Here is a 56776-nt window from a genome sequence, read left to right as displayed (position 1 = left end):
CGGCCGCGCGGTCGACCCGCGGTTCTTCAACGACGGCAAGACCTACCGCTACCGGATCCGCTGCACGCCGCATCGCGTGCCGACCACCGATCGCGGCGAGTGGCACTTGACCCGCCCGCTCGACGTGGCGGCGATGCAGGCGGCGGCGGCGGCGTTCGTCGGCGAGCACGATTTCGCCGGCTTCCGCGCCAGCATGTGTCAGGCGCCGACGACGGTGCGGAAGATGCTGGCGGTCGAGGTGGCGGCGGCGGCGGCGGAGGAGCCGGCGGCGCTCAGCACGGTGGCCGCGCGCGACGTGCCGGCGGTCGTCACGGTCACGGTCCGCGGCGAGGCGTTCTTGCAGAACATGGTGCGCATCATGGTCGGCACGCTGGTCGAGGTCGGGCTCGGGCGTCGGCCGCCGGCGCAGATCGCCGAGCTGCTGGCGCGGCCCGATCGCAGCCGGTCCGGGCGCACCGCGCCGCCGCAGGGGCTGACGCTGGTCGAGGTCCACTGGCCCGAGCCGTGGCCGCCAGACGACTGGCAGACGCGCGCGCGCCCTCCGGACGACCCGCCGCAGCCGCCCGCCGATCTGGTGTAGCGTGCCGCGCATGACGCTCTCCTTCGACAAGCCGGTGCGCGCGGTGGTCACCGGCGCGGGTGGTGGCCTCGGCCGCGCGCTTTGTCTCGAGCTGGCGCGGCGCAACGCCCGGATCGTGGCCGCCGACATCGACCTCGCGGGCGCGCAGGAGACGGCGTCGATGGTCGAGAAGCTCGGCTCCCGGGTCCACGCGCTGGCGTGCGACGTGGCCCAGCGGTCGGCGGTGGCCGAGCTGGCGTCGTCGGCGGCGTCGCTGCTCGGCGGGGTCGATCTGCTGATCAACAACGCCGGCGTGGCCACCAGCGGACCGGTCGACGCCATCCCGCAGGCCGACTGGGAGTGGATCATGGGCGTCAACCTGTGGGGCGTGATCTACGGCTGCGAGCAGTTCGTGCCGCACATGCGGGCGCAGGGCGGCGGCCACGTGATCAACGTCGCCTCGTCGGCGGGCCTGCTGTGCACGCCGATGATGGCGCCCTACAACGTGACGAAGGCCGGCGTGGTGGCGCTGTCGGAGACGATGGCCGCCGAGCTGGCGCCGGCCAACATCGGCGTGACGGTGCTGTGCCCGACGTTCTTCCGCACCCGCATCATCGACGCCGGCCGCCACCACGGCGAGAACGGGGCCTCGCGGGCGGCGTCGAAGCTGATGGACCGGGCCAAGATGCAGGCGCCCGAGGTGGCCCGCTTCGCCCTCGACGCCGCCGCCGCCGGGACCCTCTACGCGCTGCCCCACGCCGACGGGTCGTGGCTGTGGCGGCTCAAGCGGCTGGCGCCGGAGCGGTTCTACCAGAAGCTGGTGCCGCGCTACTTCAGCCGGTTCGCCCGCCGCTAGGGTGTCCCGGAGGACATGCCCCGGCGGGCATGTCCCCGGGGGCATGTCCCCGGGGGCATGTCCGAACGCTCAGCCGAGCGAGAGCACGCCGTGGATACCGATCGCCATGACGATGACGATCGCGGCCAGGACCAGGACGGTGCGCTGCAGCGAGAACACGCGGGTCAGCTCGCGCAGGGCGTCGAGCAGGTGGGTGATGTCGTCGCCGCTGGTGTCGATGACGCGGCTGAAGGCGTCGACGGCCCGCTGCAGCCACAGGCCGATCAGCACGAACACGACGGCCTCGGCGAAGTCGCCGAGCGCGGGGCCGATGGCGGCGCGGCCCTGGGTGACGAGGCCGGCGATCCCGAGGATCAGGACAAAGGCGCCCACCGCCAGCGAGGCCGCGGCGACGAACCGCATGGCGTCGACCAACTGGCGGATGATGATGTTCTCCGGGCCCGAGAACTCGTAGTTGCGGGGGGTGCTGGTGGGGGGCATGGCGCCGCGAAGGGTATCAGCGGCGCACCGAGGGGCGAAATTAGCGGGCGGCCGGCGAGCGAGCCCAGGCGGTGCAGCGAGCCGATCCGGCGCGGGAGAGGCAGGGTCGCGGCGACGGAGGCGGGAGGGCCGGGCGCGGCGCGCCGGACGGGCGCGGCGAGCGGAGCGGTCGAACGGAACGCGTGGGCTCCGGGCACCGAGGCGTGCGGGGCGGCGACCACGAACGCCTGGAACGCTGCTCGCGGGGCGCTGCAGTGCAGGCGGTCGTCCGGCGGGCTGGTGGGTCAGGGGCCGCTGAGGCGGATGGCGAGGCCGCCGTCGGGGAACAGGCCGGCGACGATGTCGGCCCGGCCATCGGCGTTGAGATCGGGCAGCACGACCTCGACGACGTCGGTCGAGAACTCGAGCTGGATCGCGGCGGTGAAGCGACCGTCGCCGACGCCGCGCCACAGGCCGAGGCGGTCGCCGTGGAACAGCACGGCGTCGAGGCTGCCGTCGCCGTCGAGGTGGGCGAGGGCGATCGGGCCGGGGCGCGAGCCGAGGGCGGTACGTGGCCCTTCGGACAGGTCGGGCCCGAGCAGCGGGGCGAGGGCGACCGGGGCGGTGTCGAGGACGAGGACGTCGAGGATGTCGTCGTCGTCGAGGTCGCGCAGGTGGAGGGCGCCGGGGCGCAGGCCGGTGGTCATGGCGACGAACGGCCCGATGGCGCCGGCGGTGATGGTGGCGCGCGCGAGGCCGTCGCTGCGGTCCCACTCGGCGAGGACAAGCTCGACCGGGCCGTCGCGGCGCAGGCGACCGGCGACGAAGCCGCCAGGATCGAGGTCTTCGAGGCCGGGCACGAACAGGGGCTGGACCTCCGGCGGGGCGAAGCCGCCAGCGGCGTCGGCCCGGACGAGGCTGATGGCTGGCTTTTCGGACATGTCCCCGAGGACAAGCAGGTCGCGGCGGCCGTCGCCGTCGACGTCGGTGACGGCGGTGGTGCGGATCTTGAGGCCGACAGGGACCTCGACGGGCGCCGCGAAGCCGCCGGCGCCGTCGGCCCGGTAGACGAACACGCCGCCGTCGCAGCTGGGGAACAGGAGGTCGGCGGCGCCGTCGAGGTCGAGGTCGCCGACCACTGGATAGGCGCTGCAGCCGGCGACGCCGACGTCGCGCGGCTCGCCGAGGCCGCCGTCGCCGTCGCCGCGCCGCAAGTCGGTGGTGATGGTGCCGGCAGCGGCGCCGACGATAAGGAGGTCGTCGAGGCCGTCGCCGTCGAAGTCGGCCGCGCGCAAGGCGAGGGGACTGGCGGCCTCGGACTGGACCTCGAGGACATGTTCCTTAAAACAGATCTCGGCGTCGTGGTACTCGCTGTCGCCGCAGTCGTCGCTGCAGCCGGTCGTTGCGAACGCGGCGCCGAGGGCGAGGACGACGAGCCGTTGTGCCACCCCTGCAGGCTATCAGGCGCGCGCGGGCGGGCAAGCGCGCGGGTCCTGGAGGATGGTGTATGCTGGCGAACATGACCGCCGCGCCGAAGCTCGCCACCTACGCGGAGCTGCTCGCCACGCCCGAGGACGTGAAGGCGGAGATCCTCGGCGGCGAGCTGGTGACCCAGCCGAGCGGGCTGTTCGAGCACAGCTACGCGCAGAGCGGGATCGTGGACGGGCTGCGCGGGCCGTTCGACCGCGGGCGCGGGGGGCCGGGCGGGTGGTGGATCGTGGTCGAGATCGATGTCAGGTTCACGGACCATGACGTGGTCCGCCCCGATGTGGTCGGATGGCGGCGCGAAAGGTTGCCGTCGCCCTGGGGCCAGCGGCCCATCGACGTGGTGCCCGACTGGATCTGCGAGGTGCTGTCGCCCCACGGCGTGCGACGCGACCGCGTGGTCAAGCGAGAGCTGTATGCCAGGCATGGCGTGCCGTTCTACTGGCTGATCGATCCGGTCGCCGGCGTGCTCGAGGCGTTCGCGCTCGAGCGTGGGCGCTGGGTGCTGACGGGGACATACGACCGCAGCGCTGTCGCTCGCGTGCCACCGTTCGAGGCGATCGAGCTGGTGCTCGCCGACCTGTTCATGCCCGAGCCGCCCGAGGCATCCGAGGACTGACGCGCATCCTCATGGCGAGGCGGGTGATGGGAACCGCCAGGCGTGGCCAGACGGTGCGCCGCGAACGTGGTAACGAGAGACGGTGGCGATGACGGGCACCGCGGATCGTGGCGAGGCGGACATCGAGGCGACCTACGACGCGGTCGCGCAGCAATACGCCGCCGAGTTCGCCGACGACCTGGCGGAGAAGATCGTCGACCGGGCGTTGATCACGGCGTTCGCGGAGACGGTCGGGCGCGCGGCGAAGGTCGCGGACCTCGGCTGCGGGCCCGGGTTCGAGGCGCGCTTGCTGACGGAGCTCGGGCTGTCGGTGGTCGGCGTCGATCTTTCGGCGCAGATGATCGCCGAGGCCCAGCGCCGTCACGCAGGCGTGCCCGGCCTCGAGTTCGTGCGCGCGTCGCTGCTGGCGCTGCCGTTCGGCGATGCGTCGCTCGCAGGAGCAGTGGCGATCTATTCGGTGATCCACCTCGAGGCGGCGGCGCGGGCGAAGGCGTACGCGGAGATGGCCCGGGTGGTGCGGCCGGGCGGGGCGCTGCTGCTGTCGGTGCACACGTCGGCCGCGGGATTCCCCGCCGGGTCGATGCGCCGCCTTGAAGAGTGGTGGGGCAAGCGCGTCGGCGTCGACGGGCACTTCATCGCCGCGGACGAGGTGAGCGCCGGGCTCGAGGCGGTGGGCTTCACGATCGCGGCGAAGCTCGAGCGCGGGCCGAGCTCGCCGCGCGAGTTCGCGAGCCAGCGGGCCTACTTCCTGGCGCGGCGAGGCTGATGCGCGACGGGACGATCGGATTCGCAGAAGGAGCGATCGACGCCCGCACGACGCGGGCGCGGTTCCTCGAAATGCACCCGTCGGCGCGCCTGGTGACGGGCAACCCGCCGCATCGGACCTACCAGCTCGGGCCGAGCGCGGTGCAGGGCCGAGTGTTCTACGCGCACGTGGGTTTCGTCGAGGAGGCGCTACGCGTGGTCCGGCTGGCACCGGCAGGCGGGGCGGCGTCGTGGGACGAGGTGACGGACGCGACGCTGACGGCCGACAAGCGCGGCAACGATCTCTGGCTGCACGAGGCGTTCGGGCTGGGTCCGGTGACGAAGCTGGACTGGGGGACGATCGCGTCGCAGATCGATCGCCGCACCGGCGGAGCGTTCATCACGATCGAGTTCGCCTGCGAGTCGCACCCCTGACAGGGGGCTCGCACAGAGTCTCGAGCGATGGGCGAATGTTCTTGAGTACATGTCCGATAGGACAGGCTTTGGGGCGCTCTCCCGCCTGCGGAACTCGTTCGCCAGTGGGATGAAGCGAGCCCGCGGTGCCGGCGGGCGGACGCAGAAAGGGCCCCGGCGCGGTGCGGCGGGGCCCTTCGGCGATACTCAGCGGCTGGCGATCAGGTCGCCGGCTTGGTGGCGCGATTGCTCATCGGCACGTAGGGGCGGAGGTCGGCGCCGGTGTAGATCTGGCGCGGCCGGGCGATCTTCTGCTCGGGGTCCTGCAGCATCTCTTGCCACTGGGCCAGCCAGCCGGAGGCGCGCGGGATGGCGAACAGGACCGGGAACATCTCGACCGGGAAGCCCATGGCCTGGTAGATCATGCCCGAGTAGAAGTCGACGTTCGGGTAGAGCTTGCGCTTGACGAAGTAGTCGTCGCTGAGCGCGATCTTCTCGAGCTCGAGGGCGATCTCGAGGAGCGGGTTCTTGCCCGTGACCTCGAAGACCTCGTGCGCGAGCTTCTTGATGACCTTGGCCCGCGGGTCGTAGTTCTTGTAGACGCGGTGGCCGAAGCCCATCAGGCGGCCGCTGCCGTTCTTCACGCCGGCGATGAACTCCGGCACGGCGCTGACGCTGCCGATCTGCTTGAGCATGTGCAGCACGGCCTCGTTGGCGCCGCCGTGGAGCGGGCCGTAGAGGGCCGCCGAGGCGGCGGCGAGGCTGCAGTACGGGTCGGTCTCGGCCGAACCGACGGCGCGGGCGGCGTTGGCCGAGCAGTTCTGCTCGTGATCGGCGTGGAGGATGAACAGGATGTCGAGCGCCCGCTCGAGCACCGGGTGCGGCTCGAACCGCGGCTCGGCCATCCGGAAGATCATGTTGAGGAAGTTGCCGCAGTACGACAGCTCGTTGTCCGGGTAGACGTACGGCCGGCCGACGCTGTGGCGGAACGCCCAGGCCGACAGCGTCGGCATCTTGGCGATGATGCGGACGATCTGCTCGCGCCGGGTCTTGTCGTCGCGGACCTTCTTCGCCTCGGGGTAGAAGGTGGACAGCGCGCCCAGCATGCTGACCAGCTTGCCCATCGGGTGGGCGTCGAAGCGGAAGCCCTCCATCGACTTGCGCAGGAACTCGTGGACGAAGGTGTGGTGCGTGACCTCGTGGGACCACTTGCGCAGCTGAGCCTCGTTGGGCAGCTCGCCGTGGAGCAGGAGGAACGCGACTTCGAGGTAGGACGACTGCTCGGCCAGGTCCTCGATGGCGTAGCCGCGGTAGCGCAGGATGCCCTTGTCGCCGTCGATCAAGGTGATCGCGGACCGGCACGACGCGGTGTTCATGAAGGCCGGGTCGTAGGTCATCAGGCCGAAGTCGTCGTCGGACGTCTTGATCTTGCGCAGCGCGTCGGCGCGGATCGTTCCGTCCTTGATGTCGACTTCGTAGGTCTTGCCGGTTCGGTTGTCGGTGATCGTCAGAGTGTCGGCCATGGAGAGCCTCCGGGAGACGCCGCCTGCAGGGACGGCTACATGGGAGCCAAGCTGGGAGCGAAGATCCACCAGCGATCGACAGCGCGATCGTCCAGGTCTCGGCCGCCAACCAGGAAGGTAACACCGGTCGCCAGGGTGATGGAATGGCCGCCGTTCACGCGGGTCGCCGTGGTGTCGGTGAGCTCGACGGCGAAGTCCTTGCGATCGACCCGCCACCACTGGGCGGCGCCCTGAGCGTACACGGCCAGATCATCCGCGAAGAGCCGGGGATCTGCGAGCGGGGCGCTGAGGAAGGCCGGCCGCTCCTCGACTTCGGTGGCCTCGATCGCCGGCGGCACGTGCAGCAGGAGCGCGTCGCCGGTGGGCTGTCCGCCGCGCAGACCGCCGAGGCAGAGCAGGCGAACGGTTGCTTTTTCGTCATCTTCGTCGGCGTCGAGGCGGATGCACTGGATGTTCGTCCAGTCGCCGACAGGCCCGAATGCGTGGCCACCCTCGGGGAAATAGACGACCGATGCGTCGGCCCCGGCGCCGCCGACCAGCAGCACGATCTCGTCGTCGCCGCGCCGCATGCCGAGGAGACGGGCCCCGCTGCGCGGGCCGTCGAGCGCGGCCACCGGCGCGAGGGTGATGACGCCTTTGTCATCAGGCTCGAGCGAGAGCGCGACGAGGTCGGTGTGATCGCCGCCGCCGGCGAGGTAGAGACGATCGCGGGCGGCGCCGACGACGGTGGCGGCGCCAGGCCGGGGGCCGATGTCGTCGCCGGTGACGGTGGCGACCGCCCACACGTCGTCGCCGGGATCGTACATGGCAGCGCCGACCTCGTCGGCGACGCCGACCCGCCACAAGCGACCGCGCGCGTCGGCGACGAAGGCGCCGTCACCAGGCTCGGGCGGGTTCGAGAGGCGAGCGCCGAGCTCGATGTCGTAGCTGGTCTCGTTGAGCAGGGCGAGGTCGCCGGAGCCGCTCATCAGGACGAGGCCGCGGCCAGGCGCGTGGACGGCCAGGAGGTCAGGGTCGGGCTCGGCGACCTCGCCGGGATAGACGGAGAGGACGCCGGGCCGGGCCATCAGCACGGCCAGGTCGCCGGGCGGCGCGAGGGTCACGAACGGGACGCTGCGGCCCCAGGCGAGCAATTCTGTCCCATCGGCCAGGTAGAGGGCGAGGGTGCGCTCGACGGCGTCGGGCTCGAACTCGAGCTCGACCTCGAAGTCGGTGCCGCGGACCGGGTAGCTGGCGAAGTAGGCGTCAGGCCCGAGCTCGAGCGCGAGGTTGTCGGCGCGGTTGAGGTCGGTCGAGTCGTCGGGCAGGACGACGCGGACCGCGAACGGGACCTCGACGGTGCAGGCGACGAGGCCAAGAGAGAGGGCGACGAGGCCGAGAGCGAGGGCGGCGAGGCCGAGGCGGCCGCGCGCAACGGCTGCGCTCAGGCCGGCGACGCGCACGGTCTTGCGCCGGCCGGTGGCGCCGCGGGCAATTTCGAGCGCGCTGGCGGGGAGGTCGAGGCGATCCGCCAGCAGGGCGCGCAGGGCCTCGTTGGCGGCGCCGTCGACCGGCGGGGCCGCGAGCTGGACCTTGAGGCGACCGTCGTGGAGGCCGACGAGCTGGCTGCGAGCGGCCCGCGGGGCGACCAGGACTTCGAGCTCGCAGCCGCGGGCGTGATCGCGGACGGGGCCGGGCGAGGGAGGCGAAACGCTCATGCGAGGAGGTCCTGGGCGGAGAAGAGGCGGTGGCCGGAGGCGCCGACGGGCGCGCGGGCGGGGCTGTGACCTGACCGAAAGAGCAGGCACTCGCGGTAGAGGTTGACGGTGGTGCAGACGTGGTCGGGGACGAGGAGGACCGCCGCGCCGGGCTCAGGGAGCGCGCCGTGCTCGCGCCGCAGCGGCAGGTGCTCCTCGGACGGCGACAGGGCGACGAGGCCCGGCCAGGCGGGCAGGCGACAATTCGGGGCCGGCCGGTCGGGGGCGATCGCCTTGCTGCCGGCGTCGAGGGTGACGCGGTCGCTGCCGCGGCTGATGACGCGGGCGAGCACGTAGGCGGCCTGCTGCAGCCCGAGGAGCGCGGCGGCGGGCTGCGAGCGCAGGTCGCTGAGGACGACGGTGCCGGGGGAGATCCGGTGGCGCCAGGAGCCGCCGTTCAAGCGCGGATGATCGAGGGCGGCCGAGAAGCTGTGGGTGCCCGAGGTGACGAGCTCGAGTGGTTCGGTGCCGATGCAAGCAAACGCGGCGGCCAGATCGCACAGGCGATCGTAGGCGGCCGCGGCTTCGTCTGTCTGGCTCCAGGCGAGGTGACCCTCGTAACCATGAAGGCCGACGATCCGCAGATGTGACAGCGACGAAAGCCGGGCGACGGCGTCGCTCCAGATCGCGGGCGGGCTGCCGGTGCGGGCCATGCCGAGATCGACGTCGAGGTGGAGGTCGAGCGGGCGGCCCGGGCCGGCCCAGCGATCGAGGGCGAGGGCGTGGTCGGGGCTGTCGGCGAGCAGATGCACGCGGGCGGCCGGGTGGGCGGCGGCGAGGCGCTGCGCGGCGTGAAAGGCGGCCTCGTGCAGCGGGTAGGCGAGGAGGACGTCGAGGCTGTCTTCGCGGCCATCTTCGGCGGCGGCCTCCAGGAGCAGCTGCAGCTCGTCGAGGGTCGCACACTTGCAACGGAAGACCCCCGCGGCCCACAGGCGGCGGACCAGCGCGGCGGCCTTGAGGGTCTTGACGTGCGGGCGCCAGCGATCGGCCGCGCGGCCGCCGAGGTCGTCGCCGCAGCGGCGCAGCACGGCGGCGATGTTGTGGTCGACGGCGTCGAGGTCGACGACCAGCGCCGGCGAGGCGAGGCCCGGCAGCAGCGGGCCGAGGTCCGCCAGGAGGGCGGCTGCGCGGGCGGCGTCGAGACCGGGCACGGCGGCAGTGTGCAGCACGGGTCTGGCCGAGACAAGGGAGAGGCCGCGCGGCGCGTTGTACTGCGAGCCGAGGTGGGTTTACCCTGCGGCCATGCGCATGACGCCTCGCTTGCTCCCGGCCACGCTCCTGCTCCTCGTCGCTTGCGGCGACGACGGCAACATCACTTCGACTTCGGCGACCGACACCAACACCTCGACGGCGACCGAGGGGGCGACGCTGAACCCGACCGAGACGACGACCGAGAGCGTGCCGACGACGACGGCGCCGACCGAGGGCAGCGGCACGCTGGACGAGTCGACGACGCAGGTGGGGACGACCGAGCCGGCGACGACCACCGAGACGACCGACGCGACGACGACGACCACGACCGACGCGACGACGACGACCACGAGCGAGAGCGACAGCGAGACCTCGACGACGACCACGACCGGCGATGCGTGCCTCGAGGAGGTGCCGGACCCGAACTGTACCGGCGTCGACGAGGGCCTGATCTTCGTCTCGACCCCGCCCGACGGCGGCAGCGACCTCAACGACGGCGTTACCCACGAGACGCCGGTGGCGACCCTCGCCAAGGCGATCGAGCTGGCGCTGGCGTGCCCGGACAAGTGCGACATCGTCGTCAGCAAGGGGACCTATCCGAAGTCGGTGACGCTCGCGTCGGGGGTCAGCATCTTCGGCGGCTACACGCCCAAGTCGTTCATCTACGACCTGCAGGCCAACACGACGACGATCGTCGGCAGCGAGGCGCGCGCGGTCCAGGCGACCGGGCTGACCGAGTCGGTGCGGCTGCACGGGTTCACGGTCCGGGGCAAGGACTTCGGCGATCTGGGCCAGACGAGCTACGCGCTGTGGGTCAAGGACTCGGCGGACGACCTGCTGCAGGTCGAGCGCTGCACGCTGAACGGCGGCAACGGCGGGGCCGGCACGAGCGGCCAGGCCGGCACCAAGGGCGACGACGGCGGGCTCGGCAGCAACGCGAGCGACGCGAGCGGCGGCGGCGGCGGCACTTCGACGTGCGGGGCCAACGGCGGCGGCGGCGGGTCGGCGACGGACTGTTCGAGCGCCAAGGGCGGCGACGGGCTGGCCGGCGGCGATCCGACTCCGGGCGGCGCGGGCGGGATGAACGGCGCCAGCCAGTGCAGCCTCAACGTCATCAACGGCTGCAACGACAAGGGCGGCACGGGCGTGCAGGGCAGCGTCGGCGACAACGGCTCGGCGGGCAACGCCGGCTCGGCCGGGGTGGCGCCGACCGGGGCGTTCGACGCCAACGGCAACTGGTCGGGCACCAGCGGCGGTAGCGGCACGCGCGGCGCTCACGGGCGCGGCGGCGGCGGCGGCGGGGCCGGCGGGACCGACAAGGAGCCGTTCACGTGCGGCGACACGACCCACCTCGGCGGCGGCGGCGGCGGCGGCGGCGGTGCGGGCTGCGGCGGCGCGTCGGGCGGGCCGGGCGGCGCGGGCGGCGGGTCGTTCGGCATCGTCGTGATCAACTCGTCGATCCAGGTCTCGAACTCGCTGGTCAACGCCGGCAAGGGCGGCAAGGGCGGCACCGGCGGCAAGGGCGGCAACGGCGGCGTGGGCAAGGGCGGCGGTAACGGCGGCCTCGGCAAGAACAGCGGCGACCCGAGCGACGGCGGCGGCAACGGAGCGCTCGGCGCCAAGGGCGGCGACGGCGGCGGCAGCGGCGGTTCGGCCGGCGGCTGCGGCGGGGCGTCGGTGGCGGTGGCCCGCGTCGGCGGCGGCTTCGTCGGCCTGGCCAACACGCAGCTGCAGGCCGGGACGGCCGGCGAGGGCGGCCTCGGCGGCGAGGGCGGCTTCGAGGGCAACGCCGGCGGCAAGCCGAAGGCGCCGGACGGCGGCGACGGCTGCCAGGGCGCGACGGCCGAGGAGCAGGTGTACTAGCGCGTTCGGGCAGGTCCCAGGGGACAGGTCCGAAAGGGCAGGTCTCCGGGGGCAGGTCTGAAGGGACAGGCCCGAAGGGGCAGGTCCGAAAGGTCGGGCGGCCGGCGCGAGCGCGGGCCGCCTGTTCGCGTGCCGCGGGCGCGCGGGCGGAGGGCTCGATAGGGGCGTCGGCGCGGCGCCGAATTCGCGTCGGCTGGCGGATGGGACAGGTCGTTCAGGACAGGTGGAGAGGCGGGCCCGAGATCTCGGCGCTCGCGGGCGCGCGGGCGGCCGGGGACCTGGAGGGTGGGCCGCGGGGAGCGTGACGGCGACGGGTTGCACGGGTGCCCCGGGTCGGGCATCGCAAGGCGAGTGGAGCGGTCGGACCGGGGCGCGCTGCTGGCAGAGGTCGCCGCGCTGGCGCTGGCGCGCGGCCGCTGGCGCGCGGGGCGGGCCCTGGCGCTGGCTCTGGGGGCGCTCGCCGGCGGCTGCGAGGGCGCGGCGCTGGTGGCCGACGACGGGGTCTGCGGCGGCGAGGCGCCCGAGGTGCTGGTCGGCGGCGGGCTGCGGATCGAGGGCGACATCCTGCTGCCGTCGGGACATGGTTTTTCGGACATGTCGGAAGAGACAGCGTACCGCAGCGCGGTCAAGTGCCGCGGGACGCTCGACCGCGCGTGGGACGTGGGGCGCAAGCTCGACCTGGCGTACTGCCTGGGCGAGTTCGCCGACCGGGCGCTGCTGGCCCGCACGCGCGCGGCGCTGACGCTGGCGACGGCGCAGTGGGAGCGGGCGTCAGGGGTGAACTTCATCCACCGCGCCGAGCTCGACGGGACTCCGGCCTGCGCAGCGCCGGAGCAGGTGGCGTTCACGGTGCGCCAGGGGGCGGCGGCGGAGTGCGGGGCGAGCGGGTGCCCGCTGGCGTCGGCGTCGTTCCCGGCGACGGCGCCGGAGGACGAGGGGGCGCGGCTGCTGGTGTGGCCGGAGGCGCTGGTGAGCGAGATGTACTCGCCCGAGATGGTGGTGCTGCACGAGCTCGGGCACCTGCTGGGGTTCGTGCACGAGCACTCGCGGTTCGAGCAGTCGCGGGAGATCTGCGTCGACGCGGCCTCGACCGAGTTCCGCGGGCTGACGTACCCCGATCCGGCGTCGGTGATGGGCGACGCGCGCTGCCCGGGCATCTCGGCGGCCAGCAAGCAGGGCCGGCTGTCGCGCGGCGATCGCCTGGGCGCGGCGATCCTCTACGCGCTGCCGCGCTCGCGCGTGGATGTCGACGGCGACGGGCGCGAGGACGTGGTGTGGTTTCAGCCGGGGGGCGAGACGTACGAGGTGTGGTACGGCGGGCCGGCGGGGCGGTTCGCGCGGCGCACGTTCAGCCTTTGCATGCGCGACGGGCCGTGCCCGAGCCGGGCGCCGCGCTCGTGGCGGCCGGTGGCGCTGGCAGGCGCGGACGGGCGGACCGAGGTGCTGATGTTCGGGCCGGAGGAGATCACGGACGAGCTGTGGCAGCCGCCGGCGCAGGGTCGCGGGGGCTTCGTGCGCACGCGGGTGGCGGCGCCGGGCAGCGCGGCGCCGATCGTGGGGGCGTTCGCGGGCGACGGCGGCGACGCGGTGTGGTGGTGGCGGCCAGGCGCGGAGGTCGACGCGCGGTGGGTCTGGCGCGCGGGCGGGGTGGAGGACGAGCCGCTCGACGACCGCTTCGCGGCCGGCTACGGCTGGCCGCTGGTGGGGCTGTGGACGCCGGGTCGCGGATCGGGGGCGCGCCGCAGCCAGGTGCTGTGGCTCGACGCGCAGCGGTTCGCGGTCGATCTGTGGGCGTTCGGAGATGACTCGAGGGACATGTTGCAACGGTCAGGTCTGCCGGCGTGCGGGCTGCGCCCGGGCGAAGAGCAGGTCGGTCGCGTCGGCGATTTCGACGGCGACGGGGTGGACGAGGCGCTGTGGTGGGACCCGCGGGCGCAGGCGACGGTGCGCTGGCATCCGGACCGGCTGTGGGGCGAGGACGGCAATTGCGTGGCGTCCGGGTGGTCGCGCAGCGAGGGCGCGGGCGACCTGCTGGCGCGGATGGAGGTCGGCGATTTCGACGGCGACGGGGCAGACGAGGCGCTGTGGTGGTCGGCAGAGCCGGAGCGCGCATGGCTGTGGCGGATGCGAGGGCCAGCGATCGAGCGCGTGCCGGTGCCGACGCCGCCGGGCGAGGCGACGACGTGCGTGGGCGACTTCGACGGCGACGGCTGCGACGATGTGCTGTGGCACGCGCCCGCGACGAGGCCGCAGCTGTGGCGGGCGCGCTGCGACGGGACCTCGGGGTTCACGGCGACGGAGGTCGCAGCGGGGCCGCGCGGGGGCTATCCGATCGGCTGCGGGGGGTGAGCCGGCGCGATGCTTGAGATGTCCTCGAGGACAGGTCGAGGGCCGGGCGGCAGGGGTCGCACGAGCTCGCATGGCCGCAGTTTCTGGAAACTTTCTGGAAACAGCGCTGCTCGAACCCTGGACGAGCTCATGCGCGGGCTCCGGCCGCGGCAGGACGGAGATGTCCTTTGGGACAGTTTATTTTGACGGCGAGGACGGCCTGCGCGAGCTGACCTGATCGGGACAGCACGAAGGTCCGCGATGCGTGCGTACGGGCGGATTAACGGGGTCTTAATCGGGTGGTCGCAGCCCGCGCCAGATCCGGCGGTACACTGCGGGAGCACATGCGGATCTTGCTCATCGAAGACAACGAGCGGCTTGTGCGCGCGCTCGCGCAGGGCTTCTCGGAGGAGGGGATCGCGGCGGTCGCTGCGGGCACGGCGGCGCGGGCCCTCGAGCTGTCGCGCGCGACCAGCATCGACGCGATCGTGCTCGACCTCGGTCTGCCCGACATGGACGGGATGGAGCTGCTGGGGCTGCTCCGCGGCGAGCGGACGCATATCCCGCTGCTGGTGCTGACGGCCCGCGACGCGGTCGAGTCGCGAGTGGCGGCCCTCGACGCCGGTGCCGATGATTATTTAATTAAACCGTTCGAGTTCGCGGAGCTGCTGGCGCGCTTGCGGGCGCTGACCCGCCGCGCCGGGGGGCCGCGCTGGGCGGCGGTGGAGGAGGGCGAGGTGGCGCTCGACGACGAGTTCGGGGTCCGTCACGGCGAGGTGCGCGTGGTGCTGACGCCGCGGGAGCACGCGCTGCTGGCGTACCTGCTGCGTCGCCGCTCCGAGGTGGTGCCGCGCATCGATATCCTCCGCGAGGTGTTCGGCTACATGCACGACCCCGGGACCAATGCGATCGATGTCCACCTGGCGCACCTGCGGCGCAAGCTGGCCGACCTGCCGATCACGCTCGAGACGGTGCGCGGGGCCGGGTTCCGCGCGCGGGTGACGGAGGCATGACGGCGCCGCGCCGGCGCTCGCTCGGCCGCTGGCTGGGCTTCTGGATCGGCGCCTCCACGGGGCTCAGCCTGCTGGTGTTCACGGCCACGGCGGCGCTGGTGCTGTACCTCGACGAGCTGCGCGACGCGGCGGAGATCGACGACGACGACGGCGAGCCGGGCGAGGAAGACGACGACGGCATCGAGGCCGTCGAGTTCCCGACCGAGACGCTGCTGACCCAGGTGATGGTGGCGTTCGCGATCGCGGCGCCGATCGGGCTGGTGCTGGCGATCGCGGGGGCGCGGTGGCTGACGCACCGGGCGACGTCGCGGATCGACGCGGTGATCGCCGCGGCGTCGCGCATGAGCGCGGAGGACCTGCGCGAGCGGCTGCCGGTGACGGGCGCCGGCGACGAGCTGGACGCGCTGGCGTCGGCGCTCAACGCCCTGTTCGCGCGCATCGACGGCGGGATCGCGGCCCAGCGGCAATTCGCGGCCGACGCCTCGCACGAGCTGCGCTCGCCGCTGACGGTGCTCTCGAGCACGCTCGAGGTGGCCCGCCGACGACCGCGTTCGCCGGGCGAGTGGGAGGGCCTGGCCGACCAGACGCTCGACGAGGTGCGGCGCATGTCGGGGCTGGTCGAGGCGCTGCTGCAGCTGGCGCGCGCGAGCGGAGCGGTGAAGCGCGCGCGCGTCGAGCTGATGGCGCGGCTCGACGGGCCGGTGCAGCGCTGGACCGAGGCGGCGGGGCGGGCCGAGGTGAAGCTGGTGTTCGCGGGGCCGGAGGAGCTGGTGGCGCAGGTCGACGCCGACGCGCTCGAGATCGCCATCGGCAACCTGGTGAGCAACGCGATCGCGTACTCGCCGCCCGGCGGGACGGTGACGCTGCGGATGCAGGCGGAGGCCGAGGCGCTGGTGGTCACCGTCGACGATCAGGGACCGGGGATCCCCGCGGCCGAGCGTGAGCGGATCTTCGCCCCGTTCGTGCGCGCGACGGCCCCCACGGCCGACCGTACGCCGGGGCGCGCGGGCCTCGGGCTCGGTCTGGCGATCACCCGCCGGATCGTCGAGGGGCACGCCGGTACGCTGGCCGTGGGCGAGGCGCCGGGCGGCGGGGCCAGGTTCACGATCCGGTTGACGACCTCGCGCGATCCGGGCTTTACCGTTTCTTAAACGGCGGAACAGGCGGCCGGCGATCCACAGTAGCTGCGAGCACCGTATGCCAGCGATCTGCGCCCGAACTGCACGATGGACCGCCGGCTTGCTGCTCGGGCTGTCGGCGGTGATGGGCTGCGGCGGCGGCGAGGCCGCTGGGCGCGTCCGGATGGCGCCGCCGGAGCTGCCGCTGATCCGCGAGGGCGTGGTGGAGCTGCCGGACGGGTACGCGGAGCGGGTGGGGATCTCGGTGGTGTCGGCGCATTACGAGGACGTAACCCCCGTGGTCCACGTGACGGGCGTGCTCGAGTTCGACGCCCAGCGGCTGGCCGCGGTGGGCTCGCGGATCGCCGGGCGGGTGGCCGACGTCGCGGTCATCGAGGGCAGCAAGGTCGAGGTGGGGCAGGTGCTGGGCACGCTGGTCAGCGCGGAGCTCGGCACGGCCCAGGCGGACATCGCGGCGATGGAGGCGCGGCTGATCGCGGCCAGACGCGACGTCGAGCGCAAGCAGAGCCTGTTGGCCGAGGGCATCACGTCGCAGCGCGAGCTCGACATGGCGGTCTCGGCGGCCGCGATCGCCGAGGCGCAGCTGCGGGCGGCCAGGCAGCGGGTCGCGGCCCTGGCGGGCGCGCCGGGCAAGCACAAGCTCGGGACCAATGCGCTGACGAGCCCGATCGCGGGCGACGTGGTCGAGGTGCAGGTGTCGCGCGGGCAGGCGGTGGTGCCGAGCCACACGGCCTTCATGATCGCGGACCGCAGCAGCCTGTGGGTCCGACTGGCGGTGTTCGAGGGCGAGCTGCTGCACGTGCAGCCCGGCGACCCGGTCGAGCTGACGCCGACGCTCCGCCCCGACCAGGCGTTCGCCGGGGTGGTCGAGTTCGTGGCCGTGGCGCTCGACCCGATGACGCGCAGCGCCGAGGTCCGGGTGGTCGTCGACAACTCGTCGGGCATGCTGCGCGCGGGCCAGGCGGTCCACGCCAACATCCGCCCGGCGTCGGCCCAGCGCCGCGCGGTGGTGGTGCCGCGGCAGGCGGTGATCCAGATCGAGGGGGCGCCGATCGTGTTCGTGGCGAGCGGCGAGCGCACGTTCGAGATGCGCAAGGTGACGCTCGGGGTCGGCGACTTCGAGCGCGTCGAGGTCAAGGCCGGGCTCCAGCTCGACGAGCGGGTGGCGGTGTCCGGGGTGTTCGCGCTCAAGGGCGAGCTGTACCGCTGAGGCGGCGGCCGCCCGGGCCTTTGTGGGTCAAGGCGGCGGCGAGGTCGAGGAGCGGGAGGACCTCGAGGACATGTTCTCAGGGACATGCTCGCGGGGGCATGTCTGCCGGAGCATGTCCTCGCGGACAGGCATCAGCCGATGGGGATGTGGATGCAGGCGTCGCCGAGGGTGGCGGCGAGGGCCTCGCCGACCACCTCGACGTAGCCGGCCTTGTCCTCGATGTCGCCCCAGATCGGCTCCTCGCCGAAGGCCTTCATGAACTGCCACAGCTTCTGGTTCTCGGCCGGGACGCATTTCTTGAGCAGGCCGGCGGTGAGGATGCAGGCGTCGCCGCCGCAGTCGGCCTTGGCCTCGCGGACCATGGCGGTGTAGGTCGAGAGCACCTCGACCGAGGCGTCAGGATCATTGGTGAGGAAGAAGACCAGGAGGACGGCGTCCTTGTCGCGCAAGAAGCCCTCGTTGGCGCCGGCGTTGGTGGTGCTGGTGGCGTAGGCGGCGGCGGCGACCGGCATCTCGAGCGAGGAGCCCTGCTCGCCGGCGGCCGTGGCGGCGCCGGTGAACCACGCCTTGAGCGGGGCCGGGTCGGCGTTGGTGTTGATGCCGAAGTAGGCCATGCCGTCGTGGACGAACAGGCGGCCCTGCGCGCCGTTGGCCCCGTTGTCCCCGCTGGTCGGCGGGACGTAGTACTCGTCGATGGTCTCGACCTCTTCGGGGGTGGTGCCGATCTGGCACTGGGTGTTGCCGACCGGGCAGTTGTCGGGGCAACAGGCCTGGCCGGGGCCGGTGCAGTAGAAGTCGGTGGTGGTGATGCCGACGTGGAGGTCGACGCCCTTCGGCAGGTTGTCGATCATGGCGTCGACGAACTGCGGGAAGGCGTCGGCGAGGGCGGCCTGGTACTGCGCCATGGACTTCGAGTTGTCGACGACGAACAGGACGTCGACGGCGCCGCAGCCGACCGGATCTTCCTCGGTGTCGCTGGGCGGGAGGTCGTACTTCTCGGGGCCCTCGCTGGTGACGGCGGCGCTGGTGCTGCCAGTGGTGCTGCTGGTCGGCGGGATGACGATGCCGGTGGTCATGCCGCCGGTGCTCGCCGGACCGCTCGGATCGCCGGCCTCGCTGGTGGTCTGGGTGGCGTCGCCGCAGGCGAGGAACAGGCCGAGAACGCTGGCAGAAGCGAGAGGGCGGACGTGCACGTCGCGAGTATGGCGCGAAGGTGCGCGGGCGTCGACGGGCGCGGCGCAGCGAGGGCGAAGGCTTGCGCGCGCGACAGGCGAGCCCTGGAGCCGCGGTAAGCGAGACGGACGCTTCAGGGCGCGGGCGCCGGGGCGGGCGTGACTGGAGGCTCGCGCGTGAGAGCCGGGGCGGACGAGGGCGCGGGCGAGGGCGATGCGGCGGGCGCGGGCGGCATGGCGGGCGCGGGCGTTGGCGCGGGCGAGGGCGTGGGTGCGGACGAGGGCGATGCGGCGGGCGCGGGCGTTGGCGCGGGCGAGGGCGACGAAGCGGACGAGGGCGTGGGCGCCGGCGAGGTCGACGAGGCGGGCGTCGGCGAGGGCGCGGGCGCGGGGCGCAGGGCCTCGGCGAGGGTGTGCAGGGCGGCGATCTCGGCCATGCCCAGGCGGACCTCGACCGTGACCTCGCGGCCCGTCTGGCCGAGGCCGACGCGGTCCAGGATCGCGGGCGGGAGGCCGGCGCCGCGCAGGGCCTCGAATTGCTTCTTGAGCCCGGCCAGCGTGGCGCCGGCGACATCCTCGCTGTGCATGCCGAGGGCGAGCTCGACGCCGAGGCCATCGCGCAGGTCGAGGGCGCCGCGGACCTGCTCGAGGCCGGACAGGGCCGGCGCGAGCGAGACGGCGGCGCGGGTGGGGACCTGGCCGGCGAACCAGATCGGGCGGTCGGCGGCGACGCGGGCGAGCAGCGGCTGCAGCGGGCCGGCGGCCGCGCTGGTGCCGGTGCCGGCGCGCAGGGCGTCGAGCTGCTGCGCCCAGCCGGCCGTGCCGAGCACGAGGACGTCGGGGCCGACGATCCGTCCGCGCGCGCTGCCGAGGACGACGACCGGCTCGGGGCCGCTGACGTCGAGCCGCAGGCCGCGATCGGGGAGCTGCCCTTCGAGACAGGTGATGCGCTCGCGGTCGCCGACGCCGTCGCCGATGACGACGGCGGCGACGTCGACCCCGTTGGCGGCGACGGCCAGGTCGAGGCTGCGCAGGCCGTCGAACGGGACGCGGCAGGCGGCGAGGGCGTCGAGGGTCTTGCGGGCGTCGGGGTCGGCGTCGAGGAGGGCGCGGTTCTGCTGCCACAGCGGGGCGGCGCGCAGGGCCGCGAGGTCGACGTGGGCGACCAGGCTGGCGTCGCCGGGCAGCAAGGTCAGCGGGTCGGGCCGGGCCGGCGCGGCCGGGCGCGAGCAGGCCGACGCGAGCGCGACCAGGACCGGCAGGCAGAGCGGGCGCAGGACGCGGGGCATGTGCCGGTGATACTTCGCGCGGGTGAGCGGGTCAACCGCGGGCCGGTAGGCCGGCTGCCGGCGCGATTCGAAGTGGAGGAGCGCTCGGCGCGACCAACCTGTCTCGAAGAGCATCTCGACGCGATCGGGTGTCTGGCGAGGTTACGAATGAAGTAACTGCGCGGTGCGAGGATGAATCTGTCCTCCGGGACATGTCAGCGGCGAGGGGAGTGAGGCTGGTGAAGCCGAGGCGGAGCACGACGGCGCGGCCAGCGATCCGAGTGTCCCTCGGGACAGGTCGGCGGAACCCCCGTGCATCGGGGCGCGGCCGGCTCAGCGCAGCCAGGAGCGGGTCGACTGCACGTGCGGGTGCTCGGAGCCGAGGAGGCGCTCGAGGGCCTCGGCGGCGCGGCCCATCTCGACGGCGCCGACGGGGTCGCCGAGCTCGCGCAGGGCGGTGCCGCAGTTGAAGCGCGAGCTGACGGTCAGCCAGTGCTCGGAGCCGAGGACGCGGTGGCGGATCTCGAGGGCCTGGCGGTAATGGTCGAGGGCGGCCCGGTGCTCGCCGCGGCCGTAGTGGATCTGGCCGATGGCGTTGAGGGTGGCGGCGACGCGGGCGTGGTTCTCGCCGTAGAGCGCGCGCAGGCCGGCGAGGTTGCGCTGGAAGGCATCGAGGGCGCCTTCGACGTCGCCGGCGCGACCGCGGGCGCGGCCGAGGTCGTGGAGAACGCCGAGAGTGTCCTCGTGGTTGGGCCCGCGATGGGTCTCGGCGAGGCCGAGCGCGCGCTGGTAGTGGACCAGCGACTCGGCGTACTGGTTCTGCTGGAACAGCACCTGACCGACGCCGACGATCACGGGGATCAGCCGGCGATCGATGTCGGCAGGATCGGCGGCGGCGCGCATCTGCTCGAGGCCGGTGAGCGCGGCGTGGAGGTGGCTGAGCGCGTCGGCGAAGTGACCCTCGGCGAGCAGGAGCTCGCCGATCGCCTGCTGGGTGCTGATCGTGCGCGCGTGGCCGGGCCCGAGGGCGCGCAGCTGGACGGCGAGGGCCCGGGTGTAGGCGGCCAGCGCCTCTTCACGCTGGCCGGCGGCGAACAGCGCGAGGCCGAGGTCGAACAGGGAGTTGGCGGTGAAGATGTGGCCCGCGCCGAGCAGCTCGCGCTTGATCGAGAAGGCCTGGCGGTGGTGATCGAGGGCGGCGACGTGCTGACCCTGGGTGAACAGGATCTGGCCGATCGCCGACAGGGTGCTGGCGGTGTACGGGTGCTTGGTCCCGAGGACGGTCCGCTGCAGCGCGAGCGCCCGATGGTAGTGATCGAGGGCCTCTTCGAACTTGCCCTGACGCCGCAGCTCCTGGCCGACAGCGTGAAGGGCGATGGCAGTGTGCGGGTGTTCCTGGGACACGGGCCTCGCCGAGACAGCGCCGGTCAGTATAGAGGCGGGCCGCTGCGCGGCTCAACGCGCAAGCCTGCGCCGATTTCCGGCGCGTGATCGCGCGAGCGTGCGCGCGGGCGCGCGGAGATGTGTCCGAGACGGACGGCCGTCCGCGCGGCGCGCGGCGCGGACGGAATGAGATGGCCCTTGGGGCATGTCGTGAAGGGCATGTCGAAATGAACATTATCTTTTGGACATGTCCTTTAGAGCATTTCCAAAGGCTCAGTGTCGAGCCGCGGCAGCTCGTGAGAGGGCGTGCGGGCGAGTGCCCGGCTGCGGCAGGCAGTCGGTGACGCGAACGGGCCCTCGGAGAGCACCGTCGTGCTCGCGGTGGGCTCCGACGTGCCCGCGGTGGGCTCCGCCGGGCCGGTGCACTCCGTCGCGGGCGTGGGGACCGTTCTCTTCGCCGCGGTGGGCTCCGCCGTGCAGCGGAGACCGTTGCGCGCGCTGGGACATGTCACTGCGGCGGGGCGGTGCTGTCGGCGGCTGGCTGGGCGCGCTCGATCAGCGGCACGCGGCTGCGGGCCTCGGCGGCGGGCAGGTGGATCTTGAACACCATGGCCTGACCGACCTCGCGGACGTCGAGGCGGCAGCCCTCGATCTTGAGCAGGGCGTCGGCGATCGGCAGCTCGAGGCCGAGGCCGCGGTGGCCGGGGAGGCGGTGGAAGCCCTTGCGCGCGAGTCCCATCTGCTGCTCGCTGGCGGGCTTGAGCGGGGTGGTGACGTGGAGCTGGAGGCCGAGCGGGGCGTCGGGGTCGCCGCGGCGCAGCTTGATGTTGAGCGAGCCGCCGGTGAGGCGCTTGCCGGCGAACAGCAGCAGGTTCTCGAGCGCCTGCACGAGGTGGCGCGGGTCGATGTACGCGGTCGGCAGGCCGGGCACGGCCTCGACGGTGTAGTTGACGTGGTCGCCGCCGCGGTTGCGGGCCCGCTGCACGGCCTTGGAGATCAGCGGGGCCAGCGGCACGGGCTCGGCCTGCTTCTCGATCCGCCGCGCCTCGATGCGGGCCATGTCGAGGATGGCGTCGATCTGCTGCAGGAGGTCGCGGCCGGCGGCGGCGATGGTCTCGACCATCTCGCGGGTCTCGCCGTCGAGGGTGCCGTCGACGCCGCGCAGGAGCAGCGAGGAGAAGCCGAGGATCGAGTTGAGCGGCGAGCGCAGGTCGTGGCTCATGTTGGCGAGGAACTGGCTGCGCAGGCGGTCGGTCTCCTCGGCCTTTTCGAGCGCGACGAAGCGGGCGATGGTGGCCTCGTTCATGCGCGCGACCAGGGCCTCGATCGCCTGCGCGAGCGCCTGCCACTCGGGGCCCTGAGGTGCGGGGGCCGGCTCCTCGGCGACCTGGGCGCGCACGCGGGCGAGGTCGCGTTCGCTGCGGCGCGCGTGCAGGCCGATGGCGACCAGGCCGGCGAGCAGGGCGAGGCCGCCGGCGAGGGCGAACGGGACGACGTCGGTGACGTTGGCGCTGCGCATCCGCACGATCGCCCGGGCGCCGCCGCGCTGCACGGCGTAGCGGTCGAACTCGCCGTCGCCGTCGGCGTCGAAGAGGCCGTCGTCACCTGGCTTGATGGACAGGTCGGGGCCGTAGGCGGCGCCGCGCGCGGTGAAGACGGTGGCGCCGGGGGCCTGGGCGAGGCGGCGGCCGAGGTCCTCCTCGTCGGCCGGCCCGGCGACCTCGATCAGGGCCTCGGCGGTGCGCTGGGCGGCGGTGATGGCGTCGGCGCGGGCGTGGGCGTGCAGCCACAGGTGAGCGCCGAGCAGCGGGGCGGTGACGCCGGCGAGCAGCAACAGGCCGGCCCAGCCGATCAGGCGCCGGGTCATGGCGGGCGGGCGATCGGCGATCGGCAGCTGGGCCAGCGGGCAGGCGAGGATGTCGCCGCGGACCGAGCGGCGGGCCCAATTGGCGGCGAGGGCGGCCAGCGGAGCGGCGATCGCGGCCCACAGGCAGGCGTGCGCGAGCGTGGTCGACCAGGTCCACTGCAGCGGGTTGCGGGCGATCAGCGCGTCGCTGAGGGCGATGACGAGGAGGCCGCTGAAGACCGCGCGCGCGACGATCCGCGGGACTCGCTGCAGCGCGAGCGCGGCCTGTTCGACCTCGGCGCGCGGGGCGACGCGCAGCAGCTCGTTGCGCTCGCGGGCGTCGAGCAAGGGGTAGAGCGGGACGGCGAGGAAGCCGAAGCCGCGCACCAGCCAGGCGCCGCTGATCGCGACCGGGCGCCCGAGCTCCTCGGGCCGCAGCCAGCGGGCGGCCGGCAGGGCGCCGTAGACGGTGAGGAGGGCGGCGGTGAGGATGAAGAGGTGGGGGACGAGCAGGGCGAACAGCGGCCACGGAGCGGCGGCGCCGCGGCTGTCCCAGACGATCAGCGACCAGGCGAGGTCGAGGCCGACGGCGATGGTGTAGGCCGCGGCGACGCCGGCGAGCACGTCGCGCTCGGCTCGCAGCCGCGTCGGCTGGCCGGCCCGCGGGTAGCCGGGCGCGAGGCTGTCGAGCTCGCGGGCGAACCCGACGAGGTCCTCGGTGCTGCCCTCCCACTGCGAGCCGGAGCCGCTGCGGTCGGTCACGGGCGGGCCTCCGCGGCTGTCTTTGCGGACATGTCGAGGTGCGAGAAGGGACATGTCTCGGAGGACATGTGATTCGCCGCGGGCGACGTGGTGGATGTCTCTTCGGACAGGTGGAACATCGAGCGAGCGAGGTCCGCGCGACGCGCCGGGCCGGTTGCGGCTCGCCGGGCCCCACGGGGCAGGGGCGCCGTCCTCGCGGCCGGACTCACGCGTCGGCCTCCCCGTTCTGCGACGAGCTGCGCGGGTTCCAGAACCGCTGGCTGGCGCGCACGGCCTCCTCGGTCATGTCGATCGAGGTCGGCTTGCGCGGGGGGGTCAGCGGCAGCGAGAGGGTGAAGGTCGAGCCGCGGCCGGGGCTGGAGCTGACCTCGAGCGAGCCGGAGTGGTGGTTGGCGATGCTGCGGGCGATCGCCAGGCCGAGGCCGGTGCCCTTCTTGCGCTGGGCGAGGTTGCCGACCTGGCGGTACTCCTGGAAGATCTTCTCCATGTCCTCGGGGGCGATGCCGATGCCGGTGTCGGTGACGCGGATCAGCACGCGCCCGTGCAGCGGCTCGAACGCGGCGGCGATGATGATCGAGCCCTTCTCGGTGAACTTGGTGGCGTTCGACAGCAGGTTGTTCAAGATCTGGCAGATCCGCCGGCGGTCGCACACGACCCGCGGGAGGTCGCCGGGGACCTCGGTGCGCAGCTCCAGGCCGGTCTCCTGCACGAGCGGCCGGTGCTGGCGCCAGACCTCGTCGATCATGTCGGCGGGATCTTCGGAGGCGAAGTAGAGGCGCAGCTCGCCGGACTCGATCATCGAGATGTCGAGGATGTCGTTGATGAGGCCGAGCAGCTGCATGCCGCTGGTGCGGATCAGGCGGATGTCCTCGCGCTGCTCGTCGGACAGCGGGGTCGAGAGGCCCTCGAGCAGCAGCTGCGAGAAGCCGCAGATCGAGTTGAGCGGGGTCCGCAGCTCGTGGCTGACGGCGGCCAAAAATTCGGCCTTGGCCTCGGCGGCCTCGCGCGTCTGCAGCAGGGTCTCCTTGTAGAGGCGGTGCTCGCCGACGAGGTCGCGGCGCAGGCGCTCGAGCTCGGCCTGGAGGGCGCCGAGGCGATCGACGCGGGTGATGACCAGCGGGCGGCTGCCGGCGGCGGTGTCGATGTTGACGCGGTCGAGCCGGCGCGCGAGCGCGAGGACCTCGCCGCCGGTGTCGCGGGCGAACAGACCGCCGGCGCGGGCGAACAGACCGGTGAGGACGGCGAGGCCGAGCGCGGGCCACAGCTCGCGCGAGGTGGCCTCGGGGGCGGCGGCGGCGAGGATCCGCCCGGTCGCCAGGACGCCCGCGGAGCTGACTGCGCTGGCGAACAGCGAGCACCAGGCGGCGAGGGCAGTCTGGTACTCGTCGCGCGAGGCGGGCCGCGGGTCGCCGCCGAGGTGCTGGTAGGCGGCCATGCAGGCGGGCGCGAGCGCGAGCGCGACGCCCCACACGGCGGCGAGCACCGGGCCGAGCGAGGGCAGCAGCGCCGGCACGCTGGTGGTCTGCAAGACGCTGCCCCACAGCAGCGGGACGGCGACCACGAGGGCGGCCGGCGGGGCGATGACGAACACCCGCACGGCGTCGCGCCCGGCGGTCTCGACCAGGCCTGTCCTCGCGGACATGTAGACCGCGAGCACCTGGACCAGCGCGACCAGGCCGGCGACCACGGCGGCGGTCCGCTGCAGCGGCTCACCGGTCATCCACGCCAGCGCGACCTGCGAGACGACGAGCAGGACGATGCCGGCGACCAGGGCGATCGCGAGGGCGTACACGGTCTGCCGCCGCGATGCGGTCTGGCTGCCCATTGCGGGCCGGGAGCGTAACACCCTTCGCGTCCTGGCCGGACGCAGGCCGCCCGGGGGCGCCGCGAGCCGCCGAAACGCCGGCGGCCTCGGCCCTCACCCGCAGGGGTGAGGAGCGAGGCCGCGCCGGTCGAAGCGAGGCTGCGAGCTCAGGCCGCGCCCTTGCGGGCCTTGATCAGCTCGATGAGCCGCGGGACCGCCTCTTCCCACTTGCCGACCAGGCCGTAGTCGGCGACCTGGAAGATCGGGGCCTCGGCGTCCTTGTTGATGGCGACGATCGTCTTCGAGCCCTTCATGCCGGCGAGGTGCTGGATCGCGCCGGAGATCGCCACTGCGAAGTAGAGGTCCGGGGCGACGATCTTGCCGGTCTGACCGACCTGCAGGTCGGCGGGGACCATGCCGGCGTCGGTCGCGGCGCGGCTGGCACCGAGAGCGCCGCCGAGCAGGTCGGTGAGCTGCTCGAGGGACTTGAAGTTGGCGCCCTCGCGCATGCCGCGGCCGCCGGACACGATGACCTTGGCCTCGGTCAACTGCGGGCGCGACGACTCGGTCTTCTGCACGCCCTGGACGACGGCGCCGCGGGCGTTGACCGCGGCGGGGGCGACGGCCTGGACGGGCACGGCGCCGCTCGGCTGAGCGTGCTCGAACTCGGTGCCGCGGGCGGTGAAGAAGAACGTGCCGGCGTTGACCTTCTGGTCCTGGAGGGCGCGGCCGGCCGAGATCGGGCGGACGAAGGTGTCACCCGACTTGACCTTGACGACCTCGGAGACGAGCGGCGCGTCGAGGATCGCGGCGGCGCGGGGCAGGGCGTCGCGCAGCGTCGAGGAGGCGGTGCCGCCGATGATGCTGGCGCCGAGCGTGCGCGCGGCGTGGACGATGGCGTCGGCCCACGCCTCGGCCGTGAACGGCTCGAGCGCCGGCGCGGCGAGGGTGTGGACGGCGGCCGCGCCGTAGCCGGCGGCGGCGATCGCCTGGGCGGCGGCGTCGGGCTGGGCGCCGAGCACCAGCAGGTGCAGCGGCTTGCCCGTGGCGCGGGCGATCTCGGCCGCGCAGGTGATGCCGGGCAGGCTGTGCGGGCGGATCTGTCCGCCGGCGGTTTCGAGGATGACGAGGACGTTGCTCATGTTAGATGACCTTCGCTTCCTTCGTGAGCTTCTCGAACAGCTCCTCGACCGTCTTGACCTTCTGACCGGCCTTGCGCGCCGGCGGGGCGGCGATGCCGACGACCTGCTCGTTGCCGCCGACGGCGACGCCGAGGTCGGCCGGCTTCAGCACGGCGACCGGCTTGCGCTTGGCCATGGTGATGCCCTTGAGCGAGGCGAGCCGCGGGCCCTCCTGGTAGGCGTGGGTCGCCGGGGTCGAGCCGTTCTTGACGCTCTTCGGCAGGACGATGCGGAGGTCGACCGAGACGACCGCCGGCAGCGGCACGCGCTTGACCTCGACGCCGTCGTCGACCTCGCGGCCGACCGTCAGCACCTTGGCGCCCTGGTCCCACTCGATGGTCGCGGCGAAGCTGGCCTGCGGGACATCGAGCAGCCCGGCGACGCGCTGCGGGACCTGGCCGCCCTCGTTGTCCTGCGACAGCTTGCCGGCGACGAGGAGGTCACAGGCCTCCTTCTTGAACACCGCGGCGATCAGCTTGGACACGGTGGCGGTGTCGAGCTTGTCCGGGTCGGCGTCGACGATGATGCCGCGGTCGGCGCCCATGGCGAGGAACTGCGTGAGCTGCTGCCGCTGGCTCTCGGGGCCGATCCCCAGGACGATCACCTCGGCCAGCCGCTGCGTGCCGCCGACGACTTCGGCGAGACGGAGGGCGGTCTCGATGGCGTACTCGTCGAAGGCGTTCGGGACCCACTTCGAGGCAGAGTAGTCGAGCCCGCCGCCGGCGAATTTCAGGCTCTCGTCGGGATCCGGGATCCGCTTGACACAGACCAAAATTTTCAAAAGGGACTCCTCCTGCGCGAGGCTGTATCGCCCGGGCCGAGAACCGTGTCAATGCGTCCGTACGAGTGAGTTTTTCCCCGAACGTGGAGCTTTCTCCGCGGTCATCCGCCGCCGTCCGAAATGTCCGGACAAAAGGCCGCGGCGCTCGGGGACGCTTGCAGGCCCGCGATGCGTGCGTTAGCGTTGCGCGATCAATTCTGCCGGACGCTGCGACCTTGCGGCGAACTCGCCGGCTGCGCCCGCCAGGATCGTCCGCGATGACCCGCTCCAAGTGCTCGCTCGCACCCCTGCTCTTCATCCTCTCGGCCTGTAGCCCGGCCTGCACCTCGGTGCCCGAGGCGGGCACCCCCGAGAACAAGGGCGGGCCGGTCGCCGCGACCACCAAGGCCGACGCGCCGCCCAGCGACGCCGCGCCGCCGCCCGTCAGCGAGATCACCGAGGCCAAGGGCGTCGACCTGTCGCGCCTGTCCGAGCCGCAGAAGACCAGCTTCTTCCAGCTGCTGAACAGCGAGCCGTCGGCCTGCGGCAAGCCGCACAGCCTGGCCGTGTCGCTGCGCGACGACGCCGCCTGCCGCGACTCGCTCAGCGTGTCGCAGTTCATCGCCGACGCGCTGGCCTCGGGCGCCTCGCCGAGCGACATCAAGGCCAACATGGAGTACGTCGTCGGCGCGCTCCAGCCGCGCAAGATCGACATCGAGGGCCGGCCGGTCTACGGCAACGAGCGGGCGCCGGTGACGGTGGTGGTGTTCGCCGACTTCGAGTGCCCGCACTGCCGCGCCGAGGCGCCGATGCTGCGCCAGGCGGTCGACCAGTTCCGCGGCCGCGCCAAGCTGGTGTTCAAGCACTTCCCGCTGTCGGCCCACCCGCGGGCCAAGGTCGCCGCGATCGCCACGGTCGCGGCCCAGTCGCAGGGCAAGTTCTGGGAGATGCACGACATCGTGTTCGAGAACCAGACGGCCCTGTCCGACGCCGACATCCGCAAGTACGCGCAGAAGATCGGCCTCGACATGAAGCAGTTCGACACCGAGTTCGCCGCCCTCAAAGGCAAGGACCTGGTCGAGGCCGACCGCCTCGACGGCGAGAAGCTCGAGATCACCGGCACCCCGGCGGTGTTCGTCAACGGCCGCTACTTCAACGAGTACATGTTCGGCGGCACCGTGGTCGGCTGGATCGACGACGCGCTGCGCCGCTGAGCCAGCGCGGCGCGCGGCTCGAACCACCTCGCTTGCACCCCTCGGCTTGAACCACCTCGCTTGACTGGGCGCCGATCCTGAGCCTGACTCTTTGGCCATGTCACGACCGCGACCATGGATCGAGGCGTTCGCGCCCGCGACGGTGTCGAACCTCGGACCCGGCTTCGACTGCCTCGGCCTGGCCCTGCGCGGCCCCGGCGACCGCGTGCGCGCGCGCCGGGCCGAGGGGCCGGGCGTGACGATCGTCAAGGTCGAGGGCGACGGCGGCAAGCTGCCGCGCACCGCCGACAAGAACACCGCGGGCGTGGCCGTGGCCGAGCTGCTGCGCCGCTACGCGCCGGACGCCGGGGTCGAGCTCGAGGTCCACAAGGGCCTGCCGCTCGGCAGCGGGCTCGGATCGTCGGGCGCGAGCGCCTGCGCGGCGCTGGTGGCGGCCGACGCGGCCCTCGGGCTCGGGCTGCAGCCGACGCAGCTGGTCGACCTGGCCCGCGAGGGCGAGCGCGTCGCCTGCGGCGCGGCCCACCCCGACAACGTGGCGCCGGCGATCCTCGGCGGCGTGGTGCTCATCCCGCAGCTCGACCCGCTGCGCCTGATTGCGCTGCCGAGCCCCGCGGACCTGTGGCTGGCGGTGTACACCCCGGGCTGCTCGGTCAGCACGGCCGAGGCCCGCGCGGTGCTGCCGGCCCAGGTGCCGCTGCAGGCGACGGTGCAGCAGGCGAGCCGCCTCGGGCTGCTGGTCCACGCGCTGCACGTCGGCGACCTGGCGCTGCTCGGCGAGGCGATCGTCGACGAGTTGGTCGAGCCGTGCCGCGCCGGCCTCATCCCCGGCTACCTCGAAGCCAAGGCCGCCTGCTGCGAGGCCGGCGCGCTGGCCTGCAGCATCAGCGGCTCGGGCCCGACGACGTTCGCGCTGGCCGGCTCGCGCGGCCGCGCAGAGGCGCTGCTCGGCATCCTCGAGGAGAGCTTCACGCACGCCGGGGTGCCCGGGAGCGGGCTGGTCGACCAGGTCGGGCCAGGGGCGCGCGTGGTGTCGACGCTGCTGCACTGAGCATGTTCGATGGGGCATGTCCGATCGGGCATGCTCTCAAGGGCATGTCCGTGGGGGCAGGTGCGCTGGGACATGTCCCGATGGGCAGGCGCGAGCGGAGCGGCACGGACGCGAAAGGGCATGTGCGTGCGGCAGGTTCGTCGGGACATGTCCCGAGGGGCAGGCGCCAGCGAGCTGGTGCGGCACGGACGTGAAAGGGCAGGTTCGTGGCGACATGTCCCGAGGGGCATGCGTGAGCGGGGGCCGACGCGCGGCACGGACGCGACCGGCGGGCGCGGCGCGGGCGGCGACCGCTGCGAAACGATAGGGCGCCGGCCGCGAACGCTCGGGGGCGATCCAGGCGCGGCTCGCCGGGACCCCGCGAGGCGCTCGCGGGATGGCGGTGTGGCGCGGGGCGGCCCCCGACGCGCACGCTGTGGCGAGGTGAGGGAAGCGCGGCAGGTCCCCGGCGAGGTCTCGGCGCTGTTCTGGGTCGACGGCGGGCCCGGCCACAGGGTGCTGCGCCGGCTCGGGCTCGCGCCGCTGGACGACCACGCGTTCGCCGTGGCCGCGGGCGCGGCCGCGATTGCGTGGCTGCCGCTGCTCGTGCTCGCCAGCACGGAGGGCGTCCTGACGGGTGGTGTCCGCTTGCCGTTCCTCCACGATCTCGGCGCCCACGTGCGCTGCCTGTTCGCGGTGCCGGTGCTGCTCCTCGCCGAGCTGCCGATCGGCGCCTGGCTCGACCGCTGCACCGCGCAGTTCCTCGCCGCCGACCTCGTGCGCAGCGAGGATCGCCCCGTGTTCGCCGGTCTGCTCGTCGCGGCGCAGCGCTCCCGGGACTCGCGGGCCGCGGCCACCGTCGTGCTCGCGGCCGCGTACCTCACCACCGTCGCCGTCGTGTTCCTCGGCGTCGGCCCGGAAGGGACGTGGAAGGCCCCGTCACCGGGGCACGCGCTCGGGCGGGCGGGGCAGTGGTACGCGCTGGTCTCGTTGCCGCTGTTTCACTTCCTGCTGTACCGCTGGATCCACCGGCTGTTCGTCTGGGGCGGCTTCTTGCGCCGGGTCGCGCGGCTCGATCTGCGGCTCACCGCCACGCACCCCGATCGCGCCGGCGGGCTCGGGTTCCTCGGCGATGGTCTGCTGCCGCTCGGGTTCCTCGTGTTCGCCGCGAGCGCGGCGGTGTCCGGCACGATCGCCACGCGGATCCTGTTCGAGGGCGCCACGCTCGAGCTTTACCACTCGAGCTACCTGGCGCTGCTGGTGCTCACGCTGCTGATCGTGATCGGGCCGCTGTTCGCGGTCGCGCCCGCGCTCGTGCGCCTCAAGTCGCGCAGCCTGTTCGAGCACGGCGCGCTGGGCTGCCGCTACACGCAGCGCTTCGAGGAAAAGTGGGTCGCGGGGGAGCGGCCGAGCGACGAATCGTTGCTCGGCACCGCCGACGTGCAGTCGCTGGCCGACCTGGCCGCCAGCCACCAGGTCGTGGGCGCCCTCCGGCTGGTCCCGCTCGGCCGCCGCGGCGCGCTCGGGCTGGTGATCCTCGGCGTGCTCCCGGCCTTGCCGCTGGTGGCGACCACCAAGGCGGTCCGCGGGTTCCTGCAACAGGCGCTGATGGTGTTCCTTTGACGCTGGCGCGTTGGCGTCCGCTCGCGGTCGGCGGCCGCGCGAGGCGCCGCAAAGGGCATGGATGAACGGTCAGGACGCGGAGGCGAGGCCTCGGCCAGTGCCGCGGTCAGTCTCCATCTCAGGACATGTCGTAGAGAGCATGTCCCCGGGAGCATGTCCCCGGGCACATGTCCTCGGGGCTAGGGCGCGGACAGCAGGGCGCTCTGCTCGAGCAGGCCCTGCTCGAGCATCAGGCGGACGTTGCCCATGCGCTCGACGCGGGCGCCGAGGCGCTGCAGGGCGGTGATGGCGGCCACCAGGGTGCCGGGCGCGACGTTCGGCGGCGGGGGCAGGCCCGGCAGGCCGGCGCGGCCGCGCAGCTGCTCGCGGACGTGGAGGATCCACAGCTCGACCAGGCGGCGCACCGCGGCCCGCTGCAGGGCCGGCGCGTCCTTCTTGCTGGCGGCCTTCTCGCCGTCCTCGCCGGACTTGGCGGCCTTTTTGCTGGCCTTCTTCTTCTTGGCGCCGGGGACCTCGGGCTCGGGCTCGGCGGGGCTGTCCTCGGGGACAGCTTCGCTCGGGGCGGTGGCTGCGGCCCACGCCTGCCACAGCGGGTGGACGTCGCCGCCGAAGATCGCCGAGGGCCCGGCGCGCACGGCCAGGATGGCCTGCTTGACCAGCTCGAGGCTGCGCGCGAGCGACGGGTCGGACGCCAGCTCGAGGGCCACGCCGGCGCTGCCCTCGGCCAGCAGCACGGCCATGTCGTGGCGCTCGCGCGGCGCGTCGGCGGCGCGGCGGTCGACGATGCTGCGGACGATGTCGTCGTCGAGGCGGCCGAGGCGGACCGGCAGCGAGCGGCTGAGGATCGTCGGCAGCATGCCCTGCAGGTTGGTGGTGAGCAGGGCGAAGTGGACCCCGGGGCGCGGCTCCTCGATGGTCTTGAGCAGGGCGTTGCCGGCGGCCTCGCCGAGCGCGTCGGCCGGATCGACGACGACCAGATACGCGCGGCCCTCGTAGGGGGCGTGGGTCTGGCGCACGTGGCAGGCGCGGGCGGCGTCGACGGAGATCAGGCCGGCCTTGCTGTCGGGCACCAGCCAGTCGACGTCGGGGTGGTTGCCGGCGAGCACGCGCTGACAGGTGGGGCAGGCGCCGCAGCCGAGGCCGGGGCGCTGCGGGCACAGGAGGGCGCAGCCGAGGCCGCGGGCGAAGGTCGCCTTGCCGACCCCGCGCGGGCCGACGAGCACGAGCGCATGGTGCAGCTGACCGCGCCCGAGCGCGCGCACCACGGCGCCCTGGGCCTGCGCGTGGCCGAGGACTCCGACGAGGCCGGGCCCGGGCTCGGCCCCCGGCGTGGGTGGAGGGTCGCCTGCCATCCGCGCGCCTTGATAGGCCGTTACGCGCGCGCTTGCAAGGTCGGACGCGACAGGCGACGGGCCGCGCGCTAGACTCGGACGATCGAAGGCGGGCGAGGCGCCCGCGAGGACGCGCATGTCGGAGAAACCGGGGCTGTTCCGCCGCCTGAAGAAGGCCATCCAGAGCACGCTGAACGACGCGGTCGAGGCCGTGTCGGACCCTGGCCAGGAAGTGGCCCTGATGCTCGACGACCTGGCCGAGAACATCCGCAAGTCGGAGCTCGACCTCAAGCAGTCGATCGTCGACCAAAAGATGATGGAGAAGAAGCTCGAGCAGCTGACGCGCGACGAGGCGGCGTGGCAGCGGCGGGCCGAGCAGGCGATCACGATCGGCGACGAGACGCTGGCCCGCGCGGCGCTGCAGCGCAAGGGCGAGCTGTCGCAGGAGAAGACGGCCACCGACGAGGCGCTGGTGCAGCAGCGCAAGCTGGTCGAGGACCTGCGCCAGGGCATCGGCGAGGCCAAGACGAAGCTCAAGGCGCTGAACCTCCGCCGCGGCACGCTGATGTCGCAGGCCCGCGCGAGCAAGCAGAGCGGCGGCACCAGCACGATCCCCGGCGACGCCGGCGCGGGCGCCCGCATGGACGCGATCGAGACCAAGATCGCCCGCCTCGAGGCCCTCAACGAGGTCAGCGCCGAGGACATGGACGGCCGGATCCAGGAGGCCCAGATCGACGCCCAGCTGAACGGCCTCGGCGCCAAGAACGAGCTCGACGACGCGCTCGCGGCCCTCAAGGCCAAGATGCAGGCCAAGCAGCTCGAAGAGGGCAAGAAGTAGGCGGGCGCTTCGGGCATGCCCGATCGGCCAGGTCTGAAGGGGCAGGTCCCGGGGGACATGTCCCCGAAAACATGTCCTGAAGGCGGGGCGGCGCTGCTGGCCGGGCTGGCGCTGCTGCTGCTGGCCGCGTTCCCCTACGCCCAGGCGACCCGCAACGCCAACGAGCGCCCGCGCCTGCTGCAGGCGGCGTCGCTGGTCGAGCGCGGGTCGTGGCGGATCGACGGCCTCGGCCTCGACCCGGGGCCCGACGCCGCGCGCGCGCCGGACGGGGCGCTGTACCCCAACAAGCCGCCCGGGACCAGCGTGGTCGCGGCGCTCGGGTATGCGCTCGCGCGGGCGACGGCAGGGGCAGGCGAGGACGTGGCCGAAGGGACAGGCTCGCGGGCGGAGGATGTGGCCGAAGGGACAGGCTCGCGCGGTCGGTCGAGCATGTCCGAAGAGACAGGTGCGCGCGGGCCGACGCTGCGGGCGGTGACCTGGTGGGCGCGGCTGCTGGGCGGGGTGGCGCCGACGCTGGTGCTGTGCGGGCTGCTGTGGCGCTCGCTGGCGCCGGCCTACGGGGCGCGAGCCGCCGCCCTGGCGATCGGGCTGTACGCGCTGGCGACCCCGGCGGCCGCGTACGCGCACCTGCTGTACGGGCATCAGCTGGCGGCGTGCCTGCTGTGGGCGGGGCTGCTGCTGCTGGTGCGGGCGCGCGAGCAGACGCGCCCGGGGCTGGCGGCGCTCGGCGGCGCGCTGGCGGGCGCGGCGGTGCTGGTCGAGTACACGGCGGCGTTCGCCGGGCTGGCGGCGGCTGGGCTGGTGTTCGGGCTGGTGCGGGCGCGCGCGTGGGCGACGGCGGCCGGGGCGGCGGCCGGGGCGGCGGTGCCGGCGGGGCTGCTGATGGCCTATCACGCGGCGGTGTTCGGCGGGCCGCTCAAGACCGGCTACCACCACAGCGCGACGGCGGAGTTCGCCGCGAAGCACGGCGAGGGCCTGCTCGGGCTGGTCGGGCCGAGCTGGCGGGCGATCGAGACGCATGTGCTGTCGCTGTCGGCGGGGCTGTGCGGCTGGGCGCCGCTGTGGCCGCTGGCGGCGTGGGGGCTGTGGCAGCTGGCCCGCGGGACATGGGACAAGGAGCATGTCCTGAAGGCCAGGGTCGAAGGAGGGGCGCTCGCGGCGGTGCTGCTGGCGTGCGTGAGCCTCAACTTCGAGGGCGGCTGGCGGGTCGGGCCGCGGTATATGGTGGTGGTGCTGCCGGCGCTGGCGCTCGGCTGGGCCGCCGTGGCCGCGCGCACGCTGGCCGGTCCGCCGCGCGGCTGGGCAGGCACGCTGGGCCTCGGGGTGGCGGCGGCGCTGGCGAGCTGGTCGCTGGTGGTCAACGGGCTGGCGGCCAACCTGTGGCCGCATTTCGACCTGACGAACGTGAATCAGCCTGTGCCCGAGGTGCTGCTGCCGCTGTGGCGGGCCGGCGCGGCGCCGTACACCGCGACCGGGTGGCTCGGGCTGCCGGGGCTCGGGATCGGCTGGGTGGTGGGCGCCGGGCTGGTCGGGCTGCTGGTGCTGGCGACGCCGCGCGCGCTCGGTCGGCGCGGCCGAATCGCGGCGCTGGTCGGGACGATCGCGGGGCTCGGGCTGGTGGCCGCGACGCAGGCGCTGCCGCGACACCCGCGCTCGGCCGCCAACCTGCGCTACGTGCAGAAGGTGTGGGAGCCGCCGCGCGCGGGCGGGGCGGCGCCGAGCCAGCGAATTCGTCTGCCTTGAAGGACATGTCGAAAGCGACATGGCGAAGGAGGCAGGTGGTGAGGCTGCAGATCTCGCAGCGAAGCTCGGCCGAGGGTGGCGCCGGCTGGGGCGCTCTCGTGGCGCCGGGTGGTCGAAGCGGATGAAAAAATCTGGGCAGGTAGCGATCCGTATGCGAGGAGCATGAACGCTTCGTCGACCGGCGTCGGACTGTGCGCGCGGGCTCGTATGGTGGCGTTCGCTCGTGGCGATGGATGAATGATTTTTGGCCTGGCGAGGACACGAGACCGATGATTCGCGGGTCCCGGCGCAATCGCTCGAGCGAGGGGTTCGACTCTGCACAATCTGCGGCCCTCGCCGCGGGCGCTTCGCTGGCGTCGCGCTGCCGCGGAAGGGACTCGTGTTCGACCGAATCGGCCGTAGCGCGCAGTTTGACGCGTTTCTCCGGGGTTGCCGGGCGCGCACGTCGGGCGGTCGGCGCGCGAACTCCTCCGCGGCAGGCCGGTCCGCAGCGGGGCGCTGCGATGGCGGCATTCACAGGACCACGTGTCGCACGCCGGGCTCGGAGACTTACATTGCGGCGCGCCGGCAGGCCTCGATAGTCTCGGCGCCGATGACAAGACGCGGCGCGAGGTTGTGGGTGGCGATGGTGCTGGCGGCGTGCGGAGGCTCCGACGGGGACAGCGGCGGGACCGGGACGGGGCTCAGCGTGGGGACGACGATGATGGGCGCGACCGTCACGGCGACCGGCAGCACCGGCAGCACGAGTACGGACGTGCCGACCACGGGGTCGACGGTGAGCGGCGTCAGCGAGTCGACCGGGACCTCGGTGACCGGGCCGACCACGGGCGAGCCGATGACTTCGACGGATCCAGGCACGAGCACGAGCACGACGGGCACGACGAGCGCGACGACGGGCGAGACGACGGGCGAGTCGACGAGCACGAGCGGGACGACCGGGCCGGTCGACTTCTGCGCGGGCGAGGGCGGGATCTTGCTGCCGGGCGACGAGGTGACGTGCACGGGCGACCTCGGCAAGAAGACGTTCCTGTTCGCAATCTGCTCGTGCAGCGGCCTGACCGCGAACAACAGCCTGAAGACCGACTCGTTCGACAGCAACGATCCGAACATGGTGCCGATGGACGGCGGCTCGGTCGGCGTCAACGGGCCGTACAGCGCGGCGTCGATGGTCGACATCGGCGGGTCGCTGTGGGTCGATGGCAAGATCCAGACCTTCAACGCCCACGAGGTCGCGCAGCAGCTGAAGTGTAGCGACGACCTCACGGCCGGCTCGCCGTCGCACGTGGCCGCCGACCTGTTCACCGAGGGCAACCTGTTCGCGCAGAACATGACGCTGACGATCGACGGCGACCTGCACATCCGCCCCAACAAGGCCAACAACGGGGCCAAGGTGCTGGGGGCGACGATCAAGGAGCAGGTCGAGGTCAAGACGCCGTGCGACTGCGAGGACCTGATCGACGTGCCGGCGATCGTGGGCGGCTACATGCAGGCCAACGACAACGACGCGCTGCCGATCGCGCCCGACGAGCTGGTCGGGCTGCCGCAGCCGAAATCGGTCGAGCTGCCGTGCGGCCGCTACTTCTTCACGGGGATCGACAGCAACAGCACGCTCGACATCACGCTGACCGGGCGCACGGTGATCGCGATCGCGGGCGACGTGCAGAACGCGGGGGCGTTCCACATCACGCTCGGGCCCGAGGCGGAGCTCGACCTGTTCATCGCCGGCAACGCCAATTTTAATAATGTGGCGACGATCGGCGATCCGAAGCGGCCGGCGGCGACGCGGATCTACGTCGGCGGGGCATTCAAGTTCGCCAGCAACTTCACGCTCGGGGCCAACCTCTACCAGCCGAACGCGGTGTTCACGGCCAACAACATGTCGGAGATCTGGGGCTCGCTGTTCGTCGGCGGGCTGCAGCTGGCGAGCCCGCTGGTGGTCCACTACGACCAGGCGATCCTCGACCTCGAGGGCTGCGATCCGCCCGGCGAGGGCTGCGGCGACTGCCACGACTGCGCCAACCCGACGCCCGCGTGCACGGGCGACGGGACCTGCGGGCCGTGCATGGTCGACGACGACTGCTGCCCGCCGCTCGTGTGCGACGCGGGGGTGTGCAAGGCGATCATCCCGCAGTAGGGGGCGCTGCACGTCCTCGGGGGACAGGCAGAAGCCGAGCGCTCGTGCTGCCTGTCCTTGCGGACAGGCAGACTGAGCGTCGGCATAGCCTGTGCTTTTCGGACAGGAAGAATTGGAGCGCCCCGGCCCATCGGGTAGCTGTAGCGATTCCGGTGTGACTTCCACGAAGCGACTGGTCACCTGATCTCGGGGACGGGCGGCATCGTGCTCGTGCTGCCTGTCCTGACGGATAGGCGGCACGAGCGCCAGGGAAGCCCGTCCTTTCAGACAGGAATAACTGGAGTGGTCGTGTCACCTGATCTTGGGGACCGTCAGAACTCGAGCGCCCGTGCCGCCTGTCCTTGCGGACAGGAATCACTGGAGCGTCCGTGTCACCTGATCTCGGGGACCGTCAGAGCTCGATCGCTCGTGCCGCCTGTCCTTGCGGACAGGAATAACTGGAGCGCCCGTGCCATCCGTCTCGAGGACGGGCAGGACTCGAACGTTCACGCCATCTGTCCTTGTGGACAGGCGGGATGTCCTTCAGGTCAGGCGGGTTGCGGGCCGGTCGCGCGGTGCAGGCCGGACCAGGCGAGCAGGCCGAGGCCGAGGAAGCCGATCGCGTTGACGAGGCCGTGGGCGCGCAGCATCGTGAGGATCGGGACGGCGGCGCCGTAGAAGCCCTGGGCGGCGAACATGCCGGCGAGGGTGGTGCTCAGCAGGAGCGCCCCGGAGGACACGCACAGGAGAACGCGTGCCCAGGCCGGCCGGTCGCGCAGGCGCACGGCGGCGATGAGCTGCAGGCCGGCGAGCAGCGGGAGGCCGAGGACGTAGAGGCCGGAGCCGGCCAGCTCGATCGGCCGGGCGCCGGCGCCGATGCCGACCGCGAGCAGGGGGAAGGCGAAAATAAGGAGGGCGGCGGCGAGGCGGTAGACGGGGCGGGTCCAGTCGCGCAGGTCGCCGAGGCCGCGGCCGAGCAGGCCGACCATGACGAGCGCGCCGAAGCCGGCGGCGTGAAAGTGGCCGGCCGTGAGCACGGCGGCGAGGCCCCCGAAGCCGCCGAGGACGAGGTCGCCGCGGTAGACGAGCAACCACACCGCGGCGACGGGCAGCAGCAAGAGGGCGAGGTCGAGGGCGAGCTCGGCGGGGGCGAGGCTGCGGCGGACGTGGAGGCGCAGGAGGCCGTGAAGAGCCGCGAAGCCGCACACGAGCAGCCAGGGCGCGGTGAGCCCGGCGGCGGCGCGAGGTCCGAGGTCAGGGGCGAGGGCCGGGACGGCGGCGACGAGGCCGGCGAGGCCGGCGATGCGAGCGAGGCGGGTCGGATTGGCGTATGTCCTCGGGGACATGTCCTCCGAGGCAGTAAAAAGCAGGGCCCGCGGGACGGCGACGAGGACGACGAACAGGACGATGACCTCGGCGAGGGTGGCCTCGTCGCCGAGATCGCCGAGGCGCACGCAGACCACGAGCGACCAGACGAGCAGGCCGATCGCCGAAGGACGCGCGCGCAGCGAGGCGAGGGACAATTGGAGGGAGTGTAGCGCCAGGCCGCGCGGCCTACACCCGCATCGGTCGTGGAGCGCCGGGGCGCGCGGCCGATAACCACTGATCGTCAACGGCCCGCGAGGCCGACACCAGCCGGTCGTCGCGCGTTCAGGATCGCGTGGGCCTGACGTCGCGGGCGTTCGTGGGGCGCTCCACACGAGCCGCGGAGCCGAGGGCGAGGGTCGCGGCGGCCCGTGGAGGTCGGCCGGGGCAGCGCGCGTAGCGTGAGGCCGCGGCGCTCGGATTCCGCGATCGCCACAGACTGTCGGCGTGAGCAGTGTTCTGCGAGGCGTCGGACGGGGCGCGTCGTGAACGGCGGGTCGGGTCCGGGGCACGAGCGAGGGCCGTGTTGCTCGACCTGTGATGCTGCAAACAAGCGCGGCAGTTGAGTTTTTCTCGCGCGCAAAGCTAGGTCCAAGGCGCGGCCGGCGGGCTTGCGCGGCGGCCGAATTTTGCCAAAGATCCGCGGCGATGACGAAGGCGGACATCATCGAGCGCGTATGCGAAGAGGTCGGCGGCTTCTCCAAGAAGGAGGCCGCCGACGTGGTCGAGGTGGTGTTCGAGCTGATGAAGAACACGCTCGCGGAGGGCGAGAAGATCAAGATCTCGGGGTTCGGCAACTTCGTCGTCCGCGCCAAGAACCCCCGCCCGGGCCGCAACCCGCAGACCGGCGTGCAGATCACGATCGATGCCCGCAGGGTGCTGACGTTCAAGCCGAGCAACGTGCTGAAGGCCGCGCTCAACGCGTAGCGAGGCGGCGATGAGCGAGGCAGACGAGGACGCGGGGCAGACGGGCCGGCGCAAGGCGGGCGAGGGCGGCGGCGCGAGCGAGGCCCCGGCGAAGCCGACGCGCCCGCGCGCGCGGGCCAAGAAGGCCGGCGCGGCGACGGGGCCCGATCTGGGCTCGGACAAGCTCTACTTCAAGATCGGCGAGGTGGCGCAGATCGTCGGCGTGCCGGCCTACGTGCTCCGCTACTGGGAGACGGAGTTCAAGGTCATCCGCCCGCAGAAGTCGCGCACGCAGCAGCGGGTGTACCGGCGCCGCGACGTCGAGACGCTGCTGAAGATCAAGCACCTGCTGTACGCGAAGAAGTTCACGATCGCGGGTGCGCGCCAGCAGCTGCGCCTCGGCGGCGACGCGGTCGAGATGGCGCCGCCGTCGAGCCGCTACCTGGCGTCGCAGTCGCTGGCGGTGCTGCGGGAGTCGCTCGACGAGATGATCGCGTGGGTCGAGAACACGGAGTCGGTCAGCTCGGCGGCCGACCCGGTCGAGTTCATCCGCACCCGCGGGGGCGCCCGGGCCCTCATCGACGAGGCGGCGGCGGCCGGCGAGGCCCAGCCGTTGCTGCAGCGCACCGGCCGCGAGCCGCTATGATTGCGAGATCCGCCGCGAAAAAGGCGGCGGTCGGGCCCGCGTGAGTTTGCCGGGCGCGGCGGCGTCACAGAAGGCTTGCCCGGGCGGTCCAAAGCGCGTATACCGGCGCTCCGTTTCGGGGCGTAGCGCAGCCTGGTAGCGCACTAGACTGGGGGTCTAGGGGTCGGAGGTTCGAATCCTCTCGCCCCGACAAACGAGAAGAGCCGACAGGGTTTCCCTGCCGGCTCTTTATTTTTTCCGCGCGGGCTCGCGGCCGGGGCGCGGCGGTTTCGCGTCCGGGCGAGCGGCCCGTCTGTGCTACAAGGCGCGGCGTGTCGGAACGGCCGCTGATCCTGGTCACCAACGACGACGGCATCCTCGCGCCGGGGATCTTGGCCCTGGCCGAGGCGGTCGCGCCGCTCGGCGACGTCGTGGTGTGCGCGCCGGAGACCGAGCGCAGCGGCTCGTCGCACGCGATCACGCTGCACTCGCACCTGCGCGTCGACGAGGTCCGGCCGGGCTGGCACCGCGTCAACGGCACGCCGGTCGACTGCGTGTACCTGGCGTCGCTGCACCTGTGCGAGCGCCGGCCGGCGCTGGTGGTGTCGGGGGTGAACCCGGGCTTCAACCTCGGCTCCGACGTGTTTTATTCGGGCACGGTCGGGGGCGCCGCCGAGGGGTTCATCCGCGGGGCGTCGGCGATGGCGGTGTCGGTCCACGCGCGCGAGTCGCCGCGGGTGGCGATCCCGGTGGTGCGCACGCTGGCCCGCAAGCTGCTGGCGCAGCCGTCGATGAGCCTGCTGAACGTCAACATCCCGTGGATCTCCCACAGCGCGCCGCCGCCGGAGGGGCCGCCGGAGACGCTCGCCGAGGGCCTGCCGATCGTCGTCACGCGGCTCGGCGCGCGGCCCTACGTCGAGCAGGTCGAGCGCCGCCAGGACCCGCGCGGGATGGCCTACTTCTGGATCGGCGGACCGCCGCGCGACGCCGGCGAGCACGAGGGCGAGGACACGTGGGCGGTCAAGCGCGGGTTCGTGTCGGTGACCCCGCTGGTCCTCGACATCACGGCGCCCGACCTTTCACCGTGGCAAGCGATGCTGTCCGGCGCGACCGTGAAGGTCGATCCGCGGGGCGAGCCGTAGAGCGAGCGAGCAGGGAGAGCGAGACGATGCGCGAGAGCCCCGATTTTCGCATGTCCGAGGCCGAGCGCGCGGCGGCGCTGCGCGACGTCGGCAGCCTGATCCGCGCGGTGCCGGACTTCCCGTCGCCGGGGATCCTGTTCCGCGACATCACCCCGGTGCTGCGCGAGCCGGCGGCGATGGCCGCGGCGCTGCGCCTCCATCTGGACGCGGTGGCCGACCTGGCCGGCTCGATCGATCGAATCGTCGGCGTCGAGTCGCGCGGGTTCCTGTTCGGCATGCCGATCGCGCACGCGCTCGGGGTCGGCTTCGTGCCGGCGCGCAAGCCGGGCAAGCTGCCGGCCGCCACGGTGACGCAGGCGTACGCGCTCGAGTACGGCGAAGGCACGCTGCACATGCACGCCGACGCGATCGAGCCCGGCGACCGGGTGCTGCTGATCGATGACCTGCTGGCCACGGGCGGCACGGCGGGCGCGGCGGCGAGGCTGGTCACGGGGCTCGGCGGCGAGGTGGTGGCGAGCCTGTTCCTGATCGAGCTGCCCTTCTTGAAGGGCCGCGAGCGGCTGGCGCCGCTGCGGGTCGAGGCGCTGCTGGCGTTCTGAGCCGGGGCGGGGGGACATGTCCGCGGGGGCATGTTCGCCGGGGGATGTTCGAACGAGCATGTCCGAAGGGTCATGTTCGAACGAGCATGTGACGCGACTGCCCGAGCGAGGTCCACTCGCTTGAACCGGCGCTGCGGTGCGAGCCCCATGCCGTCGAACGCGCAGCAGTTGTCGCCTGATCGCTCGCTTTCTCGAGGCAGACCGCCGCGGCTTCGTCAGCGGGAGCGACGAGATGCAGGCGGTCCTCAGGGACATGTCGAAACGAGCATGTCCTGATGGACATGCTCGTCGGCGCGGTCTCACTCGGCCGCGCGGCCGAGGCGGCGGGCCAGGGCCCAGGCGGGGAAGATCTGGCGGTAGAGGTCGTAGTCGAGCACGGCCGTATTAAAGAAGACCCCGCTGGCGCGCTCGTGCGGCCAGCTGCCGTCGGGCTGCTGGCGGGCGTGCAGGTAAACGATCGCGCGCTCGATCGCCGGGGCCTCGTCGGGGGTCTCGGCGGCCATGAGCGTGAGGGCGGCCCAGGCGGTCTGGGCGGCCAGGCTCGGCTCGTGCGGCGGGAGCTGGACGTCGCGGCCGTCGAGCAGGCCCTCGAAGCTCTCGCCCCAGCCGCCGTCGGGCCGCTGGCGGCGCACCAGCCAGGCGACGGCGCGGCGGATCGCAGGGTGGTGGCGCGGCAGCCCGGCGGCGAGCAGGGCGTGCACCGCGAAGAAGGTGCCGTAGGTGAAGTTGATGCCCCAGAAGCCGAGCCAGCCGCCGTCGGGGTGCTGGGCGCCGAGCAGGAACGAGACGCCGCGCTCGATCGCGGTCTCGACGTCGGCGAGCAGGCCGGGCGGGATGGCGTCGCCGAGGCGCGCGCGGGCGAGGGCGAGGCCGCGGACGCAGCTGGCGGTGCACTCGGAGTACGAGTACTCGAGCATGCAGTTGCCGTAGATCTCGGCGGGGTTGAAGTGCTTGAGCACGAGGCTGCCGCGGCGCGGCTCGTACGAGCCGAACCCGCCGTCCTCGTTCTGGCGGCGGAGGACGAACCGCAGGGCGGCCAGCTGGCGCTCGCGCGGGAGCGGCTCGGCGAGGCGGTGGTCGGCGCAGTGGATCAGGGCCTCGAGCGCCTCGGCGGTGCAGTCGCTGACGGGCCACGGGTGACGCTCGTCGGCGAAGCCCCAGCCGCCGTCGGCGGGCTCGCGGAAGTGCTCGGCGCCGCCGGGGATGTCGCCGCGGATCTGCGCGGTCGCCAGCCAGGCGGCGGCGTCGCGGCCGAGCGCCTCGCCGGTGGCGCTCTGCGGGCCCTCGCACAGCGCCTGCAGCAGGAAGGAGGTGTCCCAGATGTCGCTGCGGGCGCCGCAGATCCGCGCGCCCTCGACGTCGTCCTCCCAGAACCAGTACTCGAGGCCGCGGAAGGCCTGGTCGGCGTCGGGGTGGCGCGGGTCATGGTGGTGCAGGGCGAGGTTGAACAGCAGGCCGTTGACGGGGCTGAGGCATACGTGGCCGGTGCTGCGCAGCTCGAACAGGACGTGCTCGATGGCGCGGGCGAGGGCCTTCTTGCGGACGACGCCGGGCGCGACGCGGTCGAGCGCCCGCATGGCGGCGAAGGCGACGCGCAGGCCGGCGCCCGGCGCTTCGTAGAGGTCGGTGCTGGCGATGTCGTCGCGGTGGGCGCGGAACGGGGCGCGCTCGTAGGCGCCGTCGTAGAGCTCGTCGCGGATGTCCCGAAGGACAGGTGACATCGGGGCCTGGACGCGGGCGCCGTAGAGGTAGCTGAGCCCGAGGTAGATCAGGCGCATGTGGCAGTAGAGGCGGCGCGGGTGGACCGGCGTGGCCTCGGGCAGGAGCCACATCTCGGGCAGGATCGGCTGCACGCTCTGCCACGGGTAGAGGCCGAGCAGGGCCAGCCAGATCCGGCCCCAGGTCGGGTTCTTCGTCACGCCGCCGTGGGCCCGGATCCACCGCAGCGCGCCGGCGGCCAGCGGGTCTTCGGGCGGGTGGCCGAGCAGGCGCAGGGTGACGTAGCCGAGAGTGGTGTGGAACAGCCAGCTGTCGCTGTCGGGGTGCATGCCCCAGCCGCCGTCGGCCCGCACCTGGCGCTCGAGGGCGAGGCGGATCCGCCGCTGCCGCTCGGGGGCGATCGGGCGCCCGAGGACGTGACACGCCATCACGTACTGGCACACGAGCATCGGGTTCCAGATGACTTCGCCGCCGACGGCGCCCTTCTTGGCCTGGACGCCGCGGAGGTGCTGCACGGCGAGCTCGTAGGCGTGGGCGAGGTCGCTGCGGGGATCGGGTGCCGTGGCCAGGGTCACGGGCCGAGGGTCGCAAAGCGGGCGGCCGGGCGGTGTGCGCTGGATCGCAGGGTCGAACGCAGCAGGGACGCGCCGAACCCGCGGCGGGCGGTGGGCGGTGGGCCTCGTCGCGGATCTGCGTCATCAAGTACAGCTCGGAGCTGCCGGGGCGCAGGCGGATCGGGATGGGGCGTCGCCGGGCGAGAGAGGGCGTTTCAGTCGCAGCGGGGGAGCGCGCCACGTGCGGTCGATGGCCTCGGCGAGGGCGCTGTGAGGGGACCGAGCGAGCGTGACCCGGGGTCGCTCCGTCGCTTCATGGTGAGAACTTCGAGAGGGAGCGTCGGAGCCCCGCGTGTCGTCCGCTCGTGCATGTCCTTCGAGGCATGCCCGTTTGGACATGTATTAAAGACTATGTCCGCTTGGACATGTCCTGAAGAGTCAGCTGCGCGAGGGCGGCGCGGGCGTCGGCGACGGCCTCCTGGACGGCGGGGCGGCGGCTGCGGGCGAACTCGTCCAACAGCGGCTGGCCGGTCTCGGGGGCCATGCGGACCAGGGCGTAGGCGGCGCGCACGCGCATGACGGACGGGGTGAGCCAGGCGCGGGCGAGCTTGAGGGCCAGCGGGACGGCGGCCGGCGGGGCGGCGAGCCCGAGCGCGGCGAGGCCCTCGAGCGCGCGGGCGCGGTCGCCGGAGCGCTGGAGACCGAGCACGAGGGGCGGGCCGCCGCTCGGGTCGCGGGCGGCGGCGAGGCCGAGCGCGGCGGCGAAGGCGAGCTCGACGGCGGCGCCGGGATCGGCGACCACGGCGGCGAGGCGGGCGCAGGCCTCGGACCCCGGCGGGTCGAGCTCGGCGAGGGCGCTGACGAGGGCGAGGCGGACGTGCGGGTGGCTCTCGCCGTCGAGGGCGGCGCACAGGGCCGGCTCGGCGGCGCGACCGGCGAGCTCGACGAGGCCACCGGCGGCCTGGAACCGCAGGTCGGGCGCGGGGGCGCGGAGGGCCGCGGTGATGCGCGCGAGCGCGGCCTCGTAGGTGACTCGGGACAGGTCGCTCGGGACATGTCCCGGAGGACGCAAGGGATGCGGCGCGGCCGGCGGGGCCTCGGTGGGGCGGGTGCCCTCGCCGTCGTCGGCCCTGACGAGGTGCTCGGGGGCCGAGGCGAGGCCGAGGAGCACGCAGGTGATGGCGGCGCACTCGCGCAGGTAACCAGCGTCGGGCCCGGGGTCGGGGTCCTGCAGCCAGGGGTCGATGCGGGCGATGACGGCAGGCTCGCCGAGCTGACCGAGGCCGGTCGCGGCCATGGCCCGGACGGGCACCTGCGGATCGTCGAGCGCGGCGGTCAGGGCGGCGACGACGGCCTCGCCGAGCGCGTGGCCACGCGCCAGGTCGAGGGCGGGCGAGGGGTCGCCGAGCTCGGCCAGGAGGGCGGCGGCGAGGTGACGCACGGCGACGCTGCGAGACGTCGGATCGGGCGACCGCGCGTCGCGCAGGGCGGCCTCGAGGGTGATCGGGAGCGAAGGCATCAGGACGGGGGGCGAGCGGGCGCGGGGATCAGGTGTCGCAAAGGACAGAGGCGCGGGAGATGAGCGAGGGCCAGCGGCGAGCGAGCCGCGGTCCCCGGAGCGGGGCGTGATACCCGGGCTGTCCTTCGGGACAGGTGCCTGACGGCGCGGATCGCCTGTCCTTCGGGACAGGGACGCAGGGGCTCAGGTGCGGGCGCGCTGGGGGGCGTCGGGGGCCGGGGCGGTGCTGCCGAACAGGCGGATCATCTCGCCGCGCATGCGGCCGGTGAGGCGGAGGCGCAGCATCTTCATGTCGCCGAACAGGGACCACAGCGGATACTTGAAGCTGGCCGGCTTGTTGTGCTCGATGAAGAAGTGACCGATCCACGCCGGGCCGTAGCCGATCACCAGAGCCAGCGGGAACAGGCTCCAGCGGCCCGTCCAGGCCATCCAGGCCACGAAGAGCCAGGCGCTGCTGGTGCCGACGTAGTGCAGCGCGCGGTTGACGGGGTGGCGGTGCTCGCCGAGGTAGAACGGCCAAAACTCGGAGAAATCGCGGGGCGCGGGCATCGCCTTCGACCATACGCCGCGGCCGGGCGGCCGTCACCCGCCGCGGCGGCGACGGGGCGAAAAGGCGGCGAGCGGGCGCCGTCACGCGCCGAGGCGGGGCTGGCCGAAGAGACAGGTTGTGAGCGAGATCGCCGGAGGCCTCGCGCGGGCGGCGGGCGGCGAACCGTGGTTCGGGGCGGGCCTCGCGCGGGCTCGTGGGGGCGCGCGCCGGCGGGCGAGGGATCGCCAGCCGGCCGACGCACGGTGATCCTGTGAGCCTTCCGCCGCTCGCCCGCGGCCGGCCCGGCGAGGATGGCCGCAAGGACAGGTGATGAGCGGGCTTCGCGCGATGAAGCTGTCTCTCCGGACAGGTCGCTCGGGCCCGTGGGATCGCGTCGGAACGCTTCGGGGAGCGACCGAGCGAAGCTCCTGCGGCGGGGGTACGGGCGGAATTCGCCGGGCGCCCGGCTCGGGGACGCCGGGGGAAGCGAGAGGTCGCTCAGGGATGGATGGGGAGGGTCGGGGGCTCGACCCGGCCGTCGCGCACGTCGGTGACGAATTCGCGGTCGGCGGCCAGGAATTCGTGCACGGGCAGGGCTGCGAGCTCGTGGGCGACGACGGCGGCGTCGGCCTCGAGGCGGAGCGCTGCGTGCCAGTCGGTGCCCAGCCAGGGGCTGGCGTCGACGTGGTAGACGATCAGCAGGACCTCCGGGCCAGGGCCGGGGTAGACGTGGTGCAGGACCTCGGCGACGGGGCCGATCGCCAGCGCGGCGGCGGCAGGGCCCCATTCCTCGACGAGCTCACGCCGCAGCGCGGCGCGCGGGGGCTCACCGGGCTCGACTTTCCCGCCCGGGAGCTCGAGGGCGCCGGCGCCGTGGCGGGCGCCGGCCGGTCGGCGCTGGACGAGGAGGCGGTGGGGGCCGAGCCAGACCAGGCCGGCGGCGACGATGAGGCGGGGCTGCACGCCCGTGGTTGGTACCGCACCCTGGACGCTCGGAAAAGCTGCGCCTATCCTCGCCTCACCCCATGCGTCTTTATGCAAGTAAGATCTCGACCATCGTCGAAGCCGTGAACAAGACCCTGGTCGACGCGGGCGACCTCGAGGTCAGCGACCGCGATGAGTTCAAACGCGATGTCGAGTCGATCCTCAAGGAGTACCTACGCAAGGACCGCGAGCTCACCGACCGCGCCAAGGACGAGCTCGAGCGGAAGAAGCTGGCGTACTCCGACCTGTTCAAGCTCAAGCGCTCGATGGCGGAGGAGCAGGACTTCGGGATCGGGGAAGAGGCGTTGAACTGGATCGCGAACCAGCTGCTCGAGCTGTTCATGCAGAGCAAGTTCGTGTCCGAGATCTACGCCGACGATGCGGTGATCCGGAAGAAGCTCAAAGAGATCCTCCGCCGCCACATGCAGGCCGACGATGACCTCGACCGCGAGGTGCGGCGCCACCTCAAGCACCTCACCGAGAACACCTCGACGTTCGAGATCGAGTACCAAAAGCAGCTCGAGCTCATCAAACGGAAGCACGGTCTCGACTAATGGCTCATATCCTGGTCTACGCCCAGCGCACCCCGCAGGGGATCCATCCGGCCAGCGCCGCGGCCCTGTGCCTCGCCCGTGACATCGGCAGCGAGCGCGGCGCCACCGTCAGCGCGGTCTGCCCCGGCGACGCCGGACGCGCCGACCAGTTCGTCATCGGCGCGGTGAGCCGGTTCGGCGCCGACGGGCTGACGTTCCTCGGCCCGGCGGGCTTGCGGCCGCTGCAAGACCGGCTGCACCCGCTGCTGGTGTTCGTGCCGCACACCGACGAGGGCCTGGCCGCGGCGGAGTCGCTCGGCGGGGCCGAGGCGCTGTGGCTGCAAGAGCCCGAGGTCGAGTGGGAGCGGCTGGCTTCGGTGACGGCGATCGTGGCCGGCGCGCTGCCGTGGTACGAGCTGCCCGCGATCATCGACGCCGAGTACGACAACGAGGCGAGCCTGGTCGACCTGCCCGAGTGGGTCGCCCGCCTCGAGCAGCACAGCGGCCGCGGCCCGCTGCGGTACTTCGCCCGCGAAGACCTCGATCAGGCCGCGCGCGCGGCCCTGGCGTCGATCGGCGCCAAGCCGGCCGGGCCGGAGTACCTCGACCAGCACACCTCGGGCACGCTGCTGTGGCTCGGCGGGACCGACCAGCCGGTGCCGCCGACGTTGGCCGCGCGTGGCCCGGGCGCCCGTTTGATCCTGTTCCCCGGCGAGAACGCCGAGATCGACGCCACCTGGACCCGCGCCGATTGGGTCCTGCCCGGCGCGTGGCCGGAGGCGGTCAAGCAGCTCCACAGCGAGCTGTGGAAGCCGGTCATCGTGTGACGGGCGCGCCTTGGTGACGGCTCCCGATCGATCTGTCTCTCCGGCCAGGTCGGCCCTGCGGGCGCTGCTGGCCGGCGAGGCGCTGGTCGGCGAGGACGTCGGGGCCGCGTTCGTCGGCGCCGGCGAGGTGCTCGGCGAGGCGGCGCTGGCCCGGCGGGTTCGCGAGCAGGGCGCGGTGGTGGTGGTCGCGCGCGAGCCGTCGCCGACGCTGCTGCGAGCGCTGCGCGAGCGGCCGCCGGCGCTGCTGGTGATCACGGGGCCGGAGCTGCCGGTCGGGCTGACGTCGCGCGTGCTCGGGCCGGCGGCGCAGGTGATGGTGGAGGCCGGCGAGCTGGTGCTGGTCGGGCCCGAGGCGGGGGCGCTGGCGGGGCTGCGGGCCGCGTTCGTGGCCGCCGGGGTGCAGCCGCGGCTGTCGCTGTGCCCGGCGCTGGCGTGGCTGTCCGAGTGGTTGGCGGCGCCCGAGCTGGCCGGCTGCCGTGTCGCGGGCATGGTGCCAGTGGCGAGCCTGCACGCGGGTTGGGCCCGCTGGGCCGGCACCGCCGGGGCGCGCCAGGTGGTGGTGCCGCTCGGGGTCGAGGCGCCGCGGATCGATCAGCCGCGCCACCCGTCGCTCGGCCAGGTGGCGGCCGCCCACGCGCTCGAGCGGCTGACGGGGCCGGTGTTCCCGAGCCCGGGGGTGCTGGCGCTGCTGCTCGACGCGCAGAGCATGTCGCCGGGGACAGGTCCTTCGGGGCATGTCGCCGAGGGCATGTCCGAAGAGGCAGCCTCGCAGGCGGCGCTGTGGCGCCAGGCGCAGCGGGCGCTGCCGCTGCAGGCCGACGACCCGGGGATGGCGGCGCCGCACCCGGGCCTGCGCCTGCGCGGGCCGGCGAGCGCGACGACCGACGCGTTCCTGGCCCAGCGGGCATTGCTCCGCCGCGAGCGCGCCGAGGCGCTGGTCCGCGCGGCCGCCGACGAACCGACGCCGGTGATCGATCCGGCGGCGCTGGCCCGCGCGGAGGAGGTGCTGCGCTCGGCCGGGCAGGCGCTGTCGGAGCACGAGAGCAAGGTGGTGCTGCGCGGCTTCGGCATCGAGGTGACGCGCCAGGCGGTGGCCGGCTCGGCCAGCGGCGCGGCCCAGTTCGCCGAGCAGATCGGGTTCCCGGTGGTGCTCAAGGCGGTCAGCCCCGACCTGCGGCGCAAGCAGGAGCTCGGGGCGGTGGTCCTCGATCTCACGACCTCGGCGGCGGTCCGCCGGGCCTACGCGACGGTCGTGGCCAACGTCGAGGAGCGGGCGCCGACGGCCCACCTCGACGGCGTGCTGGTGGCCGAGCAGATCGGCGAGGGGCTCGAGATCCACTGCGGGGCGGTGGCGCTGCAGAGCGGCGAGACGGCGCTGTTCGGGCGCGCGCTGGCGGGCCACCACGAGGTGGTGCTGCGGCTGTCGCCGCTCGATCCGGCGGAGGCGATGCTGTTCGCCCAGGCGATCGTCGCGGGGGTGCCGCTGCGCCGCAAGGACGACCCGGGGCTGCGCGAGCTGGCGGGGCTGTTCCTCCGCCTCGACGCGCTGGTCCGCCACTTCGGGGTCGCCAGCGTCGACAGCGAGGGCCGCCTCGAGCTGGTCGACCTCAGCCCGGTGCGCCTGTGCGCCGGCCCGCGCGGCTATGTGACGCTCGACGCGCGGATCGTCCAGCGGGCCCACCTCGAAGGTCTTTAAAAAAGGGGCCGCCGGCCCGCGGGTGATCGGCGGCTAGAACTTTGGGGCATGCCCTGGAGGACATGTGCTTACGGGCATGTATTTTAGGGCATGCCTGTAAGGACATGGCGAAAGGGACATGCGCTCAGCGGTGGGCGTCGTTGCGGCGCCAGCGGGCGTCGTGGACGCTGCGCTCGCGGATGGCGACGATCGCCTCGGCGGCGGCCTCGCGGACCGGGAAGTAGATGTGGCAATTTCCGTCGTCGCAGCGCTTCGAGTCGTCCGGGTAGAAGCGGTCGCGTTTGCTGGCGCGCAGGGCCGGGAGGGCGGCGCGGTGGCCGATCTTGCCGAGCGCGGCGGCGGCGGCCTCGCGGGTGTCGGGGTTGGCGTCGGCGAGCCAGGCGGTGAGCGAGAGGGCCAGCGGGCCCGCCTCGTGCAGGCGCAGGACGGTGTCGCAGCTGTCGCCGAGGCTGGTGACGTGGCGCGACCACTGGCTGCTGTAGCTGCTGAAGTAGATGCCGGCCTCGTCGGGGTCGCACGGGTCCCACGCGGGGCGGTCGGCGAGCTCGCCGATGGCTTCGAGCGCGCGCTGGCGCGGACCGTCGGCGAGCAGCGGCAGCATCCGCTCGAGCTCGGCGACGGCGGGGCGACCGACGACGTCGGCCAGGCCCTCGAGGGCGTGGACGCGGGCCTCCCAGGCCTCGGGGCCGCGGCGGGCCAGGCGAGCCAGGGCGGCGCTGCGCAGCGGCTCGGGCGCCCGCTCGAGCGCGGCGCGGACCTCCGCGGGCTCGCCGTCGCGACCGGCGGTGAGGATGGCGCCGCGGTACAGCCGGGCCACGTCGAAGCCGGCCTCGGCCAGGCGGGCCGGGCCGTAGTCGATGCTGGCAGGGGCTGGCTTTGGGTACATGTCCCTCGGGCCATCCACGTCGAGCAGCCGCTCGGCCATGGCGACGCGGCAGTCGCCGGTCCGCTCGGCGCTGCGGATGGCGCCGCGGACCTGCTCGCTCCAGCGGTAAGAGACGCTAGTGCCGCACATGCCGCCGCCGGGGTTGGCGCGGCGGTAGAGCTCACCGGCGAGAGTCGGGTCGCCGAGCAGCTCGGCGCCGAGGGCGAGGTCGCGGAAGACGTAGGAGTAGCGGGCGCCGCCCCACGCCCAGTGGGTCTCGGCGCTGCTGTCGAGCGGGCCCGGGAAGCCGAGGCGAGCCAGGTAGGCGCGGCCGTGCTGCACGAGGCCAGCGACGTCGCCGCGGGTCTTGGCGTCAGCGACGGCGGCGGCGAGGCGATCGCTCTCGGGGTCGGGCGCTGCCGGCTTGCGCGCGCCGCCAGCCTCGCGCGTGCGGCCGACCTCGGGGCCGGTGTCGGCGACGGCGGCGAAGAAGTAGGCGAGGTCGTCGAGCTCGGCGGGGGTCGGCGCGTCGCCCTGAAGCACGTCGCCGTGGCGGCGGAGGACGGCGAAGTCGGCCAGCGCGAGGCGGGCAGTGGCGAGCTCGCTGCGGGTCGGAGGGGCGCAGCGGGCCTTCGGGATGGCGTCGGCCATGGCGCGGGTGAGGATCGCCTCGAGGCTCCGCTCGGCCTGGTAGATGCTGACCGCGTCGAGGCGCAGGAGCAGCGGCGCGTCGGCCAACACGCCGATCTCGCCGAGGGTGTCGAGCAGGATCCGGGCCGGCTCGTCACTCTGCAGGGCCGGGCAGGCGGCGCCGCCGCAGGCGGTGAACATGTCCCCCAGGACACGGACGACGTCGGCGCGCGAGAGGCCGGCGGCGGCGACCAACTCGCCGCGAGTCTTTTGACCCGGCCGGACCAGGCCGGCGCGATCGACCATGTCGCGGGCGCTCATGGCGGCGCTGTCCCAGGCGGCCTGTCCCAAAGTACCTGTCGATGCGGCGGCGGGCGCGAGGGCGAGGACGAGCGCGAGCGCGGCGGACGGCATGGCCGATGAGACACCGCGGGCGGGCGGCCGTTCCGGGGCGCCGCGCCGCAGGTCCGCGAAGGAGCGTGAGCGCGGCGGGTCCGGGCGGCCGCGAGGGCAGAATCACTCGTGGGTAGCGAGGGCAGAGGTCGCCAGCGAGGGTCGCGTCGTCTGCCGCGGCTTGAACCTGCGTTCCCGCGCCCCGGGGATCGCAAGGGTGCGTGAGGGGCCGCGAGGACGGAGGGCGACAGCGCGGGTCGCGGGCTCTGAGCGATTTCCGTCGCAGCGGCCGGGGCCGCGCGAACCCACCGCCGCGAGTCGGCAGCACGAGGAGCCGGGTCGGCGCGCCGCATTCACATGCGCGAAGGGACATGTCCCTTCGCGCATGTCCCCGCGGTCAGGCTACGACTTCGCCTCGGGCGGGTGGCTGGGCGGGAACAGCAGGCTCAGGACGATGGTGCCGCCGATCAGGGCCGAGACGACGCCGAGCGAGATGCCGATCGGGATGTGGAACGGCTCGACGTAGGGGGCGTAGCCGACGCCGAGCAGCATCTTGACGCCGACGAACGAGAGCACCAGGCCGAGGCCGTACTTGAGCAGCCAGAAGCGGTCGATCACGTTCTCCAGCAGGAAGAACATGGCCCGCAGGCCCATCACCGCGCACACGTTGCTGGTGAAGACGATGAACGGGTCGGTGCTGATGCCGAAGATGGCGGGGATCGAGTCGAGCGCGAACACGACGTCGGCGGTCTCGACCATCAGCAGGGTGACGAACAGGGTCGTCACGTAGCGCTTGCCGTCCTTGGTGACGAAGAAGCGCGGGCCCTGGAAGTCCTTGGTGACGCGGAAGAACTTCTCGGCCCAGCGCTTGACGAAGTTGTCCTGGCCGGCCTCTTCGCCGTCGCCCCCGCCCTCGCGCACGAACAGCAGGCGCAGGCCGGTGAACACCAGGAAGCCGCCGAACAGGTACAGCGAGAAGGTGAACATCTCGATCAGCGCCAGGCCGGCGAGGATGAAGATGCCGCGCAGGATCAGCGCGCCGAGGATCCCGGCGAACAGGATCCGGTGCATGTACTCCTGCTGGACCCGCATGTAGCGGAACAGGACGATGAACACGAAGATGTTGTCGACCGAGAGCGCCTTCTCGATCAGGTAGGCGCTGAGGAACTCGAGCGCCTTCTCGTCGCCGAAGGCGTGCCAGACCCAGCCGTTGAAGGCCAGGCTGAGCAGCACCCAGATGCACGACCACATCAGCGCCTCGCGCATCGAGATGCGGCGCGGCTTGCGGTTGAAGAGACCGAGGTCGATCGCCAGCAGGACGAGGATGCCGACGAGGAACGCGACCCAGGTCAGGGGTGAGCCGACAGAGTCTAACAAGGGCGCTCGCTCAGCTCGCGGGGGTCTTGTCGGTGATCAGCGCCATCGCGTCGGCCTTGACCTGGATGGTCAGCTTGCGCGGCTTCGACTCGGCGTCGTAACGCAGGTCGACGAGCGTACCGGTGAAGGAGATCGGGAGGTTGCGACCCAGCGGCCGGCCCAGCTCCTCGGTCGAGAAGATGCGGTAATCGATCGTGATCTCGAACAGCACCGGCTCGGTGACGTGGGCGAAGGTCTCCCACGGGCCGTGCTCGGAGCCCTCGACGCCGGCCGCGAGGCCGTTGCCCGCCTCGGTGACCGCCTGGCCGCGGAAGCTGCCGGGCTTGTCCTGCAGCGCCTTGACGAAGTCCGCCCGCTCCTGGGGCTTCATCGTGTTGAAGCTCTCCAGGTTCTTCTTGTTAAAGGTGAGGTCGGCGCCCTGCGGGTCGTACGCCGCGGGGAGCGCCAGGATGTCCTTCTTGGGCTGGCTGCACCCAGAGACGGCCAGCAATGCGCTGGTGAAGAAGAGCGCGGTCAGGCTGCGGCGCATGGCCCGGAAGCTAGCACGGAACTTTCGGCGGAGGGATGTTCACAACAGCGCGCCGTCCGCCGGGACCGCCAAGACGGCCGCGTCACCGAGCGCCACCGCGAGGGCGTCCCGGGCGGCGCCCGCTCGCCCGCTGTGCTCGCCGATGGCCTCAAAGGTCACGCGCACGACGCAGCGCAGCCGCCCGTCGTCACCGCTGAGCCAGCGCGGATAGGACCCGATCTCGACCTCCGGATAGGCGGCCACGACCCGGTTCAAGCTGGCCGCCAGGTCGGACTCGTCCATCTCCGTGTGCAGGGTCTCCAGCGCCCAACCGCCAGCGTCGGGCAGCTCGCCGGGGATCTTCTCGAGCGCTTCGATCTTGGCCCGGCACAGCTCGGGGATGCCGGGCAACACGTAGATCCGCCGCGCACTCGCCTGCGCACCGGGGGGCAGGTCGATCCGCATCACCGGCCAGCCGCGCGCGGCGGTCAAGGCGGTGCCCTCGGGCAGGTCGGCCATCTTCAGCGCGGCGTCGGTGATGCGCTCGCCGAAGTGGGCGCGCAGGGTCCGCTCCATGTCGGGGTCGCGTCGCAGCGGGCGACCGATGGCGCGGGCGATCGCCTCCATCGTCACGTCGTCGTGGGTGGGGCCGACGCCGCCGCTGGTGAACACCAGCGGCACGCGGGCGAGCAGGCGCAGCAAGGCCTCGCCGATGGCGCCGAGGTCGTCCTCGACGGTGCACATCTCGACCAGGCGGATCCCTCGCCGGCGCATCATCTTCGCCAGCTCGTGGCCGTTCTGGTCGCGGATCTTGCCGCTGAGGAGCTCGTTGCCGATGAGGAGGACGGCGGCGCTGGTGACGGAGGGTTCGCGGTCCATGGGGCCCTGGTCGCAGGGTACCAGGAGTGACAGGCAGGTGAGCCAGGGCACCGCCGCGGTCCGGGCGCGAGGGGAGGCGCGGGTTGACGCGAAGCGCGGGCCGGCGCTATCCCTCCGCGCCAGGTAGAAACGATGCACCGCGCAGGCGACAGCGGCGACGGGGGCGCGGCAACGCGGCGGGGTCGTCGTCCCGGCCGCGACCTGTGCGAGATCGCCGACCTGTCGCCGGCCGAGGCCTGCGCCGTGCTGGCCGCCGCCACCCGCGTGCTGCCGCTGGCCGAGGGCGGCGGGGCGCGCGAGCTGCCGATCCTGCGCGGGGCCCAGATCTTGAGCGTGTTCTCCGAGCCGAGCACGCGCACCCGCCTCAGCTTCGAGGTCGCGGCGCGCCGGCTCGGCGCCGAGGTCGTGCACTTCGTGCAAGACGCCGCCAGCTCGGCCAGCAAGGGCGAGACGGAGCGCGACGCGCTGGAGAACCTCGACGCGATGGGCTTCGACGCGGTGGTGGTCCGCGACCGCCGCGACGGGGTGCCGCGCGCGTGGACCGAGGTCATGCGCGCCCGCGTCGTCAACGCCGGCGACGGCGTCAACGAGCACCCGACGCAGGCGCTGCTCGACGCGCTGACGATCCTCGAGGCGTTCGGCCGGGCGCCGAGCCAGGGGGCGATGAGCGGGCTGCGCGTGGCGGTCTGCGGCGATGTCCGCCACGGCCGGGTGGCCCACTCGGACCTGCAGCTGTTCCGCACGCTCGGGGCCGAGTGCGTGGTCGCGGGACCCGGCGACCTGGCGCCGCCCGAGCTGGCCGCGCGCCTGGGGGCGACGGCGGCGCCGAGCCTCGACGAGGCGCTGCGCGGGGCCGACGTGGCGGTGATGCTACGGATCCAGCGCGAGCGCCTCGGCGCCGACGTGGCGATCCCGGACGCGGCGAGCTATCACGCGGCCTGGGGGCTGACGCCCGCGCGCCTCGGCCTGCTCGCGCCCGGGGCGATCGTGATGCACCCGGGGCCGATCAACCGCGGCGTCGAGATCGCCGACGCGGTCGCCGACGGCCCACACAGCCGGATCCTCCGCCAGGTCACCCTCGGCGTGGCGGTCCGCATGGCGGTGCTGGCCCGCGCCTGCGGGGTCGAGCTGCTCTGAAGAACATGTCTGGAGGACCATGACCCAAGCGACAGCCCGTCCCGACCTCGCCGCCCGCCCGCTCACCGCCGGAGGGCCCGCCGCGCGTCCGGGCGCGCTGGTCCTGGCCGACGGCCGGGTGTTCCGCGGGCTCGGCTTCGGCGCCGCGACGACCGTGGTCGGCGAGGTGGTGTTCAACACTTCGATGACGGGCTACCAGGAGATCGTCACCGACCCGTCGTACACCGGGCAGTTGGTGTGCCTGACGGTGGCGGAGGTCGGCAACACCGGCGTCAACGCGGACGACGAGGAGTCGCGCGGGCACGGCTGCGCCGGCCTGATCGTGCGCGCGCTGTCGCCGGTGGTCTCGAGCTGGCGCGCGCAGGAGGACCTGGGCAGCTACCTGGCGCGCAAGCGCCTGCCGGGGCTGGCCGAGGTCGATACGCGGGCGCTGACCCGCCACCTGCGCGACCGCGGCGCGGTGATGGCGGCGCTGTCGAGCGAGACCGACGACGTCGAAAAGTTGCTGGCGCTGGCCCGCTCGGCGCCGTCGATGGAGGGCCAGGACCTGACGGGCCGGGTGACGACGACGAAGACGTACGCGTGGGACCAGCCGAGCTGGCAGCACGCGGCGCCGGCGGCCGACGTGCACGTGGTGGTGTGGGACTACGGGATCAAGCTCAGCATCCTCCGCCGCCTGCGCGACGCGGGCGCGCGGGTGACGGTGGTGCCGGCGAATACCTCGGCGTCCGCGGTGCTGGCGCTGCGGCCCGACGGGATCCTGCTCAGCAACGGGCCCGGCGACC

Annotated in this window: 47 protein-coding genes, 1 tRNA gene and 1 pseudogene (2 of these 49 cut by a window edge); 26 read left to right on the top strand and 23 right to left on the bottom strand. The window is 73.2% G+C overall.

Going from position 1 to position 56776, the window contains the following annotated elements:
- Together truA and POL25_RS01590 are read left to right on the top strand one after the other, a co-directional pair.
- On the top strand, nucleotides 1-580 hold the 3' portion of the coding sequence (gene truA, locus POL25_RS01595; protein ID WP_272083988.1) for a tRNA pseudouridine(38-40) synthase TruA. The gene continues 293 nt to the left of window position 1, outside the view; the window shows 580 of its 873 coding nt (coding positions 294-873); its start codon lies beyond the left edge, outside the window; its stop codon occupies nucleotides 578-580.
- A gap of 10 nt (nucleotides 581-590) precedes the next feature.
- Nucleotides 591-1415, top strand: a complete 825-nt coding sequence (locus tag POL25_RS01590) for an SDR family NAD(P)-dependent oxidoreductase (RefSeq protein WP_272083987.1) — start codon at nucleotides 591-593, stop codon at nucleotides 1413-1415.
- 69 nt (nucleotides 1416-1484) lie between these two features.
- On the opposite strand, the gene POL25_RS01585 is transcribed toward POL25_RS01590, so the two are convergent.
- Entirely contained in the window at nucleotides 1485-1895 is a 411-nt protein-coding gene (locus POL25_RS01585; RefSeq protein WP_272083986.1) for a hypothetical protein, read from the bottom strand.
- A gap of 284 nt (nucleotides 1896-2179) precedes the next feature.
- Nucleotides 2180-3322: an FG-GAP repeat domain-containing protein gene (locus POL25_RS01580; protein WP_272083985.1), complete on the bottom strand. Its 1143-nt coding sequence runs from the start codon at nucleotides 3320-3322 to the stop codon at nucleotides 2180-2182.
- Between the two features lie 71 nt (nucleotides 3323-3393).
- Between POL25_RS01580 and POL25_RS01575 the strand changes: the two genes are divergently transcribed.
- From POL25_RS01575 to POL25_RS01565, 3 genes are all read left to right on the top strand, one after another.
- Nucleotides 3394-3978, top strand: coding sequence for a Uma2 family endonuclease (locus POL25_RS01575; protein WP_272083984.1), 585 nt, complete (start codon nucleotides 3394-3396; stop codon nucleotides 3976-3978).
- Nucleotides 3979-4066: 88 nt separating this feature from the next.
- Nucleotides 4067-4744, top strand: coding sequence for a class I SAM-dependent methyltransferase (locus POL25_RS01570; protein ID WP_272083983.1), 678 nt, complete (start codon nucleotides 4067-4069; stop codon nucleotides 4742-4744).
- On the top strand, nucleotides 4744-5157 hold the full coding sequence (locus POL25_RS01565; RefSeq protein ID WP_272083982.1) for a hypothetical protein: 414 nt from the start codon (nucleotides 4744-4746) through the stop codon (nucleotides 5155-5157). Before POL25_RS01570 ends, POL25_RS01565 begins: the two co-directional genes overlap by 1 nt.
- A gap of 200 nt (nucleotides 5158-5357) precedes the next feature.
- Here the strand turns inward: POL25_RS01565 and POL25_RS01560 are convergent, their stop codons facing one another.
- From POL25_RS01560 to POL25_RS01550, 3 genes and pseudogenes are all read right to left on the bottom strand, one after another.
- The gene (locus POL25_RS01560) at nucleotides 5358-6659 is read right to left on the bottom strand and encodes a citrate synthase (RefSeq protein ID WP_272083981.1); all 1302 of its coding nucleotides are present in this window, start codon (nucleotides 6657-6659) and stop codon (nucleotides 5358-5360) included.
- A gap of 1409 nt (nucleotides 6660-8068) precedes the next feature.
- Nucleotides 8069-8356 (bottom strand): annotated as a pseudogene (locus POL25_RS44810) (DUF167 domain-containing protein); the annotation flags it as partial.
- Nucleotides 8353-9546 carry an alanine racemase gene (locus tag POL25_RS01550; protein WP_272083980.1) on the bottom strand — a complete coding sequence of 398 codons (1194 nt, stop codon included), beginning with the start codon at nucleotides 9544-9546 and terminating at the stop codon, nucleotides 8353-8355. The gene POL25_RS01550 and the pseudogene POL25_RS44810, both read right to left, overlap by 4 nt.
- Before the next feature lie 91 nt (nucleotides 9547-9637).
- Here POL25_RS01550 and POL25_RS01545 point away from each other — a divergent pair, with 91 nt between their 5' ends.
- The 5 genes from POL25_RS01545 (at nucleotide 9638) to POL25_RS01525 (ending at nucleotide 17139) form a co-directional block, all read left to right on the top strand.
- Nucleotides 9638-11449, top strand: a complete 1812-nt coding sequence (locus tag POL25_RS01545; RefSeq protein ID WP_272083979.1) for a hypothetical protein — start codon at nucleotides 9638-9640, stop codon at nucleotides 11447-11449.
- Nucleotides 11450-11800: 351 nt separating this feature from the next.
- The gene (locus POL25_RS44105; RefSeq protein ID WP_272083978.1) at nucleotides 11801-13798 is read left to right on the top strand and encodes an FG-GAP-like repeat-containing protein; all 1998 of its coding nucleotides are present in this window, start codon (nucleotides 11801-11803) and stop codon (nucleotides 13796-13798) included.
- Between the two features lie 323 nt (nucleotides 13799-14121).
- Entirely contained in the window at nucleotides 14122-14790 is a 669-nt protein-coding gene (locus POL25_RS01535) for a response regulator transcription factor (protein WP_272083977.1), read from the top strand.
- Complete coding sequence (locus tag POL25_RS01530) at nucleotides 14787-15941, top strand: sensor histidine kinase (RefSeq protein WP_272083976.1); 1155 nt, start codon at nucleotides 14787-14789, stop codon at nucleotides 15939-15941. The genes POL25_RS01535 and POL25_RS01530 overlap by 4 nt, the downstream gene beginning before the upstream one ends.
- A gap of 46 nt (nucleotides 15942-15987) precedes the next feature.
- On the top strand, nucleotides 15988-17139 hold the full coding sequence (locus POL25_RS01525; RefSeq protein ID WP_272083975.1) for an efflux RND transporter periplasmic adaptor subunit: 1152 nt from the start codon (nucleotides 15988-15990) through the stop codon (nucleotides 17137-17139).
- Between the two features lie 131 nt (nucleotides 17140-17270).
- Here the strand turns inward: POL25_RS01525 and POL25_RS01520 are convergent, their stop codons facing one another.
- From POL25_RS01520 to POL25_RS01485, 8 genes are all read right to left on the bottom strand, one after another.
- Nucleotides 17271-18332, bottom strand: coding sequence for a hypothetical protein (locus tag POL25_RS01520; RefSeq protein WP_272083974.1), 1062 nt, complete (start codon nucleotides 18330-18332; stop codon nucleotides 17271-17273).
- A gap of 113 nt (nucleotides 18333-18445) precedes the next feature.
- Nucleotides 18446-19600, bottom strand: a complete 1155-nt coding sequence (locus tag POL25_RS01515) for a hypothetical protein (protein ID WP_272083973.1) — start codon at nucleotides 19598-19600, stop codon at nucleotides 18446-18448.
- Between the two features lie 312 nt (nucleotides 19601-19912).
- Nucleotides 19913-20983 (bottom strand): tetratricopeptide repeat protein, encoded by a 1071-nt coding sequence (locus tag POL25_RS01510; RefSeq protein ID WP_272083971.1) that lies wholly within the window; start codon nucleotides 20981-20983, stop codon nucleotides 19913-19915.
- A gap of 487 nt (nucleotides 20984-21470) precedes the next feature.
- The gene (locus POL25_RS44100) at nucleotides 21471-23570 is read right to left on the bottom strand and encodes a sensor histidine kinase (RefSeq protein ID WP_272083969.1); all 2100 of its coding nucleotides are present in this window, start codon (nucleotides 23568-23570) and stop codon (nucleotides 21471-21473) included.
- On the bottom strand, nucleotides 23567-23689 hold the full coding sequence (locus POL25_RS01500) for a hypothetical protein (protein WP_272083968.1): 123 nt from the start codon (nucleotides 23687-23689) through the stop codon (nucleotides 23567-23569). Before POL25_RS01500 ends, POL25_RS44100 begins: the two co-directional genes overlap by 4 nt.
- 86 nt (nucleotides 23690-23775) lie before the next feature.
- Nucleotides 23776-25395, bottom strand: coding sequence for an ATP-binding protein (locus POL25_RS01495; RefSeq protein WP_272083965.1), 1620 nt, complete (start codon nucleotides 25393-25395; stop codon nucleotides 23776-23778).
- Nucleotides 25396-25541: 146 nt separating this feature from the next.
- Nucleotides 25542-26516 (bottom strand): electron transfer flavoprotein subunit alpha/FixB family protein, encoded by a 975-nt coding sequence (locus POL25_RS01490; RefSeq protein ID WP_272083964.1) that lies wholly within the window; start codon nucleotides 26514-26516, stop codon nucleotides 25542-25544.
- A 1-nt stretch (nucleotide 26517) separates the two neighbouring features.
- A complete protein-coding gene (locus POL25_RS01485) occupies nucleotides 26518-27336 on the bottom strand; it encodes an electron transfer flavoprotein subunit beta/FixA family protein (protein WP_272083962.1) in 819 nt (272 codons plus the stop codon).
- Between the two features lie 257 nt (nucleotides 27337-27593).
- Here POL25_RS01485 and POL25_RS01480 point away from each other — a divergent pair, with 257 nt between their 5' ends.
- The 3 genes from POL25_RS01480 (at nucleotide 27594) to POL25_RS01470 (ending at nucleotide 31179) form a co-directional block, all read left to right on the top strand.
- Entirely contained in the window at nucleotides 27594-28529 is a 936-nt protein-coding gene (locus POL25_RS01480) for a DsbA family protein (RefSeq protein WP_272083961.1), read from the top strand.
- 97 nt (nucleotides 28530-28626) lie between these two features.
- Complete coding sequence (locus POL25_RS01475) at nucleotides 28627-29577, top strand: homoserine kinase (RefSeq protein WP_272083959.1); 951 nt, start codon at nucleotides 28627-28629, stop codon at nucleotides 29575-29577.
- 423 nt (nucleotides 29578-30000) lie between these two features.
- Nucleotides 30001-31179, top strand: a complete 1179-nt coding sequence (locus tag POL25_RS01470) for a hypothetical protein (protein WP_272083957.1) — start codon at nucleotides 30001-30003, stop codon at nucleotides 31177-31179.
- 179 nt (nucleotides 31180-31358) lie between these two features.
- On the opposite strand, the gene POL25_RS01465 is transcribed toward POL25_RS01470, so the two are convergent.
- Nucleotides 31359-32531: a DNA polymerase III subunit gene (locus POL25_RS01465; protein ID WP_272083955.1), complete on the bottom strand. Its 1173-nt coding sequence runs from the start codon at nucleotides 32529-32531 to the stop codon at nucleotides 31359-31361.
- Nucleotides 32532-32646: 115 nt separating this feature from the next.
- Here POL25_RS01465 and POL25_RS01460 point away from each other — a divergent pair, with 115 nt between their 5' ends.
- The 3 genes from POL25_RS01460 (at nucleotide 32647) to POL25_RS01450 (ending at nucleotide 37225) form a co-directional block, all read left to right on the top strand.
- Nucleotides 32647-33348 carry a PspA/IM30 family protein gene (locus tag POL25_RS01460; RefSeq protein WP_272083954.1) on the top strand — a complete coding sequence of 234 codons (702 nt, stop codon included), beginning with the start codon at nucleotides 32647-32649 and terminating at the stop codon, nucleotides 33346-33348.
- A 57-nt stretch (nucleotides 33349-33405) separates the two neighbouring features.
- Nucleotides 33406-35091 (top strand): hypothetical protein, encoded by a 1686-nt coding sequence (locus POL25_RS01455; protein ID WP_272083953.1) that lies wholly within the window; start codon nucleotides 33406-33408, stop codon nucleotides 35089-35091.
- Nucleotides 35092-35683: 592 nt separating this feature from the next.
- Nucleotides 35684-37225 carry a DUF7305 domain-containing protein gene (locus POL25_RS01450; RefSeq protein ID WP_272083951.1) on the top strand — a complete coding sequence of 514 codons (1542 nt, stop codon included), beginning with the start codon at nucleotides 35684-35686 and terminating at the stop codon, nucleotides 37223-37225.
- 527 nt (nucleotides 37226-37752) lie between these two features.
- Here POL25_RS01450 and POL25_RS01445 read toward each other — a convergent pair.
- The gene (locus tag POL25_RS01445) at nucleotides 37753-38727 is read right to left on the bottom strand and encodes a YndJ family transporter (protein ID WP_272083950.1); all 975 of its coding nucleotides are present in this window, start codon (nucleotides 38725-38727) and stop codon (nucleotides 37753-37755) included.
- A 490-nt stretch (nucleotides 38728-39217) separates the two neighbouring features.
- On the opposite strand from POL25_RS01445, the gene POL25_RS01440 reads away from it, so the two are divergent.
- The 5 genes from POL25_RS01440 (at nucleotide 39218) to POL25_RS01420 (ending at nucleotide 41841) form a co-directional block, all read left to right on the top strand.
- Nucleotides 39218-39496 carry an integration host factor subunit alpha gene (locus POL25_RS01440; RefSeq protein WP_096333509.1) on the top strand — a complete coding sequence of 93 codons (279 nt, stop codon included), beginning with the start codon at nucleotides 39218-39220 and terminating at the stop codon, nucleotides 39494-39496.
- A gap of 10 nt (nucleotides 39497-39506) precedes the next feature.
- Entirely contained in the window at nucleotides 39507-40121 is a 615-nt protein-coding gene (locus POL25_RS01435; RefSeq protein WP_272083948.1) for a MerR family transcriptional regulator, read from the top strand.
- A 116-nt stretch (nucleotides 40122-40237) separates the two neighbouring features.
- Nucleotides 40238-40311 (top strand) — tRNA-Pro (locus POL25_RS01430).
- 121 nt (nucleotides 40312-40432) lie between these two features.
- The gene (surE, locus tag POL25_RS01425) at nucleotides 40433-41242 is read left to right on the top strand and encodes a 5'/3'-nucleotidase SurE (protein WP_272083946.1); all 810 of its coding nucleotides are present in this window, start codon (nucleotides 40433-40435) and stop codon (nucleotides 41240-41242) included.
- 26 nt (nucleotides 41243-41268) lie between these two features.
- Nucleotides 41269-41841: an adenine phosphoribosyltransferase gene (locus tag POL25_RS01420; protein ID WP_272083944.1), complete on the top strand. Its 573-nt coding sequence runs from the start codon at nucleotides 41269-41271 to the stop codon at nucleotides 41839-41841.
- Nucleotides 41842-42140: 299 nt separating this feature from the next.
- Here the strand turns inward: POL25_RS01420 and POL25_RS01415 are convergent, their stop codons facing one another.
- The 4 genes from POL25_RS01415 to POL25_RS01400 all read right to left on the bottom strand — a co-directional run bounded on the left by POL25_RS01415 (nucleotide 42141) and on the right by POL25_RS01400 (nucleotide 47125).
- Nucleotides 42141-44135, bottom strand: a complete 1995-nt coding sequence (locus POL25_RS01415; protein WP_272083942.1) for a squalene/oxidosqualene cyclase — start codon at nucleotides 44133-44135, stop codon at nucleotides 42141-42143.
- Nucleotides 44136-44523: 388 nt separating this feature from the next.
- Nucleotides 44524-45633: a HEAT repeat domain-containing protein gene (locus POL25_RS01410; protein WP_272083940.1), complete on the bottom strand. Its 1110-nt coding sequence runs from the start codon at nucleotides 45631-45633 to the stop codon at nucleotides 44524-44526.
- Nucleotides 45634-45816: 183 nt separating this feature from the next.
- Nucleotides 45817-46182 carry an Mpo1-like protein gene (locus tag POL25_RS01405; RefSeq protein ID WP_272083938.1) on the bottom strand — a complete coding sequence of 122 codons (366 nt, stop codon included), beginning with the start codon at nucleotides 46180-46182 and terminating at the stop codon, nucleotides 45817-45819.
- A gap of 478 nt (nucleotides 46183-46660) precedes the next feature.
- Nucleotides 46661-47125 carry an NUDIX domain-containing protein gene (locus tag POL25_RS01400; protein WP_272083936.1) on the bottom strand — a complete coding sequence of 155 codons (465 nt, stop codon included), beginning with the start codon at nucleotides 47123-47125 and terminating at the stop codon, nucleotides 46661-46663.
- Between the two features lie 62 nt (nucleotides 47126-47187).
- Here POL25_RS01400 and POL25_RS01395 point away from each other — a divergent pair, with 62 nt between their 5' ends.
- The 3 genes from POL25_RS01395 to POL25_RS44095 are packed head-to-tail and all read left to right on the top strand — an operon-like array spanning nucleotide 47188 to nucleotide 50202.
- Nucleotides 47188-47700 carry a DUF507 family protein gene (locus POL25_RS01395; protein WP_272083934.1) on the top strand — a complete coding sequence of 171 codons (513 nt, stop codon included), beginning with the start codon at nucleotides 47188-47190 and terminating at the stop codon, nucleotides 47698-47700.
- On the top strand, nucleotides 47700-48506 hold the full coding sequence (locus POL25_RS01390; protein WP_272083932.1) for a hypothetical protein: 807 nt from the start codon (nucleotides 47700-47702) through the stop codon (nucleotides 48504-48506). The genes POL25_RS01395 and POL25_RS01390 overlap by 1 nt, the downstream gene beginning before the upstream one ends.
- A gap of 13 nt (nucleotides 48507-48519) precedes the next feature.
- Nucleotides 48520-50202: an acetate--CoA ligase family protein gene (locus POL25_RS44095; protein ID WP_272083929.1), complete on the top strand. Its 1683-nt coding sequence runs from the start codon at nucleotides 48520-48522 to the stop codon at nucleotides 50200-50202.
- A 124-nt stretch (nucleotides 50203-50326) separates the two neighbouring features.
- Here the strand turns inward: POL25_RS44095 and POL25_RS01380 are convergent, their stop codons facing one another.
- The 4 genes from POL25_RS01380 to POL25_RS01365 form a co-directional block, all read right to left on the bottom strand.
- A complete protein-coding gene (locus POL25_RS01380; RefSeq protein ID WP_272083927.1) occupies nucleotides 50327-52111 on the bottom strand; it encodes a HEAT repeat domain-containing protein in 1785 nt (594 codons plus the stop codon).
- Nucleotides 52112-52492: 381 nt separating this feature from the next.
- Nucleotides 52493-53467: a TerC family protein gene (locus POL25_RS01375; RefSeq protein ID WP_272083926.1), complete on the bottom strand. Its 975-nt coding sequence runs from the start codon at nucleotides 53465-53467 to the stop codon at nucleotides 52493-52495.
- 10 nt (nucleotides 53468-53477) lie between these two features.
- Nucleotides 53478-53996 (bottom strand): hypothetical protein, encoded by a 519-nt coding sequence (locus POL25_RS01370; RefSeq protein ID WP_272083925.1) that lies wholly within the window; start codon nucleotides 53994-53996, stop codon nucleotides 53478-53480.
- A gap of 39 nt (nucleotides 53997-54035) precedes the next feature.
- Nucleotides 54036-54854 (bottom strand): competence/damage-inducible protein A, encoded by an 819-nt coding sequence (locus tag POL25_RS01365; protein ID WP_272083923.1) that lies wholly within the window; start codon nucleotides 54852-54854, stop codon nucleotides 54036-54038.
- 132 nt (nucleotides 54855-54986) lie between these two features.
- Here POL25_RS01365 and POL25_RS01360 point away from each other — a divergent pair, with 132 nt between their 5' ends.
- Together POL25_RS01360 and carA are read left to right on the top strand one after the other, a co-directional pair.
- On the top strand, nucleotides 54987-55991 hold the full coding sequence (locus POL25_RS01360; RefSeq protein WP_272083921.1) for an aspartate carbamoyltransferase catalytic subunit: 1005 nt from the start codon (nucleotides 54987-54989) through the stop codon (nucleotides 55989-55991).
- Between the two features lie 19 nt (nucleotides 55992-56010).
- Nucleotides 56011-56776, top strand: the 5' portion of a protein-coding gene (gene carA / locus POL25_RS01355; protein ID WP_272083919.1) for a glutamine-hydrolyzing carbamoyl-phosphate synthase small subunit. The gene runs 425 nt beyond the window's last position; 766 of the gene's 1191 nt are visible here — the first part of the coding sequence; it begins with the start codon at nucleotides 56011-56013; its stop codon lies off the right edge, out of view.

The organism is Nannocystis bainbridge (genome assembly GCF_028368995.1).
In the GTDB taxonomy this organism is placed as follows: Bacteria; Myxococcota_A; Polyangia; order Nannocystales; family Nannocystaceae; genus Nannocystis; species Nannocystis bainbridge.
The sequence above is the reverse complement of the archived record's forward strand: the minus strand, read 5'-3'. Positions and strand labels throughout refer to the sequence as shown.

What these genes read in the sequence shown, in the direction of transcription:
- POL25_RS01590 (WP_272083987.1), top strand. Translation starts at nt 591, where the DNA reads ATGACGCTCTCCTTCGACAAGCCGGTGCGCGCGGTGGTCACCGGCGCG.
- POL25_RS01585 (WP_272083986.1), bottom strand. Translation starts at nt 1,895, where the DNA reads ATGCCCCCCACCAGCACCCCCCGCAACTACGAGTTCTCGGGCCCGGAG.
- POL25_RS01575 (WP_272083984.1), top strand. Translation starts at nt 3,394, where the DNA reads ATGACCGCCGCGCCGAAGCTCGCCACCTACGCGGAGCTGCTCGCCACG.
- POL25_RS01570 (WP_272083983.1), top strand. Translation starts at nt 4,067, where the DNA reads ATGACGGGCACCGCGGATCGTGGCGAGGCGGACATCGAGGCGACCTAC.
- POL25_RS01565 (WP_272083982.1), top strand. Translation starts at nt 4,744, where the DNA reads ATGCGCGACGGGACGATCGGATTCGCAGAAGGAGCGATCGACGCCCGC.
- POL25_RS01560 (WP_272083981.1), bottom strand. Translation starts at nt 6,659, where the DNA reads ATGGCCGACACTCTGACGATCACCGACAACCGAACCGGCAAGACCTAC.
- POL25_RS01545 (WP_272083979.1), top strand. Translation starts at nt 9,638, where the DNA reads ATGCGCATGACGCCTCGCTTGCTCCCGGCCACGCTCCTGCTCCTCGTC.
- POL25_RS01535 (WP_272083977.1), top strand. Translation starts at nt 14,122, where the DNA reads ATGCGGATCTTGCTCATCGAAGACAACGAGCGGCTTGTGCGCGCGCTC.
- POL25_RS01530 (WP_272083976.1), top strand. Translation starts at nt 14,787, where the DNA reads ATGACGGCGCCGCGCCGGCGCTCGCTCGGCCGCTGGCTGGGCTTCTGG.
- POL25_RS01525 (WP_272083975.1), top strand. Translation starts at nt 15,988, where the DNA reads ATGCCAGCGATCTGCGCCCGAACTGCACGATGGACCGCCGGCTTGCTG.
- POL25_RS01515 (WP_272083973.1), bottom strand. Translation starts at nt 19,600, where the DNA reads ATGCCCCGCGTCCTGCGCCCGCTCTGCCTGCCGGTCCTGGTCGCGCTC.
- POL25_RS01500 (WP_272083968.1), bottom strand. Translation starts at nt 23,689, where the DNA reads ATGTTCCACCTGTCCGAAGAGACATCCACCACGTCGCCCGCGGCGAAT.
- POL25_RS01495 (WP_272083965.1), bottom strand. Translation starts at nt 25,395, where the DNA reads ATGGGCAGCCAGACCGCATCGCGGCGGCAGACCGTGTACGCCCTCGCG.
- POL25_RS01490 (WP_272083964.1), bottom strand. Translation starts at nt 26,516, where the DNA reads ATGAGCAACGTCCTCGTCATCCTCGAAACCGCCGGCGGACAGATCCGC.
- POL25_RS01480 (WP_272083961.1), top strand. Translation starts at nt 27,594, where the DNA reads ATGACCCGCTCCAAGTGCTCGCTCGCACCCCTGCTCTTCATCCTCTCG.
- POL25_RS01475 (WP_272083959.1), top strand. Translation starts at nt 28,627, where the DNA reads ATGTCACGACCGCGACCATGGATCGAGGCGTTCGCGCCCGCGACGGTG.
- POL25_RS01465 (WP_272083955.1), bottom strand. Translation starts at nt 32,531, where the DNA reads ATGGCAGGCGACCCTCCACCCACGCCGGGGGCCGAGCCCGGGCCCGGC.
- POL25_RS01460 (WP_272083954.1), top strand. Translation starts at nt 32,647, where the DNA reads ATGTCGGAGAAACCGGGGCTGTTCCGCCGCCTGAAGAAGGCCATCCAG.
- POL25_RS01455 (WP_272083953.1), top strand. Translation starts at nt 33,406, where the DNA reads ATGTCCCCGAAAACATGTCCTGAAGGCGGGGCGGCGCTGCTGGCCGGG.
- POL25_RS01450 (WP_272083951.1), top strand. Translation starts at nt 35,684, where the DNA reads ATGACAAGACGCGGCGCGAGGTTGTGGGTGGCGATGGTGCTGGCGGCG.
- POL25_RS01440 (WP_096333509.1), top strand. Translation starts at nt 39,218, where the DNA reads ATGACGAAGGCGGACATCATCGAGCGCGTATGCGAAGAGGTCGGCGGC.
- POL25_RS01435 (WP_272083948.1), top strand. Translation starts at nt 39,507, where the DNA reads ATGAGCGAGGCAGACGAGGACGCGGGGCAGACGGGCCGGCGCAAGGCG.
- POL25_RS01420 (WP_272083944.1), top strand. Translation starts at nt 41,269, where the DNA reads ATGCGCGAGAGCCCCGATTTTCGCATGTCCGAGGCCGAGCGCGCGGCG.
- POL25_RS01410 (WP_272083940.1), bottom strand. Translation starts at nt 45,633, where the DNA reads ATGCCTTCGCTCCCGATCACCCTCGAGGCCGCCCTGCGCGACGCGCGG.
- POL25_RS01405 (WP_272083938.1), bottom strand. Translation starts at nt 46,182, where the DNA reads ATGCCCGCGCCCCGCGATTTCTCCGAGTTTTGGCCGTTCTACCTCGGC.
- POL25_RS01395 (WP_272083934.1), top strand. Translation starts at nt 47,188, where the DNA reads ATGCGTCTTTATGCAAGTAAGATCTCGACCATCGTCGAAGCCGTGAAC.
- POL25_RS01390 (WP_272083932.1), top strand. Translation starts at nt 47,700, where the DNA reads ATGGCTCATATCCTGGTCTACGCCCAGCGCACCCCGCAGGGGATCCAT.
- POL25_RS01380 (WP_272083927.1), bottom strand. Translation starts at nt 52,111, where the DNA reads ATGCCGTCCGCCGCGCTCGCGCTCGTCCTCGCCCTCGCGCCCGCCGCC.
- POL25_RS01370 (WP_272083925.1), bottom strand. Translation starts at nt 53,996, where the DNA reads ATGCGCCGCAGCCTGACCGCGCTCTTCTTCACCAGCGCATTGCTGGCC.
- POL25_RS01365 (WP_272083923.1), bottom strand. Translation starts at nt 54,854, where the DNA reads ATGGACCGCGAACCCTCCGTCACCAGCGCCGCCGTCCTCCTCATCGGC.
- POL25_RS01360 (WP_272083921.1), top strand. Translation starts at nt 54,987, where the DNA reads ATGCACCGCGCAGGCGACAGCGGCGACGGGGGCGCGGCAACGCGGCGG.